This is a genomic window from Tanticharoenia sakaeratensis NBRC 103193 (genome assembly GCF_000963885.1).
Taxonomy (GTDB): Bacteria; Pseudomonadota; Alphaproteobacteria; order Acetobacterales; family Acetobacteraceae; genus Tanticharoenia; species Tanticharoenia sakaeratensis.
The window spans coordinates 1-41,347 of the sequence record NZ_BALE01000024.1 but is presented as its reverse complement, the minus strand read 5'-3'; the positions used below and the strand labels follow the sequence as shown (position 1 = coordinate 41,347).

The window sequence follows — 41,347 nt, the reverse complement described above, 5'->3', positions numbered from 1 at the left end:
CCTCGTCGCGGCCGTCAGCTACTGGTTATGAGTCCGGGCCCTAGAACGGCAGGATCGCGTCCATGACCTGCTGTCCGTAGCGGGGCTGCTGAAGCTGCGTCAGCGTCCCGCGACCGCCGTATGAGATGCGGGCTTCGGCCATGCGGTCATGGGTGACGGTGTTGTCCGCGGTGATATCCTGCGGGCGGACGATGCCGCTGACGTTGAGTTCCCGCAGTTCGCTGTTCACGCGGACTTCCTGCCGGGCCATGACGACGAAGTTGCCGTTCGGCAGGACCTGCGTGATCGTCCCGGCCAGACGCAGGGTCACGGTCTCGTTGCGGTTGATCTTGCCGGTCGCAACATTGCTGTTGTCGCTGGACGTGGACAGCGTATCCGCGCCGATCAGGTGCTGCACGAATTTCTGCTTGATCCCGAAAAGGTTCGGAATTCCGATGTCCTCGGACGACGTTCGCGATGCTGTCGTATCGTTGTTCAGACTGGCATTGTCGGTGATGTCGACGATGACGGTCACGAGGTCCCCAACCTGGGCGGCGCGCTGGTCCTTGAAGAAGGCGCGGCTTCCGGGGCGCCACAGGCTGGCCGCCTCCTGTGGCGGAGCCTGAAGCGGCGGCATCGGCATCGTGACCGGACGGTAGTTCGTGGCCAGTGTCGGATCCGAAATCTGGGTCATGCGCGGTGGACGCCCGACTTCCGACAATCCGGCAAGCGTTCCACAGGCCCCGAGCCCGACCGGCAGGACGATGACCGACACCCAGCCGCGCAAATGACGACACCGGACCATTCTGGACCGCCCTCCCTGTTTCTCGACAGGGTCAAACCTAAGGCGACAGGCATGAACGCCCGGTTAATGACGATCGAAAAATACGCCGTCAGAGCATCGGGAGTGTGTGACTGCCCGCCATCGTATGCCCGTGCCGACCGGCGGGGACAGGAACCGCGCCCGGAACGATTTCGACTTGGGCATGGTCCGTGACGCGCGCCACGAGGACCATGTTGGTCGCCGGATTGAACACGCGCACGATATCCGAGTGACCGCCCGCCTGCATCGCAAAGCCGGAGGCCGTGACATGCAGCGCATCGCTCACATAGGAAATCACCACGGGATCGCCCCGGGCGATCAGGGCCGGATGCGCCAACTGGGACATCTGGACCGGTGCGCCGGCCGCAAGGCTCGTGCGCGCAATGAGCCCCTCTACTTCGCCCGGCATGCGGACCGCGTCGTCGGGGATCGTGGCCGCCCGCATGACGGACGACTGGAGGTCGTCGGGGAGCACGGGATCACCTGCACGAATGGCATGACGCAGGATCAGCGCGATCTGCGTAACGGCCGCCGTCCCGTTGAGCGGCACTTCCACCGGATTATCCGCAGGTCCGAGCACGAGGCGAGCCGTGAAACGATCGCTGCGTTGCGGAGAATAGGAAACCTGCGTCAGGCGGATGCGATCGGGCGATTCGGCGGGCACCGCCACCGGCTTGAACCCGCTCAATGCGATCTCGACATTCGCGGCCTCGGCCGGAATGTGCAGCGCATCGCGCAGGGCCGGCATGACGGCCGTCTCATCGACCATCCGCGTTCCGCGTACCACCGTCACGGCGGCCAGCGGCGAGGCATCGGGCCAGTCCACGGCAAACTGCGCCGCAATTGCGGTAAGCTGTGGCCCGCCGACGACAAAGGTCTTGCCGAGGGCCGGCGCGTCGCCGATCTCGACGTCCTGTCCCGGTGCAAGGTCGCGGAACAGATCCGACAGATGCACCTTGGTGCCATTGACGACAGCCATGCCGCGAACACTCGCGGCGTGCCCCGACTGTGTCGCAAGGATGCAGGCCAGCAGGGCGAACGCGCGTCGCATGGACGTCAGCGACCCAGATTCGTAAGCGTCTGCATCATGTCGTCCGACGCCGTGATGACCTTGCTGTTCATTTCGTAGGCCCGCTGCGCCGTGATGAGATCCGTGATCTCACTCACGACGTTGACGTTCGAGTTCTCGACATACCCCTGCATCACGCTGCCGAAACCCGTGGTATCCGGCGTGCCGACGATCGGATCGCCGGAGGCCGCGGTCTGCGTGAACAGGTTCTGCCCCATAGCGGCAAGACCGTTCTCGTTGGCAAAGGTCGCGATCTGGAGCTGACCCACGAGCTGCGGCGTCGTTTGCCCGGCGACGGTCACGTTGACCTGCCCGGACTGATCGACCGAGACACTCTGCGCATTGCTGGGCACCACGATCGCGGGACTGACAGCATAGCCGTCGGATGTGACGATCGTGCCGTCATTCGACAGCGAGAACGTGCCGTCACGTGTATAGGCGAGCTGCCCCGACGGGAGCGTGACCTGGAAATAGCCGTTGCCCTGAATGGCAAAATCCAGGGAATTGCTGGTCTGTTCCAGACTGCCCTGTTCGTTGATGCGATAGATGGCGGCGGTTTTCACGCCGAGGCCGACCTGCGCTCCGGCGGGCACGATCGTGCCCGTGTCGGAGCTGCTCGTGCCGACCCGGCGCATGTCCTGGTAGATCAGATCCTGGAATTCGGCTCGCGACCGCTTGTAGCCGGTCGTCGTCATGTTCGCGATGTTGTTCGAGATCGTCTCGACGTTGGTCTGCTGGGCCTGCATGCCGGTGCCGGCGATATCGAGTGAACGCATGAGTCAGGAGCCTTGGATTCGGGGCGGGAGCGGTTACGACTGGTTCTGGACGATCTTGGAGATCGCATCCTGCTGGCGCGTGGCCTCGCTTTCGACGAACTGGGCGATGAACTGGAAATTGCGCTGGATATCCATCATCCGCGTCATTTCCGTCATGGCCTTCACGTTGCTGGCCTCGAGCGCGCCCTGCATCAGCTTCGGAGCGGCAACCGCCGTCGTCTGCCCCTCGGCACGCAGCAGTTTGCCGCCTTCCTGATGCACGCGGTTTTCATCCGCGGGCGTCACGATGCCGATCTGGCCCGCGATGCCGGTCTCGGTCTCGATCGTACCGTCGGAAGTGATGGTGACGCTGTGATCGGTCGGGTTCAGGCGGATCGGATTGCCTTGCGTGTCGAGCACGGCATTTCCGGACTCATCCGAGATCGTCCCGTCCGTCAGCCGCTCGAAACGGCCGGATCGTGTCAGGCGGACGCCATGATCGGTCCGGATCTGGAAATAACCGTCGCCACCGATCGCCACGTCCAGCGGATTGCCGGTCTGCTGGAATTCGCCCTGGGTCGTGTCGCGGAACGTAGCGCGGTCCTGCGTGTAGGACTGGATGTCGCCGCCCGGTGGCAGACCGCTTGCGGACTGACGGGACAGATAGTCGCTGAACAGGACCTGCTCGCCCTTGAAACCGGCGGTGGAGGCGTTGGCCAGATTGTTGGCCACGACACTCATCGCGCGCTGCTCGGTATCGAGGCGGGACAGGGCTATGTAGGTTGCGTTTTCCATACGCTCGGGCTCCGGATGTCCCGCGCAGTATGGTCCGGCAATCCTTGCCGAAACGTTTACATCATCCAGTCTCTACGACCGGAATATCTGGCCGCCAACGCCTTGTGTGCCACGCGATGCAGAGGGTTCCTCCGACGTCATGCCGTCACCGGATGCTCCAGGGCCCTGCTCGCCGGACAGGAATGCCTCCACCCCCGGGGGCCAGTCTGTCGACCGCGCGGAGGGACTCAGCAGTCTGGCGAGCGACGAGGTGCCGGTGCAGAGGCAGCGAATCATAGACGCATCTCCCGAAGGTTGGGAACGCGAGCCTATCGCTAGTGATAATTATTCTCAACAACTGAATGCGGTCGGACCGATCAGGGCGCGTCGTCCTGCCGGTAGGGCGAGAAGGTCGCCAGCTCTTCGGCCTCGGCCACGATGGCGGGCCGTTCGGCGTCCAGAAAGGATTCGATCGCGTCACGCAGACCGGGATGGGCGATGTAATGCGCCGACCGCGTGAGGACCGGCACGTAACCCCGCTGGATCTTGTGCTCGCCCTGCGCGCCCGCCTCGACACGGGACAAGCCATGTTCGATCGCGAAGTCGATCGCCCGGTAGTAACACAGCTCGAAATGCAGGAAGGGCCAGTCGCCCGTGCAGCCCCAGTTGCGGCCATACAGCGCATCGCGTCCGCGCAGGTTCATGGCGCCTGCAACCGGCACGCCGTCATGCTCGGCCGTCATCAGCACGACACGATCGCCCAGACGCTCGGACAGCATCGGGAAGAACGACTGGCTCAGATAGGCGCTGCCCCATTTGCGATCGATGGTCGACAGATAGAACCGATGAAAGGCGCGCCAGTCCTCACGGGTGATCGCATCGCCGCATTTGGTGTGGAAGACGAGCCCGCATTTCTGTGCGTCACGCCGCTCCCGGCGCAGCGACTTGCGCTTGCGTGACGCCAGCGCTCCCAGAAAGTCATCGAAATCGCGATAGTCGCGATTGTGCCAGTGATATTGCAGCCCAAGGCGCGGCAGCCAGCCATCGGCAACGAGAGCCTCCTGTTCGGCCTCCTCGCAGAACGTCGCATGGACCGAGGACAGGCCCAGTTCCCCGCAGGCCTGCATCAATGCGCCGCCGAATGCCCGCATGATGACGGCCCGATCGGCCATCGCATCGGGGCGGATCAGCAGACGCGGGCCGGGCACCGGGGAGAACGGGACGGCAAGCTGGAGCTTGGGGTAATAGCGCCCGCCAGCCTGCTCGAACGCGTTGGCCCACGCATGGTCGAACACGTATTCGCCGTAGGAATGGGATTTCCCGTAGAGCGGCGCGGCGGCCAGCACCCTGCCATCGGGATCGCGCAGGATCGCGTGGCGGGGCAGCCAGCCGGTCCGCGGACCGACCGAACCGCTGTCCTCCAGCGCGGACAGGAAGGCATGGCTGACGAACGGGTTGTCATCCCCGGCGCAGGCATCCCACGTCTCGGGCGCGATCTCGGCGATCGCGCTGTGCAGGCTCAGCGACCATTCTGACATGACGCTGAGAGTTGGGGTCCGGCGCGCCCATGTCAACGCGAAAGCGGGGTGCAGACGTCCGGGCGACTGCCCCATCTGAAGCTGCCTCGCGCGTCTGTTCGTCCAGAGCAGGGCATTTCCGGCTGCGCGGTCGGGATGCTGCGGCCCGCAATCGGTCCGGCTGCCCGCCTTACGGGCTGTGTCAGCCCGGTCGTTTCGTCAGGTGCACTCCGGCCAGCATGCAGCGGACTGACCCGCCGGCCAGTTCGATCGTCGGCACCGACAGCGGCAGCAGTCGCGCCGACTGCTCGATGGTTGCGATCTGGTCGGGCCGCAGGGCTGCAAAGGCGCGTTGCGACAAAGCTAGGACCGGGCCGTCGGAGCCTGCGAGTTCGATCGCGTTGCCCGCGAAGGCCGCGATCTGGTCATGCGTGAGGTCGATCACGTCCCGACCGTTCTCCGACAGGCGGGCAGCCACTTCCCGACGCCGCTCCGGCTCCACGATGGTATCGAGTCCGATCAGCGTGAACGCCGTGCCGACGCACATCATGACGTTCGTATGATAGATCTTGTGACCCGTCGCATCGGCTGCGTTGAAGAACATCGGCTCGAAATTGAAGTGCGTGCAGAAGCGCTCGAGCGCCACCTCATTTGTCCGGTTGGATCGTGCGGCGTAGGCGATGCGCTGGATGTGATCGAGCACCATGGAGCCCGTCCCTTCCAGCGCGATCCCGTCCTGTTCCAGGCCCGAGTAGTCGATCACGTCCTGAACGCGGTAGTGGCGCTTGAGGAATTCGATCACGTCCATGCGCCGCTCGTGGCGGCGGCTGGGCGAAAACATCGGGTAGATCGCGATGTGGCCGCCGGCATGGGTTGAGAACCAGTTGTTGGGGAACACTGAATCGGGCGTCGTTCGCCCTTCGTCCTCGAACAGGTGCACGGCGATGCCTGCCTGTTGCAGCTGTTCGGCAGCCGTTGAGACTTCCGCGTGTGCCTGAGCCGCGATCCGGGCGTCGGCCGCGTCGTCCTGACGGATCTGGAAGACGTTGTCGTCCGCCGTCTCCGGGTTGGAATGGAAATGATGGGGACGGATCATCACGACGGCGGCGGGCGCCTGGACGGAGAAGAACTTGATCAAGCGGGATCTCCGGATCTGGACGGTTTCAGCAGGCTGAACAGGTCGCGTGGATCGGACGGTTCGGCGAGAAGGTCAATCTCCTCGAAGAAATCGCTGCCGTGGATCCGGTCGCGCAGATAGCGCAGGGCCGAGAAATCCTCGGTGGCGAAACCCACGGAATCGAAGATCGTGATCTCGCGCGGATCGCGTCGCCCGGACGCCTCGCCCGTGATGACCCGCCAGAGTTCGACGACCGGGAAATCCTCGGGCATCTGCTGGATTTCACCCTCGATGCGCGTCTGTTCCGCCAGTTCCACGAATACGCGGCCGCGGCGCAGGATATCGGGATGCAGTTCTGTCTTGCCGGGGCAATCGCCTCCGACCGCGTTCACATGCACGCCCGCGCCGATCATGTTGTCCGACAGGATCGTGGCTTTCAGCTTGTCGGCCGTGACCGTGGTGACGATGTCCGCGCCGATGACGGCGTCATGGCTCGACGATGCGACCACGATGTCCAGACCGTGGCCTCCGAGATTGCGCACGAGCTTCGTCGCCGCTGCCGGCTCCACATCGAACACGCGCAGATGGGTGATCCCCAGCAGGGTCTTGAAGGCCAGCGCCTGGAACTCGGACTGCGCGCCGAGGCCGATCAGCGCCATGGTCCGTGCATCGGGTCGTGCGAGACAGCGTGCGGCAAGTGCCGACGTGGCGGCGGTGCGCAGGGCGGTCAGGATCGTCATTTCGGCCAGAAGGACGGGGTAGCCGGTTGCGACATCGGACAGCACGCCGAAGGCGGTGACCGTCTGAAGGCCGGCTTTCGTGTTCGCCGGATGACCGTTGACGTATTTGAAGCCGTATGAGGCGCCGTCGCTCGCAGGCATCAGCTCGATCACGCCATCGGATGAATGGCTTGCCAGACGGGGTGTCTTCTCGAAGTCGGGCCAGCGGTGGAAGTCGGCTTCGATGTAGCCGGCAAGATCGCGAATGACGGTTTCGATACTGACATGTCCGATCAGGCGCACAAGGTTTCCGACCCCGACGTATCGCACCATCGCCCGTTCTCCCCCGGCCTTGTCGTGATGCCGGGAAGTCTGCGCGGACACAGTGCCCTTCACGAATGTGCAGAGTGTATGGTGCGGCGCGTTTTTTCGCTCGGTTTGTCAGGGCGCGCCATACAGAATGCATCATGCACGCCTTCGATGCCCTGGACCGCCAGCTGATCGCGCTCTTGCGCCGCGACGGACGCGCGCCGGTGGCCAAGCTGGCGCAGGCGCTGGGCGTCACTCGGGCGACGGTGCAGATCCGGCTCGACCGCCTGCTGGAAAGCGGCGCGATCCTGGGTTTTACCGTCCGCGCCCGCGAGCATCATGATGGAATACGGGCCATCATGCTAATCGAGGTCTCCGGCCGGTCGACCAGTGCGGTCATCCGCAACCTGCGCACCGTGCCCGAGCTGCATGCCCTGCATACGACGAACGGATCGTGGGATCTGATCGCGGAAATCCGGGCCGAGACGTTGCAGGATTTCGATCGCGTGTTGCGCGAGGTGCGCATGGTCGACGGCGTGCTCAATTCCGAGACGAGCCTGATATTGAGCACGGTCTGAGGAACATTTCCGCCCCGGATTGACACCGGGAGCCGCCCCCCATCGGAAACCCTTATCCCCTGACAATCAGGGTAAAGGGACCGAGGTCCCTTCCGGGGGCGGGGCAGCACCCCGCAGATCGCCCCGCCCTTCAGGCGATTTCGAAGATCGCCTCGACCTCGACCGGTGCATCGAGCGGCAGCGAGGGCACGCCGATGGTCGAGCGGGCATGGCGGCCAAGATCGCCGAACACCTCGACCGCGAGGTCGGAGGCGCCGTTCATGACGCCGGCATGGGCGGTGAACTCGGGCGTGCAGGCGATGAAGCCGCCGAGACGCACGACGCGCCTGACGCGCGAGAGGTCGCCGAGATGAGCCTGAACCTGCGCGAGCACGTTGATCAGGCAGGCGCGCGCGCAGGCCGTTCCGGTCTCGGCATCGACACCGCCGCCGAGCTTGCCGGTGGTCAGAAGCTTGCCGTCGACCAGCGGCAGCTGACCGGAGACGATCAGCGTGCTTCCGGTCTGTGCGCACGCCACGTAGTTCGCAACCGGGGCCGCGGCTTTCGGCAGGGTGATGCCCAGAGCTTCGAGACGGGTTTCGGGACGATCGGACATGAAATTTCCTTCCTGAATCGGGATCAGCTGACGAGACGCAGCTTCGGATTGCGGGGGGCGTCGGCCGGCAGGCCGAGCGGCAGCATCGGATCGGGATCCTCGACCGCCGTCTCCTGCGGGGCGGCATCCGGCAGGCGTCGGCCCAGATAGGCATCCGATAGCGCGCGGAAGGCATAATCCAGCAACGATGTCGCATAGGCTGCGACCGGATCGCCCTCGACGGTGCCCGCCGGGCCGAAACTCGTATGGGCGAAGCGCTCGACGAAAGCATCGAGCGGCGCGCCATATTGCAGCCCGATCGAGACCGCCTGCCCGATGCAGTCCAGCAGGCCACGCGCCATCGGGCTTTCCCGCGCGGGCGTGATGCTGACCTCGCCCAGGCTGCCGTCATCATATTCGCCCGTGCGCAGGTAAAGCCTGTGACCGCCGACCGAGGCGCGCTGGGTGAAGCCGCCGTGACGGGCAGGCAGGGGGCGACGGATGCCGCGCGCGAGCGTGCTCGGAGTTGCTTCCGCGACCCCGGGTTCGGGGCGCGCGGGCATCCGGTCCACGAAACCGGCCAGAGCACGGTGCATCGCCCCATGGGCAAGCGGCCCCGGCAGGGTCAGCGGGCTGGCGCCGGCCAGGCTCGCCGCGAGAGCGGTCTCGGGCGTGTAGCCGTGATGGGCGAGGCGATGCAGCGTCGAGGGGCGCAGGGCTCCGTCCGGGGTCAGGGCCGAGAAGATCGGCGCCAGCCCGCAGGCCTCGACCCCCAGCAGAGCATCGATCGGGCCGGGTGCCGAAAACCCGGTCTCGACGAGCGCGAGACGCGGCCTGTCCTCATCCTGGTCGGCCGCATCACGAATACCAGCCGCAATCATGCCCAGGCCCGGAATCGGGCACGCGCTGGGCGGCAGTGGAACCGGCCCCGCGCCCTGACGCGCAACCGATGTCGCGAGCGACGCCAGCGCGCAGGCGGCATCGCGGCCCTCGTCGCTGTCGTAATCGAGCCCGAGGCTTGCCAGACAGGCGTCGAGATTGGTCAGCAGCATTTCGCCGGCCCGCGCGCTGGGCGCATCGCCGCCGGGCGCAGCTGTGGGCGGCAGGGGTGCGAGCAACGGCAGTTCGCCATTGCGCATTGCGCCTTCCGCTGCCTCGATCCGGCGCAGCACGTCACACAGCAGGCGCAGGGTCGCCACGAACTGCTCGGCCGCGAAGACGCCGTCCTGCACGAAAGCCGCGAGGTTGAGCACGAATCCGGGCCTGCGGTCGGTCCGGCGTTCCCACAGGGCCCGGGTAGGTGCGACTTGGCGCAGCAGCAGGAGGCATGACAGGGTGCGTCCGGCTGCCCGCAGCGTGGCGCGATCGTCGGCCGTCGCCGCCTCGCCGTCCAGCATGTCGATCCAGCGCCCGGCCTCGACGGACAGGCGAACCGGGCGCGTGCCGGGGCCGGCCAGTTCCACCAGCGCGCTGGCGGCATCGTCGTCCCATGCCTCGGGCAGGGTGACGGTGCGCGGGCTCGGATCGTCGGGGTCGACGCCGAGCCGCACGCTGCGCATGCGGACACCGGTCCAGTAACTTCTGGCGGGCGCGGGGCTCTTGGCTGTCATGAACCTGATCCTACCGGAGCGGACCGCCGCTTCGGAAGCATGTTCGTCAGCCGCGGGGCCGGGTTAATGCTCCGCATAGCGGGGATATGGGGGATAACCGCAAGGACGCCCGCATCCCTGCCCCCTGTCTGCGGCCCGTCGTCGGCGCGGGCACGCCTGCCATGGACGTGTGGCGCGCGAGTCCTTATGTGGGGTCGGACGGGCGGTGTTCGCCCCGCCTCCACGTCGTCCAGGGTCCAGCCATGTCGTCAGCTACCGCGCGCACCGCGGCCGCCTCCCGCAATACGCTCGAACTGACGACCGGATTCGTCGTCATCGTGCTTCTCATCGCGCTGCTGGCCGTCGCCATGTTCGGTCGCCATCATGCAAACGGTGGCTATGAGCTGAATGCGTCCTTCAACCAGATTGACGGTCTGGACGTCGGTTCGGACGTCCGTCTGGCCGGTATCACAGTGGGCCATGTCACGGCCGAGCGTGTCGATCCGCACGGATTTCGCGCGCAGGTGACCTTCACGGTGCGCGACGGGCTTGCGCTGCCGGACGACAGCGCCGCGATCATCACGTCCGACAGCCTTCTGGGCGGCAAGTACATCGCGCTCTCGCCGGGCGGCGACACTTCGATGCTCAAGCCGGGCGGCACGATGGGCCAGACCCAGGGATCGATCAGCCTCGAGCAGTTGCTGAGCAAGTTCATCTTCTCGGTGACCGATACCCTGAGCAAGTCGAAGTCCGGCACCGGTGGCGGCAATGGCGGGCCATGAGCGTCACTGAAGATCGCGTCTGGACCGACCGTGCGGGTGCGCCGATCTCATGCGTCGAGAAACTGCGGGTCCTGCGGGAAAACGAACGTGACGTGCAACAGACGCTTCGGGATGCATTCGAAGATGCCGTGTTGATGGGAGTCGATCCCGACACGATGCGCCGAATGCTTCAGGACATGGTCGCGGCCCTCCGGGAGCCGGGAGCGTGAAGCGGCATACGACAACGGGGCGGACTGCGGCGCTTTTGTGCACAGTCGGGCTTTTGGCGGGCCATGCGTGGGGCGCCGAAGTCGTGGCGCCGCCGCTCATGTATCCGGCCGGGCTGTGGCAGGGCCGCGGGCAGGCTGTCCTGCGCGTGCTCAACCGTCTCGATTCCCATGTCGAGACGATGACCATCGGCGTGGACGACGTCGGGCACTACAAGACGCTCGGGATTGCAGTTCATCGCTGTCTCGAGCGTCCGAAGACGCTTCCCGGTGATTCGGCCGTTCAGGCGACCATCACCGACACGACGCCCGGCGGTTCGGGCTTCGACGGGTGGATGATCGCCTCGACCCCTTCGCTGTCGATGCTGCAGAACGCGCTTTACGAGGTTCACGTCGTCGGGTGTACCGGGCCCCAGCTCGCGCCGCAGCTTCCGCCCCTGACCCTGGCCAACACCCAGTCCACCCCGCCTGCAGATACCGGCGCACAGGGTGCGGGCAATGCGCCTGCCAACGCGACGGGCCAGCCTCAGGCGCAGACGCCGGGCGGCGCGCCGGTTCCACTGACATCCTCGGGCACGGCACCAACGCCCCTGACGCCGGATAGCGGGCCGGCCCAGGCCAACGCGACGCCGAATACGCCGAGCGGCACGGGCGCACCCGCGGCCAGCCAGCCTTCCGCGCCGCAATCCGCAGGTCCCGCCCCGACGCCGCTGCTGCCGCCGGAAGAGGGCCAGCCGGCGGCACCAGCGCCCCAGCCTTCAACGCCTGCGCCCGGATCGGGCAGCACGCCCGATGACGCCCCCCTGCCTCCGCCGACGCCGCTGGTTCCGGGCGGGAACTGAACAGTCGGGACACGAGTTCACACAATCGTGAAGTTCGCGAAACGGCTGTCCGGCCGTTTGGGTGCCATCGGATCGCCGCATTGCGGCGCGACCGTCGATTATCTGCACTTTGAGCGAGGCATGCCTGCGTCCGTCATCAGTCATTCGGGTGGACACACACTCTGACCGGATGTCAGACGTAGATCACGCCAGCCATATTTCGATTGAAGAGGGACATCTCCACGCATGAGCGATGAGTCGAGCCGAAAGCTGGTGTCCGCGCCGGCCTTTCCACCGTCCGAAGCCGCCTTCATGCTCGATTTCGACGGCGCGTTGGTCGAGATCGCACCGACGCCCGATGCCGTCGTGGTTCCCCCAGAGCTGATCAGGACCCTCACCACGCTGCGCGACAAGTGCGGCGGTGCGCTGGCCATCGTGACGGGCCGTCCGATCGCACAGGTGGATCATTTCCTTCCCGGCATCCCGTTCGCCATCGCGGGCGAGCACGGTGTCGCCATGCGCAGGTCCCCGGATGGAGCGACAGAGCGGGCGAGCCTGCCCGTATTGCCCGCGCAGTGGCTGGAGCAGGCGGACAAGCTGGCGAAGGACTGGCCCGGCGTGACCATCGAACGCAAGCAGGCCGGGCTCGTGCTGCATTTCCGTGGTCGGCCGGACAGTGCGGAGCTGCTGCGCCAGGCTGTGGACGGCTGGCAGGTCGAGAAGAGCGGCTTTCACGTGCAGGCCGCGAAAATGGCGTGGGAAATCCGCCCGGAAGGCATCGACAAGGGTCATGCTGTCGCCAGTCTGCTGGAGCAGGCACCGTTCACGGGCCGGCGCCCGATCTTCGTCGGCGACGACGTCACCGATCTGGACGGCGTGCGCGAAGCACGGGCACGGGGCGGCCTCGGGCTGATGATCCCGGACGATTTTCCTGACGTGCCGGCCTATCGCGCCTGGCTTGAAGCCCTCGCCGGTGGGGAGGGCGACCAATGGGGCGTCTGATTGTCGTATCCAATCGCACACCGTCGCCCCGCGAGCGCACGCAGCCGGCGGGCGGGCTCACCGTCGGGCTGCGCGATGCCGTGCGCGGCGTGGACAGCATGTGGTTCGGCTGGTCGGGCAACCAGGTCGACGACGTCAAGGGACAGAAGGTCGACAAGGACACGGTCGATGGCGTGACATACGCCACGATCGACATGACCCCTGCCCAGTACGAGGGGTTCTACCAGAACTTCTCGAACGGCCTGCTGTGGCCGCTCTGTCATTACCGCATGGGTATGCTGAGCTTCCGCCGTGCGGACTGGGACGCCTATCTCGAGGTCAACCGGATGTTCGCCGAACATCTGACCCCGCTGCTGCGCCCGGACGACGTCATATGGGTGCATGACTATCACCTGTTTCCGCTCGGGCAGATGCTGCGCGATGCGGGCGTGATGTGTCGCATCGGCTTCTTCCTGCACATTCCGTTTCCGCCATGGAGCGTGTCGCGCGCCCTGCCGATCGCGGACGAGCTCCTGCATGAAATGACGGCCTACGACCTCGTCGGCGTGCAGACGGAAGAGGATGCGATCAATCTCGACGGCTGCTTTGCCGCCTGCGGCGTGCAGGTGAAGGCGCGTGCGTTCGCGATCGGCATCGACCCGGACGGGTTTCTCGAGCAGGCCGAGACGGCCGTGAAAAGCCATGACGGCCGCACGCTGCGCGAGAGCCTTCATGGGCGCAAGCTCATCCTCGGCGTGGATCGTCTGGATTATTCCAAGGGGCTGCCCGAGCGCATGCTCGGCTATGCACAGCTTCTCAAGCGCTATCCGGAACATCTGGGCAAGGTCACGTTCCTGCAGATCGCACCGGTCTCGCGCGGCGGGGTCGCGACATACCAGCAGCTTCGCCAGCAGCTTGAAGAACTGGTCGGCCGCATCAATGGCGAATACGCGTCCTATGAGTGGACCCCGATCCGGTACCTGACGTCTCCCGTTGCCCGCACGACGCTCGCGGGGTTCCACCGGATTGCCGATGTCGGTCTGGTGACGCCGTTGCGGGACGGCATGAACCTCGTCGCCAAGGAGTATGTCGCGGCTCAGGATCCGAAGGATCCCGGCTCGCTGGTGCTCTCGCATTTCGCAGGGGCCGCCCCCGAGCTTCCCGATGCGCTGCTGGTCAATCCGTATGATGCGGACGATACGGCGGATGCGCTGCATCTGGCCCTGACGATGCCGCTGCCGGAGCGCAAGCGCCGCTGGCATGGCATGCGCGATGAAGTCTGGAAGCATACCGCGGCAACGTGGGCCCGGGACTTCCTCGAGGCACTTCACGCACTGCCGTCGCCTCACGATCGTGAGCCGGAGCACAGGGTCAAGCACAGGTAATGTCGACGCGGGAGCGCACGCAGGCCGCGACCGGCCTCGTGCTTGCGCTGTCGGGCGTGCTCGCGCTCGGCATCGCCTACGATGCACAGTATCGGCTCGGCATGGTGCCGTGCGAACTGTGCCTCGTCGAGCGCATGCCATGGCGCGTGCTGATCGCGGCCGGGGTGCTGGCGGCACTGGTGCGCCAGAAGCTCATCCGCGCCGCAGCCTTTGTCGTGGCGTTCGCATGTCTGATCGCGAGTGTTGGTCTTGCCGTGCTCCATGGCGGCGTGGAGCACGGATGGTGGCCGAGCCCGTTCGCTGCATGCCACATGGTCGTGCCGCACGGTCTGACAGCCGCCGAGCGGTTTGCGAACATGCCCATGCAGGCTGCCAAACCCTGTGACGCGCCGAACTATCTCTGGGGCCTGCCGGTATCGATGAGTGCTCTCGGCGGGCTGTATGCGCTGGCGGTGCTGGTTCTTGCGGCCGGCATGCTCTGGCGTCTGCGCCGGGCGTAGCGGACGGGACAAAAAAGCCGGGCCCACCTGTGGATGGACCCGGCTCCTTTATCTGGCCCCGAGACGAGGCCTGAATCTGGCTTCTCAGAGCCGCGTGCGACCGCGCCGTCCCATGACGAGGCTGACCACCAGCAGGATCAGGAAGACGAAGAACAGGATCTTGCCGATCGAGGCAAAAGACGCGGCAATACCGCCAAAGCCGAGGACGGCAAAAATCAGTGCGAGGACAAGAAAGACCAAAGTCCAGTGTAGCAGTTCCATGACGCGACGTCCTTCTGCGATGCCGCGCGGGACTGTCCCCGGCGCGTGCGGTCAGGGGCGGAACGTTGCATTTGGGGGCACAGTTCCGGCCCCGGCGTCCAGGGGCCTCGCGGTGTTGCGATTGCACGACATCTGCCGCTGCGTGCATCATGGGCAATCTGGAAAACCCGGGAAGGGGCGTGCATCATGACAGCCGAGTTCCGCTCGCCTTATCGCCACGGCTTCGCGCGCGTGGCCGCATGCACGGTGCCGGTGGCGCTGGCCGATCCGACGCGCAATGCCGAGGCCATCGCCGAGAGCATCGGCAAGTGTCACGACGACGGTGTGGCGCTGGCGGTATTTCCGGAACTGTCCTTGTCCGGCTACGCAATCGACGATCTGCGTCAGCAGGACGCCCTGCTGGATGCGGTCGAGGCGCAGATCGAGCATCTGCGGACGGTCAGCGAAACCCTCCTGCCCGTGATCGTCATCGGTGCTCCCCTGCGCGCGCGCGGGCGGCTGTACAACACGGCGGTCGTACTGCATCGCGGACGCATCCTCGGCGTCGTGCCGAAATCGTATCTTCCGAACTATCGGGAGTTCTACGAGGCGCGACAGTTCGCGTCCGGCGCCGGGCTGCGCAATGCATCCATCAGACTGGGACAGGCAGACGTCCCGTTCGGCGTCGATCTCCTGTTCGGAGCCACGGACGTCACGGGCTTCGTGCTGGGCGTCGAGATCTGCGAGGATCTGTGGGTGCCGGAGCCGCCGAGTGGGGCGCTGACCCTTTCGGGCGCCACCGTCATCGCAAACCCGTCGGCCAGCCCGGTGACCATCGGACGGGCGCGCGAGCGTCATCTGCTCTGTGCCGCGCAGTCAGCCCGAACGCTCAGCGCCTACGTCTATGCCGCGGCGGGCCCCGGTGAATCCACGACCGATCTCGCCTGGGACGGGCAGGCGACGGTCCATGAAGCCGGCAGGCTGCTTGCGGAATCCGATCGTTTTCCGGATGGCGCGCGGATCGTCACGGCCGACATCGACTGCGACCTGCTGCGTCAGGACCGGATGCGCGCGGGAACGTTCGGCGCCAACGCCGACCACAATGCGATCGCCGTGCGGCGGATCGACTTCACGCTCGATCCGCCGCTCGATGCACGTCCGCTCAAGCGTCGCGTGCCGCGCTTCCCCTTCGTGCCCGATGATCCGTCCCGTCTGGCCGAGGATTGCTACGAGGCCTGGACGATCCAGGTCATGTCCCTGCGTCAGCGTCTGGAGCACAGCGGATCGCAGACGATGGTGATCGGGGTTTCAGGTGGCCTCGATTCCACATTGGCCCTGCTGGTCTGCGCGCGCGTCGCCGACGAGATCGGCTGGCCGCGCACCGCGATCCATGGTTTCACCATGCCGGGATTCGGCACCGGATCGGAAAGTCTGGGTTTTGCGCACGGGTTGATGAAGACGCTCGGCATCACGGCGCGCGAGCTCGACATCCGGCCGAGTGCGGATCTGATGCTGCGGGAGATCGGCCATCCGTTCGCCAACGGGGAAGCCGTTCATGACATCACGTTCGAGAACGTGCAGGCCGGCCTGCGCACCGATTTCCTGTTCCGCCTCGCCAATCAGGCACGCGGCATCGTGGTCGGAACCGGCGACCTGTCGGAGGTGGCGCTCGGCTGGTGCACCTATGGCGTCGGCGACCAGATGTCGCACTACAACGTCAATGCGGGCATGCCGAAGACCCTGATCCAGCATCTGATCCGCTGGCTGGGCCGCGACGATGCGCTGGGAGATGGCATCGGCGCCTTGCTGAACAACATCGTCAGTGCCGAAATCTCGCCCGAACTCGTGCCTGCGGGGATCGATGGCAAGGCGCAGAGCACGGAGGCGCAGATCGGTCCCTACGCGCTGCAGGACTTCACGCTTTTTCATGTCCTGCGCTACGGATTCCGGCCGTCGAAGATCGCCTATCTGGCCGAAGTCGCATGGTCCGATGCCGGAAGCGGGGACTGGCCCGCGCATTTCCCGAAGGACGCGCGCATCGCTTATGATCTGCCGACGATCGCGCACTGGATGCGGGTCTTCCTGCGCCGGTTCTTTGCAACCTCCCAGTTCAAGCGCTCGGCCATGCCGAACGGGCCGCGACTGTCGGCCGCGGGCTCGCTTTCGCCGCGCGGAGACTGGCGTGCGCCATCAGACGGCAATGCCCGCGTGTGGCTCGAGGAGCTGGAGCTAGCGCTTCCGTCGGGCTGATGCCGCGCGCGCGGCAATCCGCGCGCCCAACCGTCCCAACGCCTCGGCCAGCGCCGGATCATCCACGCCGTCGACCGCGACCGGCTCCGCCGGGGCCGGGCGTGCCGTACGCGGCAGAGGCAGGGTCGCGTCCTGCACGAAGCGCAGGCGCTCGACGATGGTCTGTCCGAAATGCCGGTTCACGCGCGCGATGATCTGCGGGCTGAGATGCTGGAGTTCCAGCGCCATGGGACCGGAGCAGGCGAGCGTGAGCGTCCCCGCGCTCAGACGGCGCGGTTCGGTGACCGCCGAAAGTTTCGGCCCCGCGATGATCCCCCAGTCCAGCGCCAGCCGTCCGGATGCGGCCGGGCGCTTGCGAAAGGCGCTTTCGGTGACTTTCGGCAGGAGCGCGCCGAGCGTGCGCGCAACACCTGTGCGCCGCGCCGTCCATGCAGCATCGGAGGCATCACCGCCTCCGCCCTTTCCCGACGCCTTGCGATTTGCCACGCGCTTGGCCATACCCCGGACGTGCTTCCTTCTGGTTCAGACCTGCTGGCCTGGTATGACCGGCATCGCCGCATCATGCCGTGGCGTGCCCTTCCGGGCGAGATGCCCGACCCCTATCGGGTCTGGCTCAGCGAAATCATGCTTCAGCAGACGACGGTTGCCGCCGTCAAACCGTATTTCGACAGGTTCCTCGCCCTGTTCCCCGATGTCGAGGCCTTGGCCGCGGCACCGGCCGGGCAGGTCATGTCCGCATGGGCGGGCCTCGGGTATTACGCCCGCGCCCGCAACCTGCATGCGTGCGCCAAGGCGGTGACGGCTCTGGGGGGCGCATTCCCGCGCGATCTCGAAGGCCTGCGCGCCCTGCCCGGCATCGGCGAGTATACCGCACGCGCCGTGGGTGCCATTGCCTTCGGTCTGCCGGTCGTACCGGTTGACGGCAATGTCGAGCGCGTCACGGCACGATTGTTCGCAATCGATGCCCCGCTGCCCGGTGCCCGGCGCACGCTGGCAGCGAAGGCGGCCACGTTGAATGCAGCACCTGAGGCGCAGGCGCGGGCTTCGGACTTTGCGCAGGCGCTGTTCGACCTTGGCGCCACGATCTGCACGCCCCGCCGCCCGCTCTGCGCGCTGTGCCCCTGGCGCCCATCCTGCGACGGTGCCGCGACGGGCGCGCCGGAGCGATTGCCGGTCCGGGCGCCAAAGGCCGTCAAGCCGGAGCGCCATGGCGTGCACTTCCTGCTGCGCGACCGGGCCGGCGCGATCTGGCTGCGGACCCGTCCCGACCGGGGCCTGCTCGGCGGCATGACGGAACTGCCGGGCACGCCGTGGACCGATGCGCCGTGGAACGTCCCCGGCACCACCGGCAATGGACAGGACGCGCTGCCGTTCGCGCCTCTCGCGGCGCAATGGCGCGTGGTTGGAACGGTGCGCCACGTATTCACCCATTTCGCGCTGACGATCATCGTGGTTGCAGCCGACGTTCAGGATTTCAGTGCGTTGCGTGACGGGTTCGCTGCGGATGAGACCGGACTCGCCCGTCATGCGTTGCCGTCGGTCATGCGCAAATGCATAGAACTGGACGGCAGGGAAACAGGATCTCGAGAATGAGCGACACCGGACCGCGTTACTGGCTGATGGACTGGCACGGGCGCGTCATGGATCATGATCCGGTCCAGGACCGTCTGGTGATGCAGGATATCACCGTCGATCGCTATCCCGGCATCTGGTTCACGTGCGAGGATCCGGAGCAGCGCCCGATGCCGATCGACCTGCGCAAGACGGTTTCGCTGCCCAGCCCGCTGCCGCGTCTGACGGCGATCGAGACGGGTGACGGTCTCGTGGGTCTGCGCGACGAGGAAGCGGAGCGCGCGGGCCGCGCCGGTCCGTATGCCAAGAGCGTCAACATGGGACCGTTCGAACTCGGCAGCAATGTGCTGGCAGGGTGGGAGCGCTTTGCGATCATCTCGGAACCCATGCTGCATGGCATCCTGATCCTCGCCCAGCCGCATCTGAGCGAAATCCGCGATGAAGACGGGCAGAGCCTGCCGCCCTTGGGTATCATCCCGGAGATCCGCTGCGAGATCGGCGACATCTGCGTGCCGGTGGTAGCGATGCGGCCCGCACTGGAGCAGGTCGCCGGCCTCGCCTCGGGCACCGATCTTGCGATCGAGCTTGCAAGCGAGCCCGCGCGCCGGATCACGGTGCGCAGGCTCTGACCGGAATCAGGCAGGCTCGGTGTTCTTGTAAGCCTCGAGCGCGCGTTCACGCCCGCCCTTGAGATCGACGATCGGGCGCGGATAGGTCTTGTCCAATGTGATGCCGGCTCGCGACAGCACGTCGTCCGGTTGCTCCCACGGCGTTTGCAGCGCGCGATCGGGAAGTTTTGCGATTTCCGGCACGAAGGTGCGCACATATTCGCCGGACCGATCGAACTTCCCGGCCTGCAGCACCGGATTGAAGATCCGGAAGAACGGTGTCGCCTCGATCCCCGAGCCCGCGACCCACTGCCAGTTGACCGGGTTGTTGGCCGGATCCGCATCGACCAGCGTATCCCAGAACCACTGCTCGCCGGCGCGCCAGTCGATCAGCAGATGCTTGACCAGAAAGGATGCGACAATCATCCGCGCCCGGTTGTGCATCCAGCCCGTCTGCCAGAGCTGCCGCATGGCCGCATCCACGATCGGAACGCCCGTGCGTCCCTGCTGCCACGCTTTCAGTTCGGCAGGCGCCCGACGCCATTTCACATGGTCGAACCGGTCGCGCAGGTTGCTGGATGCGAGATCCGGCGTGCGGGCCAGCGTATCGTAGGAAAATTCGCGCCATCCGAGCTCGGACAGGAAGCCGGAGGCCCGCGCCCGGGTCGATTGCGTCGCCTGCCAGACCTGCCGGGGCGAGATCAGCCCGTGGCGCAGATCGGCCGAGAGGCGAGACGTGCCGCCTGCTGCCAGATCGTCCCGACGTCCGTCATAGTCGGAGAGTTCGTGTCTTGCGAAATGTGCGAGGCGCTCGGTCGCCGCGTCCTCGGTCGGCTCCCACGTCTCTGCAAGGCCGCCGGCCCAGTCAGGATGGGACGGACGCAGGGAGGCCGGATCCAGAATGATGTTCGCATCGAGATGCGGCAGTCGCGCGCCCTGAAGCTTGCGCGGTGCCGGCAGCGGATCCGGCGGGTCGCCTGCACTGCCGGCTGCCCGCCAGTAGGCGCCGAAGACCTGATAGTGCTTGCCGCCGTTCGTCTTCAGCACCCCGGGCCTCCGCAGCAGCATGGCCATGCTGCGATGGACGGCGATATCGTCCTGTTCCAGCGCCTTCTCGATCCGGTCGTCCTGTGCCGCCTGATCCGGTTCGACGCGGTCGTTCCAGAAGACGTCACCTGCTTTGCATCGGCGGGCCAGATCAGTGATCAGCGTCTGTGCATCGCCGGACAGGATCGCAAGCGGCACGTCATGGTGGGCCAGATCGTCGCGCAGGGATTCGAGCGCGCCCGCGAGAAACCAGCGCGCGGCCCCACCCGGGGCGCGCCCGGTCTTCTCGTCGAGCACCCAGACGCAGATCACGGGACGGCCAGTCGCCGCCGCATCGTGCAGCGCGGGGTGGTCGCCCAGACGCAGATCTTCTCGGAACCAGACGATGACAGGCGAGTCGTGTCCGGAACGGTCCTGGTGGTGTCGTGCCATGCGGGATGGGGTCCTCAAGCAATAGTGTGCATGCGCGGCATGCATGAGCACATCCGCAATATGTGCATGAACTTTGATCATCGCGCCGAGTTCAGACCGCACCCCCAACGACCGTGTGCCGATCGGCCACGAACGGGCGGTTTCGTTTCGAGGAAAATCGTCATGACGACCAAGACCACCACGTCGCGCATCAATGCCTTGCGGGCCATGACCCTGCTTGCGGCATTGGCGGGAACGGCAGGACTTTCAGCCTGCAATACCATGCGCGGTGCCGGCCAGGACGTGAGCTCCGTCGGCCACGACATGTCTCGTGGCGCTTCGAGCGCGCAGGGCTCGATCGCGCGCGGCACGGGTGCCTCGTCGAACTGAGGATCGACGGCGCCTCCCATTCGAGAGACCGGCGTTCCTCGGGGAATGCCGGTTTCCCCATGGGTCTTGTGATCCTTTCGCGGATTTGACCGCTTGCGTACCGGCAATCGAGGGCGCATGGGCTACGACGCCATCCATACAAACGTTGCCGGATCGTCCTCTTCCTGATGCTTGCTTCCCTGATCGGTCGTATCGTCGCGCTGTGCAGCCGTCGCTTCGCAGTCACCATCCTCGTTTTCGCGGTCCTGGCGCTTGGCAGCATCTGGGGCGGCGTGGCGCATCTCGGCGTCACGACCGATACGGGCGGGATGTTCGCGGCCACTCTGCCGTGGAAGCAGCGCAATGCAGCGCTGACAAAGTTGTTTCCCCAGAACGACAACACGCTGGTGGCCGTCATCCGGTCCGACATTCCCGAAGAGGGGCTGGCCACGGCACGTGCGCTGACGGCGGTCCTCTCCAAGGACCACGAGCATTTTCTGAGCGTGACCAATCCGGCCGACGATCCGGCGATCACGCGTGAAGGCCTTCTGTTCCTCGACAAGCCGCAACTTCAGTCGCTGCTCGACAGCACGGTCGCGGCCCAGCCCTTTCTCGGCACCCTGAATGCCGATCCCACGGCGCGCGGTGTGTTCCAGACCCTAGGCCTGATCGGGCAGGGCCTGCAGACCGGACAGGCTGACCTGACCAATTTCGGCCCCGAGCTGAACGGCTTCGCAACGGCCCTGAAAGCCGCAGCCGACGGGCATCCGGCCTATCTCTCGTGGCAGAACATGCTCGCGAGCCAGCTGTCGGGCATGGCGGGCCAGTATCATTTCGTCGTGGCCAAGCCGCGTCTTGACTACAGCTCGCTTCAGCCCGGCGGCCCCGCGTCCGATGCGATGCGCCACGCCATCAACGCGCTGCCCTATGTGCGCGAAGGTGTTGCAAGCGCCATGATCACGGGCGAGGTCCAGCTCTCCGACGAGGAGTTCGCGACGGTCGCCCATGGCATGACGCTGGGCCTGATCGTGTCGCTCGCCCTGGTTGCGGCATGGCTCGTGCTGGCCGTGCAGAGCTGGCGGGCAATCGTGCCGATCCTGATCACGCTCGTGACGGGGCTCGTGCTGACGACCGGGTTTGCAGCACTGAGCGTGGGCACGCTCAATCTCATCTCGGTCGCGTTCGCGATCCTGTTCGTCGGCATCGCGGTGGATTTTGCGATTCAGTTCACCGTGCGGTTCCGCGCGCAGCGCCTGGCCGATGGCAGCCTGCCGGACAGGCTGACGGCATTGGAGCGGACCGGCGAGGAAACCGGTCAGCAGATCCTCGTCGCGGCGCTGGCAACGGCTGCGGGCTTCCTCGCCTTCACGCCGACGAGCTTCATCGGTGTTGCCCAGCTCGGCCTGATCGCGGGTTTCGGCATGCTGATCGCATTCGCGACGACGCTGACGCTTCTGCCCGCGCTTCTGAACCTGTGCGGTGCCCGGATCGCGCATCGTCCGCCGGGGTTCGCGCGCGCGCGCGGGCTCGATCATGCATTGCGTCGCTATCGCGTGCCGACGCTGGGCGTTTTCGGCCTTCTGGCCCTTCTGGGCCTGATCCTGATTCCGCGCCTGCATTTCGATGCCGATCCGTTGCACACCAAGAACCCCAATTCGGAGGGGATGCGCGCCCTGCATCTTCTCGAGGCGGATCCAATCAATTCGCCCTATGGCGCGGAGCTGCTCGCACCCAACGTGCAGACGGCGTCCGAATGGGCGGCGAAGCTGGAGGCTCTTCCGTCAGTTGCGAACGTGATCTGGATCGGCGCCCTGGTGCCGTCCGATCAGAAGACCAAGATCGCGATGATCGAGGACACGGCGTCCATTTTGCTGCCGACGATCGCTCCGAGTGCGCCCGCAAGTCCGCCTGATGCCGCGAGCCTGCGTGCAGCGGCAAGCGATGCCGCCCAGAAGCTGGGTGCCGTACTCGACAAGATGCCGCAGGACAGCCCGCTGCGCACGATCCAGTCGGCACTCGCGCAGCTTGCCAAGGCGCCCGACCAGCAGATCCTGATGGCCAACGACCGACTGACGCGCTTCCTGCCGGGTCAGCTCGACGAACTGCGCGACGTGCTTGCGCCGAAGCCCATGACGATGGCCGACGTGCCGCTGTCGCTGGCTCGCGATTATCTGCTGCCGGACGGGCGGGCACTTCTGAGCATCCATCCGAAGGGACAGATGTCGGCCAATTCGGTTCTGCATCGCTTCGTGGCCGAGCTGCGTTCGGTCAATCCGGATGTCGGCGGCGCCGCCATCGAGATCACCGAAAGCGCGCACACCATCACGCATGCCTTCACGGTCGCGGCCCTGTCCGCGCTGGTGATGATCGCGGTGATCCTGCTTGCCGCTCTGCGTCGCATTCTCGACGTGAGCCTTGTCCTGGCGCCGCTGGTCCTTGCCTCGCTCATGACCGTGATCATCATCGTGGGCGTGCCGGAGACCCTGAATTACGCGAACATCATCGCCCTGCCCCTGCTCCTGGGTGTCGGCGTGTCGTTCAACATCTATTTCGTCATGAACTGGCGCGCAGGCGTCCGGGGCCCGCTTGAATCCCCGACCGCGCGGGCCGTGCTGTTTTCCGCGCTGACGACCGGCACGGCGTTCGGCTCGCTCGCGGCCTCCGCCCATCCCGGGACGGCCAGCATGGGCCGGCTGCTGCTGATGTCGCTCGGCTGCACCCTGCTTGCGACACTCCTGTTCGTGCCCGCGCTTTTGCCGAAGCGCTCGATCGATACGGAGTGACACTCACAATCCGTTGACCGGGCAACTAAGACGGGACAGTTCCGAAGTGTTTTGATAAAAAAAATGCGACCTGGCTCATTTTTTCGTTACGGTTGCGCATGTCCTTTCGTTTTCCCCGGTTTTTCGGACCGGGTGCCGCCTTGTCCGTCTTCGTCTCCGCGGCGTTGATTTTTTCCCTCCCTGCTCACGCACAGGTTCTGGACAACGATATCGGCTCCTCGCCGAATATCCGGGTCGGCACGCCCCTGCCTCCGAAGCCGTCGTCAAAAACGACTGTGCCGCCGTTCTCGCATCCCGAGGCGATCTTCACCAATCCGTTCGGGATACAGACGTGGCTGCGCGACCACGGGATCAACATTCTGCTGGACAACACGAACGAATTCGCAGGTGCCATTACGCCGCCGACGAAGGGCAATCCGCGTTTTGTGTCCTACAAGCAGGGCGCCAGCAATGCCGGCCAGTATGCTGACGAGCTGGATATCGACTGGGACAAGCTCGCCGGGATCCGCGGTCTCGCGACGCACATGATCACCGTCGGCCGTTACGGTACGACCGCGAATCGAATGTTCGGCGACTGGCTCAACCATTCGTCCGAAGATTACGGCGGCGGCGGCAACGTCGTGGTCCATCTCGTTCTGGCCTATGCGGAAGAGACGCTGCTGGGCGGTCGGATTGCGCTTGCTGCCGGCCGTATGCCGGAAGTTTCGGATTTCGCCGCATCCTCGCTCTTCTGCAACTTCATGAACAACAGCATGTGCGGACGGCCGAAGGGCATTACCGACAGCAATTTCTCGCCGGGCTATCCGGCTTCCACATGGGCCTTTCGCGCACGTTTCCGTCCGACGCGCCTGACCTATGCCCAGTTCGGTGTCTATCCGATGGAAAATGGCGTCTACGCGGTTGCGCAGCACCGCACAGGCTTCAAGTTCAACGGGTCGAACATCATCGGCTTCACCGTGCCGCTTGAAATCGGCGTCGAGCCCCTGTTCGGCAACGGCAGCCTGCCGGGTCATTACAAGCTGGGCGTATCGTTGCTGGACGAGCAGCAGCCTGACAATCTCTTCGACAGTTTCGGCGATCTGTATGCCCTGAGCGGCCGAAGCCAGCGTATGCACGGCGCGGGGTATTCGAGCTGGGGAATGTTCGATCAGCGGCTGGTTCATTTCAAGAACGGCGGCAAGGACTCGGGCATCACGGCCCTCACCGGCGTCGTCTACAACGATCCGCATACGTCGGTGCGCCAGTGGGAAGGCTATGTGGCGTTCCTCGATCGCGGCTTCTGGCCGTCACGCCCGTTCGACACGATCGGCCTCGCCTTCACCTACACGCGCATCGCACCGGGCGTCACGCTGACCGACCAGCTACTGCTGGAAGAAGGCAAGGCACTCCCCAACCACGCGACCGGCGTGCAGAGCCATGCGGAAATACTCGAAGCCAACTACGCCATTCACGTCATGCGCGGCGTGATCTTCCAGCCGGTGTTCGAATATTATTTCAATCCGAACGGGCAGGATAACCTGCGCAATGCCGCCATGCTCGGTTTCAAGAGCCACGTGGAATTCTTCTGAGCCACGCTGCGGCGACGGGTTCGACACCGGGCGAAAACATGCACCTCGCCCGGTGAGCCGAATTTAAAAAAATCTGTTCGCCGGCGCGATCATTGCACCGGCGATATTCATGATCAGTCCGCCTTGATCGCCTTGTGCGGAACTTTCACGTCGATGCCTTTCAGCATGGCCTGCCAGTACAGTCGCGGGAACCCCTGCGTCTTGAGCATCCATGCGAAGCGGCTCGGCTTGCGCTGGTCGTAGGGGAAGCTGGGTGCAGGCTTGCCGCCGTAGAGGAACTCGGCCAGCACGACCTTTCCATACGACACGGTCAGCGGACATGCGCCATAACCGTCATATTGCGCGCCGATCGGGCGACCATCGAGCGATGCGAGCAGATTGTCCACGACAACCGGCGCCTGGACGCGGGCGGCCGCAGCCGTCTTCGCATTCGATGTGCCGACGACGTCGCCCAGGCCGAAAATGAACTCGTATTTCACATGCCGCAGGGTCGCGGGATCGACGTCGACCCAGCCGGCCGCATTGGCGAGCGGGCTCGACTTGATGAAATCGGGCGCGCTTTGCGGCGGCGTCACATGCAGCATGTCGAACTTGCGCGTGACGGTTTCATCGGTTCCGACGCGCTGGAACGTTGCCTCGCGCTTCGCCCCGTCGACGCGGATGAGGTTCTCCTTAAAATGCAGATGGGCACCGTAATAGTCCATCTGCTTCTGCAGCGCCGGCACGAAATACGGCACGCCGAACAGAACGTCGCCGGCGAGCGAGAACTCGACCTGGGTGCGATGCAGGGTCCCGCGCTTGCGCCAGTGATCGGCCGCCAGATACACGATCTTCTGCGGGGCACCTGCGCATTTGATAGGCATCGGCGGCTGGGTGAACAGGGCTGTGCCGCCTTCCAGGCTCTCGATGCACTGCCAGGTATAGGCGCAGGTCTCGCGCGAGTAATTGCTGGTGACGCCATTGCGGCCAAGCGTCTCGGGCAGTCCCTCGATCTTGTCCCAGTCCAGCTGCAGGCCGGGGCAGACGACGAGCCTGCGATACCCGAGCTTGCGGCCCGAACCGAGCGTGACCGTGTTGGCGTCGGGCTCGAACGAGACGACGCGATCGCGGATCCAGTCGACGCCTTCGGGGATCAGGCCGCCTTCCTGACGCAGCGTTTGCGCCAGCGACATGACGCCGGCACCGACCAGCGTCCAGCCCGGCTGATAGGCGTGCGTGGTCGACGGTTCGACCACTGCGATCGCCAGATTCGGCCGGCGCCTGTGAAGCTGGGCTGCGACCGTGATGCCGGCCGCCCCACCACCGACGATGACGACGGTAAAGCGGTCATCCACGGCGATTTCGGAGGGTGATGCGACGGGGTTTGCGTTCTCGGCCATGGGGATTCTCCTTCGGCGTTCGATCTCGGACGTCTTGCAGGGCAAAACCTAGAACGCGCGAAAGGGTTCGTAAAATTCCCGTGTCGTATGGACGCTCCGCGCTCCCGTCAGGGGTGGCCGCCGCCCGTCAACGGCGGCCGGCCGGTCTGCCGCTTCAGGCTTCGCCTTCCTTGAACCAGACCTCGACCGGGCCTGTCGCGCGCACGGTCATGGGCCGGCCCTTGCGATCCAGCGTCCGGCCGACCGCCATGCGCACCCAGCCTTCGCTGACGCAGTATTCCTCGACATTGGTCTTCTCTTCGCCCTTGAACCGGACGCCGACGCCGCGTTCGAGCGCGCGCTCGTCATGAAACGGGCTGTCGGGGTTGGCGCAGAGCCGGTCGGGAGGGGTATCGGTCATGGAACGTGATCTCGCCTGTCAGTCTCGTATGGCACGCCTCATACCGCGCGCGGCGCGTGCAACCAAGCGCGTGTCTTGACGGCCCTTGCCCGGGCATCGTTCCCTTGAGCGAAACGTCACATCTTCCGGGAACACGATCCGCATGATCCGACCGCGCAGCGCCCTTGCCCGATCCTTGCTGGCCGCGGTCTGCCTTGCCGCGCTCGCGCCGCTTGCGCAGGCGCAGTCCGTCTCGCCCGACACGGAACAGGCGCCCGATCCGCTCCATGCATTGCCCCGTTATCCGACGCTGCATGGTCAGGATCTGGTCTTCGTCGCGCACGGCAACCTGTGGCGGGTGTCACGCAACGGGGGTCCGGCTTCGCGCCTGACATCGGATGCGGGCGAGGACATGCTGCCGCGCTATTCGCCGGACGGGCAGTGGATCGCCTTCACGGCCTCCTACCAGGGCAATCGCGACGTTTATGTGATTCCGGCCGCAGGCGGTCCGGCACGGCGCCTGACCTGGCATTCCGACATCGCCTCCAGCGCGCCTGAACGCTGGGGGCCGGACAATGCGGTTGTGACGTGGACGCCGGACAGCCGGTCGGTCGTGTTCCTGTCGCGCAGGCGTGCCTGGAACAGCTGGATCATGCAGCCCTACCGCGTGCCGGTGACCGGGGGACAGCCATCCGCCCTGCCGCTGGATCGCGCGGGCTTCATGACCTTCGGCCCGGATGGTCACACAGTCGCCCTTACCCGCATCCTGCGCGACTGGCGGACATGGAAGCGCTATAACGGGGGGCTGGCGCAGAGCATCTTCACGTATGACCTGACATCCCATGCGCTGACGCAGATCACGGACTGGTCCTGCACCAACACGCAGCCGATGTGGTTCGGCCGGAAGATCTATTTCCTTTCCGACCACGATTCCAACCGACGCGCCAACATCTGGGTCTATGACCTCGATACGAAGCAGTTCCGCGAGGTCACGCACTTCACCGACTTCGACATCGATTTTCCGTCTCTGGGCGACAGCGGCCTGACCTTCCAGCAGGGCGGCGTGCTGTGGGTCATAGATCTGCCCTCCGAGACGCTGCACAGGGTGGATACGACGGTTCCGGACGATGGAACGCGCACGAACCCGCGGCTTGCGGATCTGTCGAAATCCATTCGTGCGACCGACATGGCCGGGCAGGCCGATTATGCGATTGCGCCCAACGCGTTGCGGGCAGCCTTCTCCGCGCGTGGCGACATCGTGACGGTCCCTGCTGAACATGGGGCCATGCGCAATCTCACGCGGTCCTCGACGGCAGATGACGACCATCCGGCCTTTTCGCCGGATGGCGCGACCATCGCCTATACGTCCGACGAGACCGGATCGCAGCAGGTCATGCTGCGTCCTGCATCGGGCGGTCCCGCACGCGCGCTGACGCATTTCAGGACGGGTTATCTTTATGGCCCTCTTTTCGCACCTGACGGTCTGCATCTCGCATTTTCTGATGGTGCCCATGCCTTGTGGCTGATCGATGCGCGCGGCGGGGACCCCGTCCGGATCGCCACCGATCCGCAGATGGAAATCCACGATCAGGCGTTCTCGCCGGACGGGCAGTGGCTCGCCTTCAGCATGAGCCTGCCCAACCAGCAACGCGCGCTCTATCTCTACGAAATCTCGACCGGCCAGCTGTCCCGCATCAGTGCGCCCGGCAATTCCGACAGCCTGCCGGCCTTTTCGGCGGACGGGAAATATCTTTTCTTTGCCTCGCAACGTCAGGAACATCTGGCGGTCGCCGAGAACGAGACGAATGTCGCCCTCCTGAAATCGACCGGACTGTACGTCACGACCCTGTCGCGCACGACGCCGTCGCCTTTCGCACCGCGCTCCGACGAATCAGGGCCAGCGGGCTCGCCGAAGCCGCAGCCCGCACCCGCGGCTCATGATCGTGTGAAAATCGATCTCTACGGTCTGGCCGATCGCGCGGTGAAGGTGCCGGTGGAGGATTCCACGATCGTCAGCGTGCAGACGGCGGGTCCGGGCGTGTTCTACATGACGCAGCCCCCCTCCCTGCTGGATGGCGACTTCCCGGGCGAGAAATCTGCCCTGCACCACTACGATCTGACGGCACGCAAGGACGAGGTTCTTCAGACGGGTCTCGACAATTTCGCGCTCACGCCCGATGGCTCGCATGCCATGTTCGCCCGCGAGCACAAGTATTTCATCGCGGAGACGAAGCCGAAAACGCAGGCGCACGAAATCGATGTCTCGAAACTGCGCAGCTGGGTCACGCCGCCGCAGGAATGGGCGGAGATGTTCGAGAACGCCTGGCGTCTGGAGCGTGATCTGTTCTTCAATCCGCAGATGAACGGCACCGACTGGCAGCAGATCCACGACAAATACGCGCAGTTCCTGCCCCTGCTCGGCTCGCGCGAGGATGTGAACTGGCTGCTCGGGTCGATCCAGGGCGAGATCGGCAATTCCCACACCTATGCGGGCGGCGGTGACATGGACGATCTCACGCCGCCGGCACCGACGCCGCTGCTCGGCTGCGATCTGGCCGTGGACGAGGCAACGGGCCGCTACCGGATCGTGCATGTCCTGCGCGGAGACAACACACGCCCCGATTATCGCGCGCCGCTCGCCCAGCCGGGGCTCGCCGTGCATGAGGGAGACTATCTGTTGGCGATCAATGGCGTTGCTTTGGAGGCGCCGACTGATCCGGACAGCCTGCTCGCAGGCGCAAGCGGCCCGATCTCGATCACGGTATCCGACCGGATCGACGGCGCGAAGCGTGATGTTCTGGTCGATCCGGTGAAGAGCGAGCTGTCGCTGCGGGAAGCAGACTGGATCACGCACAACCGGGATGAGGTCGGCCGCCTGTCGCATGGGCAGATCGGCTATATTTATCTGTCCGACATGGAAGCGCTCGGCCTTCAGCAGTTCATGCGGCAATTCTATGCGCAGCTCGACAAGCGGGCCGTCATCATCGACGACCGCTGGAACGGCGGCGGCTTCGTGGACGAAATCATTCTCGAGCGTCTGCGCCGTGTCCTGATCGGCATGGGAACCGACCGTGAAGGCTACGGCATGACGCTGCCGAACCAGTTGATCGCGGGACCGAAAGTCACGCTGATCAACCATTATTCCGCGTCTGACGGCGACATGTTCCCGTATTATTTCCGTCAGTACGGGCTTGGAAAACTGATCGGGACCCGGACCTGGGGCGGTGTGCGCGGCATCCGCGGCATGTGGAACCTGCTGGACGGCGGCTATATCTCGATTCCGGAAGATTCATTGTATGACCTGAAGTCACACTGGATCATCGAGAACCACGGCGTCGATCCCGACATCGTGGTGGAGGATGCGCCTGCGGATCTCCTGCGCGGCGAGGACAAGCAGCTGGAGACGGCCGTCTCGACGCTGCAGGCGGAGCTTGCAAACCAGCCCGCCGCCCTTCCGCATCCCCCGGGCTGGCTGCCCGCCTATCCGCCGGGCAATCCGCCTGACACGCATCATGACTGAAACCGACGACATGCGGGTCTGTTTCTTCGGCGACAGTTTCACGGCCGGCACCGGGGATGACACGGCCCTCGGCTGGGTCGGCCGCGCCGTGGCCGATGTCCGGCAGCGCGGCGTGGATCTGACGGCCTATAATCTGGGGGTGCGCGGGGAGACGTCGATCGATATCGCCCGCCGCTGGAATGCCGAGGCCGGACCGCGGCTTCCGGAGGGCATACGGGCGGGCCTCGTGTTCTCGTTCGGTGTGAATGACTGTGTGACGGGTGTCGCTGGACAGATGCGCGTGCCGGTGCACCAGACGATCGAGACAGCACAGTCCATTTTCGCGGATGCGGCGCGGGCGGGGTGGCCGGTCCTGATGATCGGGCCGCCGCGTTGCTTCGAGGCGACGCTGGATCTGCGGATCGCGGCCCTGACGGATGTGCTGGCCCCTGTCTGCGCAGAATTCGACATCCCGTTCCTGCCGCTGTTCCATCGCATGCCGGATGCCGCGTCACGAGAGGGCGGGATCTGGCAACAGGAATGCGCCGACGGGGACGGCATCCATCCGAACGCGGGCGGCTATGCGATGATCGCGCGGATCGTGACCGGCTGGGATGCATGGGGCGCGATGTTCGGCTGAGGCAGCGTTGGCATTTGCAGAGCTGCCGATAGCCCATCCGCCATGATCTCAAGCTGGCCAGACGAATTTTTCAGTCGCAGGGTTCGGCGCGCATTGCCGGGACAATTTCGCTGACCGAACGCACACGACGATTGCCGAGATTGTCGATGTCGTCGATCTGCCCGCGCCCCTCCTTGAGCTCGCACATGATCTTCACGGTGCGCAGGATGTCTTCCTTGCGCAGGACACGAAGCGTGTCCTGCGCATCCACCTCGAGACGCATGTTCATCTTGACGCAGCCGACAGATCGTATCGATCATCGTCGAAGAAAAGGCCCTGGAACATGGCTTCCGCCGTTTCCGGGGTCAGCGGCTCGCCAGATCGTACCGGTCAGGCCGTCTGTCATGACATGGTCTCTCTTGCGAAAACGTGTCCGTCTTCAAACTGCCGGACCGGCGGGCCGCAGCGGCTCAGGCCCATCCGGGTCGGAGCCTTGGCACACCTGTCTACCTTCGCCGGACGGCTGTCGCTCAGATCCGTTCGTAGCCCTGCCAGGCGGCCGTGACAGGCGATCCTTCCTCACATGGCGTCAGATGGATATGCAGCCCGTCGATCTGGTCCAGCGGCACACAATCATCGACTTCCATGAAGTTGTCCCGGTGGCGATGCGTCCGCCCCGGCAGGAGCATATGCCTGGCCTTCGACTTGGCTTCATCCGGCGAATGCGCGACCAGAAATGTGAATTCGTGATCTTCCCTCAGGGCACCCGGTTCGTATCCGCCCATGTTGATGAAATACAGGCGCGGGGCGCGGGCCTGCGGCTCCGGCCGGAGCGATATGGAGTAGCCATCCGCCCAGGACACGATGCCGTAGGCATCGATATGCAGCGAGCCCCGTGTGCCGAACCAACGCGCGACAAGGCCTGCATGGGCCTCCTCCGGCCGCTCGGCAACAGCGAACTGCACGTCGTGGACCTCGATGTTCGCGCCCGGCGCGGCACCGCCGAGGTAGAAGACAAACAGCTTTTTGTCGGACATTTCCATCATGATGCTGTCTATCCCATCGCGGCCGCTCCGGAAATCCGGACGTGCAATCGACGAGACACGGACGTCGGGCGAGGGATGCGGATTGGCCGCCTCTCTTGCGGCGGGCGCGGTGTGGACGGAATACTCCCGATCGGCTCCTCGACCATACAAGGTATTCATGCAGCAATCCGTCCGCCTCGCAGCCCTGTCCCTCCTCGCCCTTGCAGGCTGCGCGCACGAGGTGCCGATCCCCGATCTCCAGGGCGAAGGACCGGCCCCCGGGCAGCGGGTTTCGCTGACGCAGCAGAGCAGTTCCCTGCCCGGCACGACGTACAAGCTGGTCTATCGTTCGCAGGACGCGCTGGACCCGCACAAGCTCGTCCTCGTATCGGCCAAGGTCCTGCTGCCGCCCGGCGCGCCGCCGGCCGGTGGCTGGCCGGTGCTGGCCTGGGCGCATGGCACGACGGGGCTTGCGATCACCTGTGCGCCCTCCGTGCAGGGGATCGGCGTGCGCCAGTCGGAATTCTACCGCACATGGCTCAATCATGGCTTCGCGGTCGTGGCGACCGACTATCCCGGCATGGGTCAACCCGGCCACGATCTGTATCTCAATGCGCGGTCGGAAGGTGCCGCTGTTCTGGATGGTGTCCGCGCGGCGCAGAGTGCGATTGCAGGCGTCGGGCAGGACGTTGTGATCGACGGCCATTCGCAAGGCGCGCAGGCGGCGATCGCGGCGGCCGGAATGGCGCCTGATTATGCCCCTACCCTTCATATCCGCGGCACGATCGCGGTGGCGCCGCCCTATTTCAACGATGACAGCGGCAGAACGCTGTTCGGCACGGGCCGCACCGCGCGCCAGTTCTCACCGAACGTGGTCTATGGCCTCATGCTTGGTGCCTCGCTGGGCAGCGCCGATCCGTCGTTCGATCCGCAGCAGGCGTTCCGCCCCCGTGCGCTCGCGTTCTACCGACGCGCGCAGGAGGAGTGCCTGGGGGATTTCTACGGAGCCGTCGATCATGCCGGGCTGACGCCCGCCAACACGTTTACGCCCGATGCGGCACAGGCGCTTGCACCGGCCCTGGCCTGGGGACGCTATCCGACGCTGCACCTGACGCAGCCGCTGCTGCTGGCGATCGGTACAGCCGATATCCAGATCGCTCCGGCCGAACAGAAGCGGCTTGGGGCCGATCTGTGCGCTGCCGGCACGTCCGTCGCCCTGCATACCTATCCCGGACAGGGTCATAGCGGCGCGCTGGAGAAGTCCATGCCGGACGCCCTGCGCTTCGCGCACGCTGCCTTGTCGGGGGACGTCGGCGCCAGTACCTGCCGCTGAGGCCGGACCCTGCGATCCGTGTCTGGAATCACGCACTGCGTCCGGCGGCGGGAACAAGGCGATGATGCGACGCTGGTCTGATGATCTTGCGCTCGCTGAAGCATTTGGGCGCTTCGCGCGCAACGTGACACGGGGCGGACGTCCGGACGCTCGGCCCGACGGCGGTCGAGCAGGGTGATCCCGGATGGAGACTATCCTGTCTGCACGTTCATGGGCGCCGGGGGCGCTGCCCGTGAGACCGGAATTTGCGAGGGCTTTCGGGCGCGCCGCAGGGCTTGTTCGCCGTCCTGCGGATGGTGAGCAAACTCCGAACGCCGGAACCAACGTAAAGCGCGCTCCGTTTTGCCACACCATTGTTGAGGGCCTTGGCATATTTTCCTTGGATACCGTGTATCCGGCACGGCGACTGTCTAACGGCCAAGGATAGATGATATCTGCTTCATGTGATTCGTTGTTACGATCATCACATAAGCTTGTGGGGTCGAAACCGAGGCACGCGCGCGCCCGTTGCCCGCGACCATCCTGTGCATCCAGACGTGGCAAAGGCGGATCCATGGATCAGACAGTACCCCTGACGGCAGAACAGATTTCCGACGAAGAGCGCGGCATCATCTGGACGACGATCCCGGCGCGCCTGGACCGGCTGCCGTGGTCGCGTTTTCACATGGTCGTGGTCATTGCGCTCGGCATCACCTGGATCCTCGACGGACTCGAGGTCACGATCGTCGGTGCGCTCGGGCCGATCCTGCAGAGGTCCGACACACTGGGCCTGAGCGCCTCCGAGATCGGAGCCGCGGCATCGTTCTACGTTGCGGGCGCCGTGTTCGGGGCTCTCCTGTTCGGCTGGATGACCGACCGGATGGGCCGCAAGCAGATCTTCTTCCTGACCTTGGGGATCTATATCCTCGGCGTCGCCGGAAGTGCGGTGTCGTTCGACATGGCGAGTTTCGCGGTTGCGCGTTTTCTGACCGGGATCGGGATCGGCGGCGAATATGCCGCCATCAATTCGGCGATCGACGAACTGGTCCCGGCGCGCCTGCGCGGTCGCGTCGATCTCATCGTGAATGCGACCTTCTGGGCGGGCGCGGCACTCGGCTCGGCCGGGACGATGCTGCTCCTGCACAGCCATGTCCTGTCGATGGCGGTGGCCTGGCGGGCGCTGTTCGGGATCGGCGCGTTCCTGGGACTGTGCGTGATCGGCATGCGCGCGTGGGTGCCCGAAAGCCCGCGCTGGCTGATGACGCATCGTCGGGTCGAGGAAGCCACGGCCATCATCAACAGGATCGAGGCGCAGTGCGCACATGTGCCCGGCGCGGTGCCCGCGATCCGCATCTATGCGCAAGGCTCGTTCGGGCTCCGCCGCGCCTTGCTGATCATGGCGACGCAGTATCGCGCCCGTGTGTTCTACGTCATGGTGCTGATGGTGTCGCAGGCGTTTCTCTACAACGCCGTGTTCTTCACCTACGGCATGGTGCTGACGCATTACGATGCGGTCGCACCCGATTCCGTCGGTCTGTATCTGCTGCCGCTGGCCATCGGCAATCTGCTCGGGCCGATCCTTCTGGGGCCGTTCTTCGACACGATCGGCCGCAGGCGCATGATCGGTGCGACCTACGGGCTGTCCGCCCTTCTGATGATCGGCATGACCATCGCCTTCGTGCAGGGAGAGGTCGGCGCACTCGGACAGACATTGTTGTGGGCCGCGATTTTCTTCTTCGCTTCTGCTGCCGCCAGTTCGGCCTATCTCACCGCGAGCGAGATCTTCCCGCTTGAAATGCGCGCGCTTGCCATCGCGCTGTTCTATGCGGGCGGCACATTGTTCGGCGGCGTGTTCGCGCCGTTCGCATTCAGCCTGCTGATCGGCCATGGGGCACGCGGCGAACTGGGCCTGGGCTATGTGGTCGCGGCCGCCCTGATGGCCTTTGCAGCGCTCGTCGCACTGGTCTGGGGCGTGGATGCGGAAGGGCGCTCGCTTGAAGACGTAGCACCTCCGCTGGGTGGCGGAGACATGGTGTAGGCCGCGGCAGGGAGTGCCGAAGCCGCGCCTGCCTTTCTCAGCGAGACGGTTGCTCGCAGGGATCATCCGATCCGGTGCCGCCTCGATATGGGCCGGGCCGGATCATTTGCGGGAGGCGCAGCAGTTCACGCGCGATAGATACGCGCTTCCCATGGTGCGAGCCACGTCACGCTTTTTGCAGCGCCTTCATGCTTCACGCTGGAGAGCAGAAGCGACGCCGTGGTGAGAACGGGGGCCTCGTATGTAAACCCGCGATCCGACATGTTGATCAGGACCAGAATCCTGTCGTTCCCCTGCTGGCGGGCATAGAAGAAGGCGCCGGGGTGATCGGGATCGAGGTCCTGATACGAGCCGTAGACCAGCGCCGGATACTGGCGTCGCAATGCGATCAGATCGCGAAAATGATGGTACACGGAGCCTGACTTCTGAAGGCAGTCCTGCGCGTTGATCTCGGTGTAGTTCGGGTTGACCCGATACCAGGTCTTTTCCGCCCGGGTGAAAACGGCGTTGCGGGACGAGTCCCATTGCATGACGCTCCGGGCATTGTCTCGGCCCAGTCCCTTCAGACTCTCGAAGAACGCTTCCGGATCGATGCCCTGACGCTTCACTTTTGCATCCCACTCGATCGGGGCCTGGACGTCTTCGAAATCCGCGAGATCGCTGAAGGGAAGGTTCGTCATGCCCAGCTCTTCACCCTGGTAGATGAAGGGCGTGCCGCACTGGGTCAGGAGCATGGTCGCGACCGCCTTGGCCGAGGCCTCCCTGAACGGGGCCGTATCGTTGCCGAAACGCGAGACGGCGCGCGGCTGGTCATGATTGTCGAGAAAGACGGTGTTCCACGAATCCCGCGACTTTGGACGCCCTGCGGCGGCATAGATGTTTTTCAGCTTCGACAAGGGCCACGCGACCTTGCGCCAGCCCTGCCGATCAACATGAACGATGTCGAAGGCGAAGACCATGTCCAGCTCGCGTCGGGCGCTGTCCGTGAAGAGCGGGATATCTTCCGCATGCATGCCGTACGCCTCGCCGACGGTCATGACGTCGTAGTGCGACAGGACGCGGTCGTTCATTTCGCGGAGATAGGCATGCAGATGCGGGCCGGCCGCATACACGTATTCGGGTGCCTGCAGCTCCTTCGGCGTCATGTCCCGGAAGGACGGCATCTTGGAAATCATGGTGATGGCGTCCATGCGGAAGCCGGCGACCCCCTTGTCCAGCCAGAACTTCATGATCGAAAAGACTTCGTCCCGAACGGCGGGATTGTCCCAGTTCAGGTCGGGCTGGTAGGGCGAGAACAGGTGCAGATAATTGCTGTTCGTCGCCGCATCGGATGTCCATGCACTGCCACCCCAGGGAGACGGCCAGTTGTTGGGCGGGCGACCCTGTTCCGAATCACGCCAGATGTAATAGTCCCGATAGGGGTTGTCGCGCGACGCGCGGCTCTTCTGGAACCAGGGATGCTGGTCGCTGGTGTGGTTCACGACCAGATCGAGTATGATCCGAATTTCAAGGGATGATGCCTTCGTCATCAGCTTTTCGAAATCGTCCATCGTCCCGAATTCGGGCATGATGGCCTTGTAGTCGCTGATGTCGTAGCCGTTGTCGCGATTGGGCGAGGCAAAGATCGGTGCGAGCCAGATCGTGTCCGCGCCGAGGTCGCGGATATAGGACAGTTTCTCGGTGATGCCGGGAATGTCGCCGATTCCGTCGCCGTTCGAATCCCTGAACGAGCGTGGGTAGATTTCGTAGATGACGGCTTCCTTCCACCATCTCCGCGCCGGTGCCGACGGATGACCCGATGCTGCATGCGCCGGGCCGACCATGACCATGGCGGCTCCGGCAGCAGCACCACTCAGAAGGCTTCTCCGCTTCAGCATTCGTCTCTCTCTTCAGCTCTCGTGCGACAGGGAGCGGTCAAATCTTTCATGCCCCGCAGGATGAATCGGCTGGGGCGTTCTTGGAAAAACAGCCTTGCTTCAGGCATCCGTTCACAAACGTGCGACGCCGGCGGCTCTCTCGATCGCCATCGGACCGCCAATGGAATCTATCGATATCGAAACGCTCTGGCATGTCGAGGCTTGCACCTTCACGGCCGATGCTTTGGCGATATAAAAATAACTTATGGCCCCCGATATGGAGGGCGCGAGCTTGCCTGCGGGAGGCCCGGGGTCGCCGGCGGTCTTTTCCGCTCACAAGGCCCTCGCATCCGTGTCCCATTGCGTTTGCGCATCATAGTCACCGCCATTATCGTCACGGCATGAACACACGCTCACGCCGCACGCGACTCACTCCGGCACTTGCCCTGGCTGCAATGATGACGACGATGGGCGCGCAGGCTGCCCCGTCGCTCGATGCGCTCGAGAAGGCGCATTTCGATGCCGAATGGGCGGCGGCCCCGGTGAACGCAACGGCGCTCGGGCTCCACGCCACGGACGGCAAGCTCGATGACGTCTCCGCTGCCGTCATTGCCGAACGGACAGCGCGCCTGCACCGCGAACGCGATGCGCTGGCGGCGTTGGACGTCAAGGCGTTGCCGCAGCGCAGGCAGGACGATCGCGACATTCTGGTCGCTTCGATCGATCGGGAGCTGATCGAGAACGAGCGCATCCAGTCGTTCCGGCACAATCCCGATTTCTACGTGAACCTCGCCACGGCCGCGCTCTACAGCCTCATCGACCGCGATTTCGCGCCGCTGCCCGTGCGGATGCGGGACGTCGTCGCGCGCGAGGCGCAGATCCCGGCGATGCTCGCGACGGGCGCCGGACAACTCGATCAGGTGCCGGCCGTCTTTGTGGAGATCTCGAAGGAAGATCTGGCGGGCGCCATCACCTTCGTGCGCGACAACGTGCCGGCCGCATTCGCCGACGTGAAGGACAAGGCTTTGCAGGCGCGCCTGCGCGCGACGACAAGAACGACACTCGCGGCTCTCAAGGCGTTTCAGGCCCGGCTCGATGCGATCAGGCCGGGCGGCACGTTCGTCCTCGGTGCGGATACGATCCACGCCATGCTGGCGACCGAGATGGTCGACACGCCGATCGCGACGATCATCGCGGCCGGACGCGCGCAGCTCGCGAAAGATCAGGCCGCGTTCCACGAGGCGGCCCGGGCCGTCGATCCGGCCCACCCCGATCAGGCACTGTCGGAAATCCGCCGCGATCATGTCGCTGCACCTGCACTGAACCAGCTCGTGCGCGACCAGCTGACGGATGCGCAGACGTACGTGACGGCGCACAGGCTGGTGACGCTGCCGAACATGACGCTGCCCGAGGTGCTGGATACGCCGGGCTTCGAGCGGTCCCTCATCACGGCGGCGACGGACTGGCCCGGCGCGTTCGAGACCAAGGCCACGACGTCCTTCTATTACGTTACCCCGATCGACCCGAAACTGTCGCCCGCCCAGGCCGAGGAATCGCTCGAGGACGACAACACGCCGTCCATGCTCAACATCACCGTGCACGAAGCCATGCCGGGTCATTTCGTGCAGGGGCTTTATCTGCGGGCCAATCCAGACTGGTCCCTGACGCGCAAGAGCGCGCAATCCTATGCCACGACCGAGGGCTGGGCGCATTACACCGAACAGATGATGATCGAGCAGGGCTTCCATGCCTCGGACGCCCGGCTGCATCTCGCGCAGTTGCAGGACGCCCTTCTGCGGGACTGTCGCTTCCTGGCTTCCTTCGGCATGCACACGCAGGGCATGACGCTGCAGCAGGCAACCGGGCTGATGCAGCATGAATGCTTCCAGTCGTCGGTCATGGCCTACAAGGAAGCGCGGCGCGGCACGGCCGACCCCGAGTATTACTCATACCTGCTCGGCAAGCTCATGATCCTGCATCTGCGGCAGGACATGAAGGCGACGCAGGGCAACGCGTTCTCACTCGCCGCATTCCACGATGCCCTACTCGGCGCCGGACTCGTGCCGATGAAGATGATCCGGCGGGAAATGACAGGGCGGGATGGGGCGATGTTGTGAGGGGGGCGGTTGGTAGTTGGCGTGTCGGGACGCACGGCAGTTATAGGGGGAACCGGAATGTCCACTGTTGGGACGAAATGAACCAAAAAGCTGACATTTTCTTCCAAGACGCTTGAGGCGGCTCGTAGCTCTAAGCAGACCCCGCCATCCAGATGCCGCATTGTACTCTGCCTGGTGCTAATGGCAGGAAGTGGTCATTCGCTGCGTCAAGTATTAACGGCAGCCTTACAAAAACGTTCAACCAGATCATGTAAGCAAAAGACGGAAGTCTACATCGCTAGGTGAACGAATTCGTAGGCGGCCTTGACGGGGGTTGCATTTCAGTGAGGCAGGCCGCACCCTCACACCGACCCATATTAAAGCCACGTGAGTATATTTTGTTAGACCAAACATTTTCTGCAGGAAACCTCAGGAAAATATCTGAGAGAGAGAAGCGGCGGGGGAGAGTTCGGGATCTTGACTTCTTCGTTTCTGTGAAAGCGAAGACGGAAGAGCTGAAACAGGCTATTCGAGAGACCAAAGAATTCAGACATCTCCATCCAAGAAAATACTCAGACGAAGAACAGGCTGAGTTCAATCACCTTAAGGAGCGCCGCGAAGAGAAGCGGCGCGAGCGTGATGATACTCTGTTCCGAGAGCTTGATGGTGTTTCCAGTCAGATAAACAGGAAAGACTTTGAAGTTTCGTTCACCCAAGAGGACGGTCCTGGGGGAAAAAAGTCTACGTTATAGATCAAGAGCTTCCCGACCAGTTCTACGCAATCAAAAAGTTGGAATCCAACCTTGCGTCTCTCTACCGTCTCAAGCCGGCCAACAGAGATGAGGTGATGAAGCAACTGATTGGTATGATATCGGATGGCTTTAACTATCACGTCTTACGAACGGATATTTCGAGCTTTTTTGAAAGCATTCCCCACGACCGAATACTTAAGAAGTTGAAGGAGGATCAACTCCTCAGTCAAAAATCCCTCAGACTTATCTCGGGAATTTTATTCAGGTATGCATGGTTGGCTGGCACACCGGGGATTGGCTTGCCTCGAGGGCTTGGGATAAGTTCCTACTTATCGGAACTTTACATGAGAGAGTTCGACCAACGTATAAAGATATTAGGCGAAGTGGTTTTTTACGCCAGATATGTTGACGATATTGTTATTCTTTTTGCGCCACTGCCTGGAACAGATGTTAGGGTGAAACGCCCAAAAATTCGCGACTACCTGAGCGACATTTCTCTAACAATGAACGAGACCGCGCAGAAAACAAAGGAGTCACCTGTTGATAGCCAGGGAATTCCAGACGCGAAGAATGCGTGGAGCTTTGAGTATCTAGGGTACCGCATAGATTTTCGCTCAGGTTTGTCAGTTTCTATGAGCCGAAAGCGACTTGCGAGATATAAGAACAGGCTATCAGCCTGCTTTCAGAGGTATGAGAGTCAGAGGTCAAAAAATCATAAGAAGGCATATCGGATTCTCATAAAGAGGGTTCGCTTCCTTACGAGTAATACTCAGCTTACTCACAATAAAAGCAACGCATATGTAGGAATTTATTTCAATAATATGCATCTCACAGATCGAAAGAACCTGATAGCTCTTGATCAAATTCTATCTGCGAATGTAGCCCGTCTTTCTAGCTCATCGCTGATGGCGAAATTATCAACATATTCTTTTGTCAAAGGATTTAATGAAAGAACATTTCGACGTTTCCACAACAAAGGTGAGTTCACGGAAATTGTAGAGGCTTGGAAGTATGAAGAGTAAAGCTAGAGCGGCTCCACTGAACGCTGATTCTGTGGCGTGACAGG

General features: G+C 64.2%; 36 protein-coding genes and 1 pseudogene. 20 read left to right on the top strand and 17 right to left on the bottom strand.

Translation table 11 applies throughout. The annotated features are described in order from the left end of the window. Positions 1 to 40: 40 nt before the first annotated feature. The 7 genes from flgH to B8446_RS09415 all read right to left on the bottom strand — a co-directional run bounded on the left by flgH (position 41) and on the right by B8446_RS09415 (position 7,086). Entirely contained in the window at positions 41 to 784 is a 744-nt protein-coding gene (gene flgH, locus B8446_RS09445) for a flagellar basal body L-ring protein FlgH (RefSeq protein ID WP_048849107.1), read from the bottom strand. An 88-nt stretch (positions 785 to 872) separates the two neighbouring features. Then, the gene (gene flgA, locus B8446_RS09440) at positions 873 to 1,853 is read right to left on the bottom strand and encodes a flagellar basal body P-ring formation chaperone FlgA (protein WP_048849106.1); all 981 of its coding nucleotides are present in this window, start codon (positions 1,851 to 1,853) and stop codon (positions 873 to 875) included. Positions 1,854 to 1,858: 5 nt separating this feature from the next. Continuing rightward, entirely contained in the window at positions 1,859 to 2,647 is a 789-nt protein-coding gene (gene flgG / locus B8446_RS09435) for a flagellar basal-body rod protein FlgG (protein ID WP_048849105.1), read from the bottom strand. A 33-nt stretch (positions 2,648 to 2,680) separates the two neighbouring features. Further along, positions 2,681 to 3,421, bottom strand: coding sequence for a flagellar basal-body rod protein FlgF (flgF, locus tag B8446_RS09430; RefSeq protein WP_048849104.1), 741 nt, complete (start codon positions 3,419 to 3,421; stop codon positions 2,681 to 2,683). A gap of 356 nt (positions 3,422 to 3,777) precedes the next feature. Next, positions 3,778 to 4,938 carry a GNAT family N-acetyltransferase gene (locus tag B8446_RS09425; protein ID WP_048849103.1) on the bottom strand — a complete coding sequence of 387 codons (1,161 nt, stop codon included), beginning with the start codon at positions 4,936 to 4,938 and terminating at the stop codon, positions 3,778 to 3,780. A gap of 181 nt (positions 4,939 to 5,119) precedes the next feature. Next, on the bottom strand, positions 5,120 to 6,055 hold the full coding sequence (gene ctlX / locus B8446_RS09420; protein WP_241767726.1) for a citrulline utilization hydrolase CtlX: 936 nt from the start codon (positions 6,053 to 6,055) through the stop codon (positions 5,120 to 5,122). Beyond that, positions 6,052 to 7,086, bottom strand: a complete 1,035-nt coding sequence (locus B8446_RS09415) for an ornithine cyclodeaminase (RefSeq protein ID WP_048849102.1) — start codon at positions 7,084 to 7,086, stop codon at positions 6,052 to 6,054. Before B8446_RS09415 ends, ctlX begins: the two co-directional genes overlap by 4 nt. 134 nt (positions 7,087 to 7,220) lie before the next feature. On the opposite strand from B8446_RS09415, the gene B8446_RS09410 reads away from it, so the two are divergent. Beyond that, on the top strand, positions 7,221 to 7,640 hold the full coding sequence (locus B8446_RS09410) for an Lrp/AsnC family transcriptional regulator (protein ID WP_048849116.1): 420 nt from the start codon (positions 7,221 to 7,223) through the stop codon (positions 7,638 to 7,640). 130 nt (positions 7,641 to 7,770) lie between these two features. Here the strand turns inward: B8446_RS09410 and B8446_RS09405 are convergent, their stop codons facing one another. Next, entirely contained in the window at positions 7,771 to 8,235 is a 465-nt protein-coding gene (locus B8446_RS09405) for a RidA family protein (protein ID WP_048849101.1), read from the bottom strand. A 23-nt stretch (positions 8,236 to 8,258) separates the two neighbouring features. After that, the gene (locus B8446_RS09400) at positions 8,259 to 9,824 is read right to left on the bottom strand and encodes a TSCPD domain-containing protein (RefSeq protein WP_048849100.1); all 1,566 of its coding nucleotides are present in this window, start codon (positions 9,822 to 9,824) and stop codon (positions 8,259 to 8,261) included. Positions 9,825 to 10,066: 242 nt separating this feature from the next. Here B8446_RS09400 and mlaD point away from each other — a divergent pair, with 242 nt between their 5' ends. The 6 genes from mlaD (at position 10,067) to B8446_RS09370 (ending at position 14,478) form a co-directional block, all read left to right on the top strand. Further along, entirely contained in the window at positions 10,067 to 10,585 is a 519-nt protein-coding gene (mlaD, locus tag B8446_RS09395) for an outer membrane lipid asymmetry maintenance protein MlaD (RefSeq protein WP_048849115.1), read from the top strand. Continuing rightward, entirely contained in the window at positions 10,582 to 10,794 is a 213-nt protein-coding gene (locus B8446_RS09390) for a hypothetical protein (protein ID WP_048849099.1), read from the top strand. The genes mlaD and B8446_RS09390 overlap by 4 nt, the downstream gene beginning before the upstream one ends. Beyond that, positions 10,791 to 11,633 carry a DUF2155 domain-containing protein gene (locus B8446_RS09385; RefSeq protein WP_148505932.1) on the top strand — a complete coding sequence of 281 codons (843 nt, stop codon included), beginning with the start codon at positions 10,791 to 10,793 and terminating at the stop codon, positions 11,631 to 11,633. Before B8446_RS09390 ends, B8446_RS09385 begins: the two co-directional genes overlap by 4 nt. A gap of 225 nt (positions 11,634 to 11,858) precedes the next feature. Continuing rightward, positions 11,859 to 12,614 carry a trehalose-phosphatase gene (otsB, locus tag B8446_RS09380; RefSeq protein ID WP_048849097.1) on the top strand — a complete coding sequence of 252 codons (756 nt, stop codon included), beginning with the start codon at positions 11,859 to 11,861 and terminating at the stop codon, positions 12,612 to 12,614. Beyond that, positions 12,602 to 13,978 carry an alpha,alpha-trehalose-phosphate synthase (UDP-forming) gene (locus tag B8446_RS09375; RefSeq protein WP_048849096.1) on the top strand — a complete coding sequence of 459 codons (1,377 nt, stop codon included), beginning with the start codon at positions 12,602 to 12,604 and terminating at the stop codon, positions 13,976 to 13,978. The genes otsB and B8446_RS09375 overlap by 13 nt, the downstream gene beginning before the upstream one ends. Further along, complete coding sequence (locus B8446_RS09370) at positions 13,978 to 14,478, top strand: disulfide bond formation protein B (protein ID WP_048849095.1); 501 nt, start codon at positions 13,978 to 13,980, stop codon at positions 14,476 to 14,478. Before B8446_RS09375 ends, B8446_RS09370 begins: the two co-directional genes overlap by 1 nt. Before the next feature lie 84 nt (positions 14,479 to 14,562). Here the strand turns inward: B8446_RS09370 and B8446_RS09365 are convergent, their stop codons facing one another. Continuing rightward, a complete protein-coding gene (locus B8446_RS09365; RefSeq protein WP_048849094.1) occupies positions 14,563 to 14,739 on the bottom strand; it encodes a DUF1328 domain-containing protein in 177 nt (58 codons plus the stop codon). A 186-nt stretch (positions 14,740 to 14,925) separates the two neighbouring features. Between B8446_RS09365 and B8446_RS09360 the strand changes: the two genes are divergently transcribed. After that, entirely contained in the window at positions 14,926 to 16,968 is a 2,043-nt protein-coding gene (locus B8446_RS09360) for an NAD(+) synthase (RefSeq protein ID WP_048849093.1), read from the top strand. On the opposite strand, the gene B8446_RS09355 is transcribed toward B8446_RS09360, so the two are convergent. After that, positions 16,948 to 17,466: a DUF721 domain-containing protein gene (locus tag B8446_RS09355; protein WP_084712230.1), complete on the bottom strand. Its 519-nt coding sequence runs from the start codon at positions 17,464 to 17,466 to the stop codon at positions 16,948 to 16,950. The two genes, B8446_RS09360 and B8446_RS09355, sit on opposite strands and share 21 nt — an antisense overlap. A gap of 63 nt (positions 17,467 to 17,529) precedes the next feature. Between B8446_RS09355 and B8446_RS09350 the strand changes: the two genes are divergently transcribed. Then, on the top strand, positions 17,530 to 18,561 hold the full coding sequence (locus B8446_RS09350; RefSeq protein ID WP_048849092.1) for an A/G-specific adenine glycosylase: 1,032 nt from the start codon (positions 17,530 to 17,532) through the stop codon (positions 18,559 to 18,561). Continuing rightward, complete coding sequence (locus B8446_RS09345; protein ID WP_048849091.1) at positions 18,558 to 19,169, top strand: hypothetical protein; 612 nt, start codon at positions 18,558 to 18,560, stop codon at positions 19,167 to 19,169. The genes B8446_RS09350 and B8446_RS09345 overlap by 4 nt, the downstream gene beginning before the upstream one ends. Positions 19,170 to 19,175: 6 nt before the next feature. On the opposite strand, the gene B8446_RS09340 is transcribed toward B8446_RS09345, so the two are convergent. Continuing rightward, positions 19,176 to 20,627, bottom strand: coding sequence for a cryptochrome/photolyase family protein (locus B8446_RS09340; RefSeq protein WP_048849113.1), 1,452 nt, complete (start codon positions 20,625 to 20,627; stop codon positions 19,176 to 19,178). A 162-nt stretch (positions 20,628 to 20,789) separates the two neighbouring features. Here B8446_RS09340 and B8446_RS09335 point away from each other — a divergent pair, with 162 nt between their 5' ends. The 3 genes from B8446_RS09335 to B8446_RS09325 all read left to right on the top strand — a co-directional run bounded on the left by B8446_RS09335 (position 20,790) and on the right by B8446_RS09325 (position 25,326). Continuing rightward, on the top strand, positions 20,790 to 20,996 hold the full coding sequence (locus B8446_RS09335; protein WP_241767725.1) for an entericidin A/B family lipoprotein: 207 nt from the start codon (positions 20,790 to 20,792) through the stop codon (positions 20,994 to 20,996). Between the two features lie 167 nt (positions 20,997 to 21,163). After that, the gene (locus B8446_RS09330; protein ID WP_048849090.1) at positions 21,164 to 23,758 is read left to right on the top strand and encodes an MMPL family transporter; all 2,595 of its coding nucleotides are present in this window, start codon (positions 21,164 to 21,166) and stop codon (positions 23,756 to 23,758) included. Between the two features lie 98 nt (positions 23,759 to 23,856). Next, positions 23,857 to 25,326, top strand: a complete 1,470-nt coding sequence (locus B8446_RS09325; RefSeq protein ID WP_053053794.1) for a carbohydrate porin — start codon at positions 23,857 to 23,859, stop codon at positions 25,324 to 25,326. A 113-nt stretch (positions 25,327 to 25,439) separates the two neighbouring features. Here B8446_RS09325 and B8446_RS09320 read toward each other — a convergent pair whose 3' ends face one another. Continuing rightward, complete coding sequence (locus B8446_RS09320) at positions 25,440 to 26,705, bottom strand: NAD(P)/FAD-dependent oxidoreductase (RefSeq protein ID WP_048849089.1); 1,266 nt, start codon at positions 26,703 to 26,705, stop codon at positions 25,440 to 25,442. A 154-nt stretch (positions 26,706 to 26,859) separates the two neighbouring features. Further along, positions 26,860 to 27,105, bottom strand: coding sequence for a DUF3297 family protein (locus B8446_RS09315; RefSeq protein ID WP_048849088.1), 246 nt, complete (start codon positions 27,103 to 27,105; stop codon positions 26,860 to 26,862). A gap of 142 nt (positions 27,106 to 27,247) precedes the next feature. Here B8446_RS09315 and B8446_RS09310 point away from each other — a divergent pair, with 142 nt between their 5' ends. Next, positions 27,248 to 30,604: a S41 family peptidase gene (locus B8446_RS09310; RefSeq protein ID WP_048849087.1), complete on the top strand. Its 3,357-nt coding sequence runs from the start codon at positions 27,248 to 27,250 to the stop codon at positions 30,602 to 30,604. Continuing rightward, positions 30,597 to 31,223 (top strand): GDSL-type esterase/lipase family protein, encoded by a 627-nt coding sequence (locus B8446_RS09305; protein WP_048849086.1) that lies wholly within the window; start codon positions 30,597 to 30,599, stop codon positions 31,221 to 31,223. The genes B8446_RS09310 and B8446_RS09305 overlap by 8 nt, the downstream gene beginning before the upstream one ends. Positions 31,224 to 31,323: 100 nt before the next feature. On the opposite strand, the pseudogene B8446_RS09300 reads toward B8446_RS09305, so the two are convergent. After that, positions 31,324 to 31,589 (bottom strand): annotated as a pseudogene (locus B8446_RS09300) (hypothetical protein); the annotation flags it as partial. Positions 31,590 to 31,732: 143 nt separating this feature from the next. Beyond that, complete coding sequence (locus B8446_RS09295) at positions 31,733 to 32,407, bottom strand: DUF1543 domain-containing protein (protein WP_241767724.1); 675 nt, start codon at positions 32,405 to 32,407, stop codon at positions 31,733 to 31,735. Between B8446_RS09295 and B8446_RS09290 the strand changes: the two genes are divergently transcribed. Beyond that, the gene (locus tag B8446_RS09290; protein WP_053053793.1) at positions 32,406 to 33,560 is read left to right on the top strand and encodes an alpha/beta fold hydrolase; all 1,155 of its coding nucleotides are present in this window, start codon (positions 32,406 to 32,408) and stop codon (positions 33,558 to 33,560) included. The two genes, B8446_RS09295 and B8446_RS09290, sit on opposite strands and share 2 nt — an antisense overlap. Positions 33,561 to 34,113: 553 nt before the next feature. Continuing rightward, on the top strand, positions 34,114 to 35,577 hold the full coding sequence (locus B8446_RS09285) for an MFS transporter (protein ID WP_048849084.1): 1,464 nt from the start codon (positions 34,114 to 34,116) through the stop codon (positions 35,575 to 35,577). A 125-nt stretch (positions 35,578 to 35,702) separates the two neighbouring features. Here B8446_RS09285 and B8446_RS09280 read toward each other — a convergent pair whose 3' ends face one another. Then, positions 35,703 to 37,454: an alpha-glucosidase gene (locus tag B8446_RS09280; RefSeq protein ID WP_048849083.1), complete on the bottom strand. Its 1,752-nt coding sequence runs from the start codon at positions 37,452 to 37,454 to the stop codon at positions 35,703 to 35,705. A 380-nt stretch (positions 37,455 to 37,834) separates the two neighbouring features. Here B8446_RS09280 and B8446_RS09275 point away from each other — a divergent pair, with 380 nt between their 5' ends. The 3 genes from B8446_RS09275 (at position 37,835) to drt3a (ending at position 41,303) form a co-directional block, all read left to right on the top strand. Continuing rightward, positions 37,835 to 39,550, top strand: coding sequence for a DUF885 domain-containing protein (locus B8446_RS09275; RefSeq protein ID WP_084712226.1), 1,716 nt, complete (start codon positions 37,835 to 37,837; stop codon positions 39,548 to 39,550). 281 nt (positions 39,551 to 39,831) lie between these two features. Then, positions 39,832 to 40,281 carry a hypothetical protein gene (locus tag B8446_RS16415; RefSeq protein ID WP_199484084.1) on the top strand — a complete coding sequence of 150 codons (450 nt, stop codon included), beginning with the start codon at positions 39,832 to 39,834 and terminating at the stop codon, positions 40,279 to 40,281. Further along, complete coding sequence (drt3a, locus tag B8446_RS09270; RefSeq protein ID WP_306301106.1) at positions 40,278 to 41,303, top strand: antiviral reverse transcriptase Drt3a; 1,026 nt, start codon at positions 40,278 to 40,280, stop codon at positions 41,301 to 41,303. Before B8446_RS16415 ends, drt3a begins: the two co-directional genes overlap by 4 nt. Positions 41,304 to 41,347: the final 44 nt, after the last annotated feature.

Coding starts and splice junctions, on each gene's coding strand:
- B8446_RS09360 (WP_048849093.1), top strand. CDS start 14,926: ATGACAGCCGAGTTCCGCTCGCCTTATCGCCACGGCTTCGCGCGCGTG.
- B8446_RS09275 (WP_084712226.1), top strand. CDS start 37,835: ATGAACACACGCTCACGCCGCACGCGACTCACTCCGGCACTTGCCCTG.
- B8446_RS09295 (WP_241767724.1), bottom strand. CDS start 32,407: ATGAATACCTTGTATGGTCGAGGAGCCGATCGGGAGTATTCCGTCCAC.
- B8446_RS09285 (WP_048849084.1), top strand. CDS start 34,114: ATGGATCAGACAGTACCCCTGACGGCAGAACAGATTTCCGACGAAGAG.
- B8446_RS09320 (WP_048849089.1), bottom strand. CDS start 26,705: ATGGCCGAGAACGCAAACCCCGTCGCATCACCCTCCGAAATCGCCGTG.
- B8446_RS09305 (WP_048849086.1), top strand. CDS start 30,597: ATGACTGAAACCGACGACATGCGGGTCTGTTTCTTCGGCGACAGTTTC.
- B8446_RS09330 (WP_048849090.1), top strand. CDS start 21,164: ATGCTTGCTTCCCTGATCGGTCGTATCGTCGCGCTGTGCAGCCGTCGC.
- B8446_RS09400 (WP_048849100.1), bottom strand. CDS start 9,824: ATGACAGCCAAGAGCCCCGCGCCCGCCAGAAGTTACTGGACCGGTGTC.
- B8446_RS09365 (WP_048849094.1), bottom strand. CDS start 14,739: ATGGAACTGCTACACTGGACTTTGGTCTTTCTTGTCCTCGCACTGATT.
- B8446_RS09315 (WP_048849088.1), bottom strand. CDS start 27,105: ATGACCGATACCCCTCCCGACCGGCTCTGCGCCAACCCCGACAGCCCG.
- B8446_RS09405 (WP_048849101.1), bottom strand. CDS start 8,235: ATGTCCGATCGTCCCGAAACCCGTCTCGAAGCTCTGGGCATCACCCTG.
- B8446_RS09415 (WP_048849102.1), bottom strand. CDS start 7,086: ATGGTGCGATACGTCGGGGTCGGAAACCTTGTGCGCCTGATCGGACAT.
- B8446_RS09425 (WP_048849103.1), bottom strand. CDS start 4,938: ATGTCAGAATGGTCGCTGAGCCTGCACAGCGCGATCGCCGAGATCGCG.
- flgH (WP_048849107.1), bottom strand. CDS start 784: ATGGTCCGGTGTCGTCATTTGCGCGGCTGGGTGTCGGTCATCGTCCTG.
- mlaD (WP_048849115.1), top strand. CDS start 10,067: ATGTCGTCAGCTACCGCGCGCACCGCGGCCGCCTCCCGCAATACGCTC.
- B8446_RS09310 (WP_048849087.1), top strand. CDS start 27,248: ATGATCCGACCGCGCAGCGCCCTTGCCCGATCCTTGCTGGCCGCGGTC.
- flgF (WP_048849104.1), bottom strand. CDS start 3,421: ATGGAAAACGCAACCTACATAGCCCTGTCCCGCCTCGATACCGAGCAG.
- B8446_RS09390 (WP_048849099.1), top strand. CDS start 10,582: ATGAGCGTCACTGAAGATCGCGTCTGGACCGACCGTGCGGGTGCGCCG.
- otsB (WP_048849097.1), top strand. CDS start 11,859: ATGAGCGATGAGTCGAGCCGAAAGCTGGTGTCCGCGCCGGCCTTTCCA.
- flgG (WP_048849105.1), bottom strand. CDS start 2,647: ATGCGTTCACTCGATATCGCCGGCACCGGCATGCAGGCCCAGCAGACC.
- flgA (WP_048849106.1), bottom strand. CDS start 1,853: ATGCGACGCGCGTTCGCCCTGCTGGCCTGCATCCTTGCGACACAGTCG.
- B8446_RS09370 (WP_048849095.1), top strand. CDS start 13,978: ATGTCGACGCGGGAGCGCACGCAGGCCGCGACCGGCCTCGTGCTTGCG.
- B8446_RS09325 (WP_053053794.1), top strand. CDS start 23,857: ATGTCCTTTCGTTTTCCCCGGTTTTTCGGACCGGGTGCCGCCTTGTCC.
- B8446_RS09345 (WP_048849091.1), top strand. CDS start 18,558: ATGAGCGACACCGGACCGCGTTACTGGCTGATGGACTGGCACGGGCGC.
- B8446_RS09410 (WP_048849116.1), top strand. CDS start 7,221: ATGCACGCCTTCGATGCCCTGGACCGCCAGCTGATCGCGCTCTTGCGC.
- B8446_RS09375 (WP_048849096.1), top strand. CDS start 12,602: ATGGGGCGTCTGATTGTCGTATCCAATCGCACACCGTCGCCCCGCGAG.
- B8446_RS09335 (WP_241767725.1), top strand. CDS start 20,790: ATGACGACCAAGACCACCACGTCGCGCATCAATGCCTTGCGGGCCATG.
- B8446_RS09340 (WP_048849113.1), bottom strand. CDS start 20,627: ATGGCACGACACCACCAGGACCGTTCCGGACACGACTCGCCTGTCATC.
- B8446_RS09280 (WP_048849083.1), bottom strand. CDS start 37,454: ATGCTGAAGCGGAGAAGCCTTCTGAGTGGTGCTGCTGCCGGAGCCGCC.
- B8446_RS09355 (WP_084712230.1), bottom strand. CDS start 17,466: ATGGCCAAGCGCGTGGCAAATCGCAAGGCGTCGGGAAAGGGCGGAGGC.
- B8446_RS09290 (WP_053053793.1), top strand. CDS start 32,406: ATGCAGCAATCCGTCCGCCTCGCAGCCCTGTCCCTCCTCGCCCTTGCA.
- B8446_RS09350 (WP_048849092.1), top strand. CDS start 17,530: ATGCCGTGGCGTGCCCTTCCGGGCGAGATGCCCGACCCCTATCGGGTC.